We start from the raw sequence: 57,671 nt of genomic DNA on the forward strand, positions 1-57,671 counted from the left end.
ACCCCGACCAGCTTCGCGAACCTGCCAGCCAGCGTCGTCCGCGCCACCCCGGCCTCCTTGGCCAGCAGGGCGAGCGTCCAGGCCCGTTCAGGACTCGCGTGCATCGCCTCGAGAACGGGCCCGACCACCACGTCGGCCTGGGCCCCCAGCCACCCGTCGCCGTGCTCGCGGTCGAACCACTCCTTGAGCGCGCACACCATCAGCCAGTCCAGCAACCGATCCGCCACCACACTGGGCCCGTCCACCCCGATGGTGGCGTAGAACTCCGCGCACCCGTCCTGGCCCGGCGCCACCAGTGCGTCGGGCAACACCGCCGTGAGCCGGCGCGCCACGGCCCCCGTGACCTCGTACGTCCCGCTCACCACCGACGCACGCCCCTGCGCCGCAACGGACTCCTGCACCACCAGCACGTCCCCGGCCTTGGCGGTCTCCCCGCGCACGCTGATCTCACCCGACGCCACCGCGTACAACGTGAGCCCCGGCAACACCTGTGTTCCGTCGATCTCGGTCCGGCGCACCCCAGCGCCATCCGCGCGCACCCCGCGCAGCAGTTCGTCGAACGGCTTCATGCCCACCACGATACGGCCCGAACGATCGAACATCGTCGATGAACTCTCACCCATGTTTTCTCCCGGACCGCGCGGGTTGGCTGAGAACATGACTGAAGAGATCCTGGTCCTGGGCGCGACCGGCAAGACGGGCCGCCGCGTGGTCCGCACCCTCGAAGCCGCCGGCGCCACCCTCCGCAAGGCCTCCCGCGCGACCGGCTTCGACTGGAACGACCAGGCGACCTGGAAGCCGTTCCTGCACGGCGCCACCGCCGCCTACGTGATCGCCCCGGAAGACCCGGCCGCCGCGCACCAGTTCGTGGAACTGGCCGCAGCCGCAGGCCTCCGCCGCCTGGTCCTGCTCTCAGGCCGCGGCCTCGACAAGACCCCACCGGACGTCTTCAGGAGCATGCACGCCGCCGAGAAGGCGGTCCGCGCGAGCGACCTCGACTGGACCATCCTGCGTGCCAACAACTTCAACCAGAACTTCTCCGAGGAGATCTGGCAGCCGGAAATCGAGGCGGGCCGCCTCTCCCTGCCCGTCGACGACACCCCGGAACCGTTCGTGGACGTCCAGGACATCGCCGAGGTAGCCGCCCTGACCCTCACCACCGACGGCCACCAGGGCCAGACCTACGACCTCACCGGCCCGGAAGGAGTCACCTTCACCGAAGCCGTGTCCAAGATCGCGACAGCCACCGCCCGACCGATCGAACTGGTCAAGCTGACCCCGGCCGAGTACCGCGAAGCCCTGCTGGCCCAAGGAGCCCCGGAAGAGGTGGCCACCGAACTGAATGGCATGTTCGAGGCCATGCGCAAGGGCCACTTGGCCACCCCGACGGACGACATCGCCCGCCTCCTGAACCGCCCGGCCACCAGCTTCGACACCTACGTCGCGGAAACCTGGCGCTGACGAGGCAACAACAAGTGCACGGCAAACCCAGCCGCCGTGGCCATCACCGCCTGGTAGACGACCGAGCCCTGGTACTCGCCCCCGACGAGGAACGCGGCGTCCAGCCCGGTCGTCCACCAGCCGGCCAGCTCACCGAGCCCCACCACGTGCCACCCGAAGAACCCGGCACACCACCCGCCGACCACCCAGGCCGCCCGCCCGCCCCGCCGCACGAAGAGGAACGTCGACACCGCGGCCACGGCGTTGAAGGCGAGAGCGATGCCGGTAAGCGTCGCGTCGGGGTCCCACAGCAGGGTTGCCGCCGTTTGCACCACGAGCACGCCGATGACCAGCCCAATGCCCAACCGCGTCTTGTCCACGGCCCGGATTATTCCGGGTGGCCCGAAACCTTCGATCAGAGGTCGGGCATGCCGGGAAAGATACCGGGAATCGCTGTCGGCTGAGAAAACGTTACTCCTCGTGGCAGTGGCCCGTCGGCGCGATCATGCTGGACGTGTCGGCGTGGCCTGGAGATTCCCAAGTTGACCTTGTCTTCGTTCTCACACGTCGCACTTTGGGGGAACACCCGGATGCCTGCCTCTTGACCGATTTTGGCTACAGAAAGTGAGATCGTTGGTCGGCTCACGAGGGGCGGTTGTTGCCCGAGTGGGCAGTGATGTCGCGCTATAGGAGAATTTTGCTTGCAGTCTGTATGGAAGCTGTAACGTTCGACGTGTCCTTCTGCGACCTAGCAACTGCGATGTGGCAAGATGAACAAGCACATTGGGAGGACGCATGAGCCAGAGGGACACCCCGGTCGTCCATCAGAGGCGGCTCCGAGCGGAATTGCGCAGGCTGCGTGAGGACAAGTTGTTCACCCAGAAGTACGTCGCTGAGCAGCTCGAGTGGTCCGTCTCCAAGATAATCAGGGTCGAGAACGGGTCGTCGAATATCGGGAGCACCGATCTCAAAGCCCTGCTTGAGCTGTACGACGTCACTGATTCCGATCGGGTGAATGAATTGCTGGCCGAAGCACGTGCCAGTCGCCAGAGCGTGTGGTGGACGCGCCACCGGCCATACATCGATCCTCAGTTCTATTTCTTCATCGGAATAGAAGCCTCTGTGGAACGCATTCGGCAGTACCAGGCGCTGGCAATGCCCGGCCTGCTGCAGACGCGGAGCTACACGCAAGCGCTCGCCTTGGCCGTGGAAACGGACGAGACCGAAATTCAGCGCGGCGTGGACATCCGGATGAAGCGTCAGGGGATCGTGGTCGCGGATGGTCCTGAGCTGCACTTCATCATCGACGAGGCGGTGCTGCGGAGGTATGTCGACCAGGTCGATGTGATGATCGAGCAGTGGGAGGCGATCCTTGAGAAGGCGGAGCTCCCGAACGTCACGGTGCAGGTGCTGCGGCTCGGTCCGCACGTGAAGACGGCGCACCGGGGCTTGAGGGGGTCTTTCTCGCTCCTCAAGCTCCCTGATGATGACGCCGAGGTGCTCGTGCTTGAAGAGCCGTTGCGTGATGTCATGATCCGCGACGACCAGCAGGACATCGAGAAGTATGACGAGGCGTTCGACATTCTGCGTGGGCTGGCGCTCGACAAGAAGGAGTCGATCGCGTTCATAAGGAATCTGATCGTGCAGGCGCGAGATGCTGAATTAACCGCAGAGGCGGTGTAAATGAATTTGTGCTGATCCGGCGTGCGTGGACGCGGCCCGATCGGGGTAATCGGGTTGGTCTGAAAGGTTAGGGGCGCGAACGAGCTTCGTGTCCAGTTCTGGTGTTTCTGTCCATCGATCGGCGGTGCTGGCCGATGGGGTCGCCGGGCTACCTTCGGAAGGGACGCGATGCTGTTCGGCGTCCGTTGTGAGGGGGCTGGTATGAAGAGAGCAAGCCGAGCCTGCGTTGTTCAGGTGGACGGCGACGGTGGTACGTGGATCAAGAGTTCGGCGAGCGGACCCAAAACCAACAGCCAATCCTGCGTGGAATTCTCGACGAGGGCGAACGGTGTCGTACTGGTCAGAACGTCGCGTGATCGTGAGGGCGGGCGATTGCGCTTCGGAGGGCCTTCATGGGCGTTGTTCCTCGCCGACGTCAAGAGCCTCTGAGCGGGTGAGTGGCGGCTGATGCGGGTGCCAGAGCCGTCCGGCGAGGTCCACAACCAGGTGGACTCCTCGTCGGTGGGACCGGTCGTGCAAGTAGGTGCCGTCCACGGCTCGATCACGATGGTGTCGAGGGTGGAAGCGCTGCCGCGGCAAGTCCGGCAGTTGCCCGCGCCGCCGCGCGTTCTCGTGGGCCGCGACCGGGAGCTAAGCCTGCTCACCGAGTCGCTCGAGCGGATGTCGGCGCGCGGGGACGTGCCGGTGATCGTGATCGAGGGCGCCGCAGGCATGGGCAAGTCGTCACTCGCCCTGAGGTGGGCGCACGACCAGGCGCAGGACTTCGGCGACGGGCAGTTGTTCGCAGACCTGAACGGAAACAATGGCACGCACGCGTTGACCGCGTTGCACGGATTCCTCGGAGCGCTCGGTGTGGAGCCAGGCGCGTTGCCGCAGGACCTGGGGACCGCCGCCGCGATGTACCGCAGCGTCCTGGCGCAGCGCGCGGTGCTCGTCGTGCTCGACGACGTCGCGAGCATCGACCAGATCCTCCCGTTCGTGCCTGGCACGGCCACCAGTGCCGTGCTAGCCACCAGCCGCATCCGCCTGACCGGGCCGGACGCGCGCGACTTCGCGGCGATCCACCTCGGCGAGCTGGCCCGCGAGGAGGCCACGCGGCTCCTGCGGACGTATGTCGGGGAAGGCGCCGGCGACGAGGAGAGCATCAAGGCGCTGGCGGGCAGGTGCGCGGGTTTGCCGCTCGCGCTGGCGATCGTGGCCGCGCGCGTCGCGGAGGAACTCGACCTGCCGGGCCTGGTCGCCGAGTTCGACGACGCGGACGATGAGCTCGAGGTATTCGACTCCGCCGACGGTGCCAACAAGCTGCGCGCGGTGTTGACGTGGGCGTACGCCTCGCTGCCGGAGGAGGATGCGCGGGTGCTCCGGATGCTGGGGACGTCCGTCGCGGACGAGCTGACGGCGGCGTCGGTGGCGAGCCTGCTGGCGGTCCGCGGCACGGCGGCCGCCCGGTACCTGAGGCGGCTGACGTCGAGGAACCTCCTCGACCAGCGCGGCCGGTCGAGGTTCCACCTCCATCCGCTCGTCCGTGCGTACGCACGTCAGATGTGTGCCGACACCGACGAACCAGGAGACGTTGTGAACGCCGCACGCAGACTCGTCGACTTCTACACCCACAGCGCCTGCGCGGCCGACCGCCTGCTCTACCCGAACCGCGCGGTCGTCACGCTCGCCGCGCCGGTTGAGGGCAGCGAGCCCGTGGAGTTCGACGGCGAGGAGGAGGCGGTCCACTGGTTCGGCTCGGAGTACCGGGAGCTTCGCTCGGCGCTGGACGAGGCGGTGCGCAGGAAGTGGCACGAGCAGGCCTGGCACCTGGCCCGTGCGCTGGACACTTACCACTACCGCAGCGGCAGGCTCGCCGAGAACGTCGAGACGTCCCGCGTCGGCGTCATTGCGGCGAGCGAGCTCGGGGAGGACTCCCTGACCGCCATCGCCCTGCGGCAGTTAGGTCGCGCCTACACGAGAGCGGACGCGTTCGACGAGGCGTCCCAGTGCCTGCTGCGCGCGCTGGCGTTGATCGAGCAGGAGGGCGACGACACGGAACTTGGGCATGTGCACCACGACCTGGGCCGGTTGGCCGCCCGTTCCGGCGACCACGAGGGCGCGCTGCACCACTCGGCCACCGCTCTGACCCACTACCGCGCCGCGCGCAACGCGGTAGGGGAGTCGCACGCGTTGAACTCCCTCGGACGAGCCCAGAGCGAGCTGGGCGACCACGCCGCCGCGGTTCGTTCGTGCGCCGAAGCCCTTGCCCTGTCCGAAGAACTCGGCAACCGCAGCGGCCAGGTGGTCGCCACCGACAACCTCGGCGTCGTTCTCCAGCGCACCGGCGCGCTCGACGAGGCCATCACCCGCTTCACCACCGCACAGCGGCTGGCGGTGGAACAGGAAAACCACTTCTTCGCCGCGGACGTCACCGAACGCCTCGGCCTGGCTCTCGCCGCACGGGGCGACGTGGAGGCCGAGGAGGTTCTCCGGCAGGCCCGCGACCTGTTCACCGCCCAGTACCGCCAGACCGAGGCCCAGCGGTGCGAGGAGGCACTGGGCCGCTAACGCCGCCCCCGCGTCTCGGCGATCGCACTCTTCCAGTACCGGTCGCCGATCCGGCCCCACAGGTCGAGGAATGGGGGCCACGTGCGACCGCGTTCCGCGACCCGTGACCGCAGTTCCGGGTCGGGGCAGTGGCGTTCCATGGCCTCGATGTCGTAGGCGGACAACCGGCGCTGCTTGCGCTCGCTGACCACCGTAAGCCAGTCGCACTCGTCGACCATGAGCTGGAGGTTCACCTTGGCGAACAGCGCACGTGCCTTGGCGATCTCGTCCTGCGCGCTCGAGAGGCCCTTGCGCACGGCGAGCCGGGCGAGGAGCAGGTGTCCACGGCCGACGAGCGCGGTGAAGGCCTCCGCCTGCCGGACGCGGGACCTGAGGTTCCGCAGCATCTCGTGCAGCAGCGCCGAGGCGTCACCCCTGCCCGTGAAGATCGCGACCTCGGCCTGCAGGAGCATCGCCTCGTAGTATGGATGACGCCGGCCGTCCGGGAACCCCCTGGCCGCCTCGGCGCTGAGCTGCTCCGCCTCCTCGAGCGCCTGTTCGTCGTCCTGGAACCTGAACTGCGCCAGGCGGACCTCCGCCAGCGCGATCATGGCCAGGGACTTGCCGTCGCTCTTGGATTCCTGGAAGTCGGTCATCGACCGTTCGGCGTACGCGTTGGCGCGCTTGAGGTTGTCGAGCCGCTCGTCGTGCGACGCGCACTCGGCGTCCCGGCGGACGAGGATCCTGGCGAGACACCGCTTCGCGTGCGCGACCAGGTTGTTGTCCTCCGCGTCCAAGGCCAGCGTGAGCGCCAGCTCCACGGTGGACTGCGCTTTTTCCGGTTCGTGATCACAGCACAGCAGGAACGCCCGGCCGAAGATGAGGTAGGTGGCCTTCGCGACGTTGTCGAGGTCGTCCTGTTCCACTGTGGGCAGGCAGATCGCCGTGACCTGGCGGAGCAGCTCGAGATCGGCGGCCCACTGAGCGATCAGGGCGATCTTCTTGAACGTGTCCACGAGCTCGCCGGAATGGGTCACGCCCTCGGCGCGGGCATGTTTGACCCACGCCTTGGCGAGGTTGTGCGCGTGCGCTTTGGAAGGGTCGGCGTGCCGCAGCTCCTCGGCGAGGGTTTCCTTGGAGGACACGGAGTTCTCCGCCCGCTCCTCCGGCTCCTGCCGGTTCCGCGCCACTCGCTCGGAGTGGTCGTACACGTTGTTCACCCGCTCCTCGACGGTGGTGATGCCCACGCCGGTGACGTGGTCGAAGTGCGTGTTCTCGAGGATGCGCAGGATCGTCGGGCTGTCCTCGGCCGTGATGCCGGGAGGGAGCACGGGGATCACTGGGCATCCAGGAGCCAGGCCGTGGTCGTACAACCGCTGGACCAGCAGGCGGATCTCCCACTGCCCACCCAGGTGCGACGCCGACGGCTCCTCGGGGTCGAGCTCGAACAGTTCGATGAGGTCGGGCGTCACCACGCAGATGACGGCCTGCGCGTTCTCGATCTTCCTCGCCATCCACAGCGCCAGACTCGCCTGGTTGGACGTCTTGAGGACGCTGTCGAAGATGACTTTGAACCCTCGCCGCTTGAGCTCGAGGGCGAGCAGGGGCACGACCACGCGACTGAGGTCGTCCCGCACCCAGACGATGAAAACTTCGCGTTTGAGCTTGCGCCGCACCTGGGCCTCCGTGGTGCCAGCTATCAGACTGCAACATTGCAATCCGGAGCAGCTGGTTCTAGTGAGGCAACTCTAGCAAGTAGTTGATCGGCAGCTATTGGAGGTCAGCCACGGCGTGGGCGTGTCCCCAGTCGTTTCTGGGCAAAGAAAAACCACCCCTGACGGCCGCGTGACCGTCGGAGGTGGCTGTGAGGCGCCCCTGGCAGGATTCGAACCTGCGACCTCGGGATTAGAAGTCCCTCGCTCTCTCCACTGAGCTACAGAGGCTGGAGGGGTGCGAAAGTGGCCACGAAGCGTGGCCACCGGTGCCCCCACCGGACACATCGTCCGAAGTCGATCGACTGTTTCGCCCCTACGTCCAAACGGGTGACGAAAACTGTCTAAACGTGATAGGGATCACGTTCGAGGGGCCGTTGAGGCTCTCTCCACGAGGGAAACGTCGAGTCTCGTCGGCCGTGGCGGTCTTCCGCCGGCCAGTAATTTCAGCGCCAGTTCGCCGGCTCGGCGGCCCTTGTCGGCCAGGGGTTGACGCACGGTAGTCAGCGGTGGGTCGCTGTAGGCCGCTTCGGGGACGTCGTCGAAGCCGACGACCGAAATGTCTCCTGGGACGGTCAACGTCAGGTCGCGGGCCGCTTGGAGGGCGCCGAAGGCCAGTTGGTCCGACGCGCACAGCAGAGCGCTCGGGCGCGGCGTGCGGGTGAGTAGCCACCGCGCGCCGAGACGTCCGAGTTCGCGATCACTGCCGCGCGCCTCCCACACCGGAACATTGTCCGGTTCCACCCCGCCTTTTGCCAAAGTGTCGAGGTAGCCGCCCAGGCGGTCCCGGCTCACTCGGAACGGCACGTCCGAACGGCGCTCGTGTGAGACCGGGCCGGATGCTCCGTCCGGGTGCAGGGCGAACGTCAGGATGCCGAACCTGAGGTGTCCCAGTGCGAGGAGGTGCGCTGCGGCCGCGCACGTGCCGGTGTAGTCCTGCACCTCGACGCGTGCCGAGCCTGGCAGTGCCGGCTGGTCGATCACCACGAGCGGCAGGCCGCGGGCGGCGACGGCGTCGAAGGCCGGGGCGGAGTCGGGTAGTGAGTAGGCGACCATCACGTCTGCCTGTGCGCGCGACACGATCGATGGGCGTGGACCGCCCGTGGCGTCGCCTGGCATCAGCACGAGGCTGTGGTCGTGGCCGTCGACGGTGGAGGCCAGGCCGTCGAGCACGATCGACAGCGCCGGGTCCGAGAACGCGCCGGACAGGCCCTGCGGCAGCATGAAACCCACGGCGGCGGACGACCGGGTCGCCAGTGAGCGGGCCACCGGGTCGGGGCCCGCGTAGCCGAGGGAACGCGCTGTTTCGAGGATGCGTTCGCGCAGCGTCGACGACAGCTGATCAGGCCTGTTGTACGCGTTCGACACCGTTGCCCTGGAGACCCCGACGGCTGCGGCGACGGTGTCCAGCGTCGGCCTGCGTCGGCGGTCGGAGTCCACGGACGCATCGTATGCGAGAGATCGCACCCCCATCGCTGGCGCTGCTGAAGCGCTTCAGTCATGCTGGAACGCATGTCCCCACGCCTGGCCACGTTCGTCGTCTTCCTCTTGAACGGTGCTGTCTTCGGCACTTGGGCCTCCCGTGTGCCCGCGCTCGCCGAGCAGGTCGGCGCGGAGGTGGGCAGCCTCGGCCTGGCGTTGCTCGGGGCGAGCGCCGGGCTGGCGTTCACGGCGCCGTTGGCGGCACGGATCTGCGCGGTCTACGGGTCGCGTGGGGTTCTGATAGCAAGCAGCCTCCTCAGTCCGTTGCTTCTGCCCGTGCTCGCGCTATCGCAGTCACCGCTGCAGTTCGGACTGACGCTCGTCGCGCTCGGAGCGAGCGTCGCGGCGATGGACGTGTCGATGAACGTCGCTGCGGTCGTCGTCGTCCGCGCCTTGCAGCGGCCGCTGATGCCGCAGTTCCACGCGGGTTTCAGCGTGGGCGGGCTCATCGGGTCGTTGGGCAGCGCCGCCGCCGCTCAGGCGCACTGGACGCCCATGAAGCACTTCCTCCTCGCGGCGTTCGTCGGCGTGCTGGTGACTGCGCTCATCGCGAAGGACATCCCCGGAGGAGTAGGGGAGCGTCATAGGGAAGAAGTCACCGAACGCGCGAACGTGCTCAAGAGCCCGGTCCTCTGGCTGTTGGCGAGCGTCGCGCTGTGCAGCGCCATCGCGGAGGGGGCGGCGGCGGACTGGTCGGCGTTGTTCATGGTGCGTGAGCGCGGCATGGGTGACGCGGCAGGCGCATACGCCTATGCGGGCTTCTCGGTCACGATGGCGCTCTCACGGTGGTTCGGCGAACCGATCCAACGACGCCTGGGTCCGCACCGCCTGCTCGCCGCCGGTGGAGGTCTGGCGGCGACGGGGCTGGCGCTCGCGGTGGTCGTCCCGTTCCCGGCGGCCGGCTACGCCGGGTTCGGCCTGGCCGGACTGGGGCTCGCGTTCTCGTTCCCCGTCGTCATGGACCTCGCGAGCGATATCGGCAAACGTGCGGACGGCAGCGGTGGCGAGCGTGAGCTCGGGCTGGTGACGACGATCGCCTACACGGGGTTCCTCGCGGGGCCGCCGATCGTGGGTGGGCTCGCGCACGTCAGTTCTCTCGTGGTCTCACTCGGATTCGTGGCGCTCGTCACGGCGCTGATCATCCCGACGACCCTGCTGGCCCGGCGGGCGGCTAGGCAGGCGGCATCCGTTTGAGCGCTTCCACGCTGAGCGGCTCGAGCGCTTTGGTGGCCTTGTTCTCGGTCGCGTCGCCGCCCATGCCGACGGCGACCATCAACGACTCGGTGCGCGTCACGGCGATGGTGGCGCTGCAGACCATGTCCTTGTCCGCGGCCGGCTTGCTGCAGTTGAGCCAGGTGGCGTGCTTGGAGGTCTCCACCTCGCGGCCCTTCTCCTGCGACTTCTTCGACTCTTCGAACGACCGGTAGGGGACCGCCACCAGCACGTACGGGCCCTCGTTGAGCGTGTAGAGGCACGAGTTCTGCACCTCCGTGCGCGGCACGGGCTTGAACTTGAGCGTGCCGAGGGGCTTGAGGTCCTTCTCCGTCACCAGGGCGCACGGGTCGACGCCGGCGGTCTTGCGCGGCGTCGCGATGGAAAGCGGCGGAAGCGGTGCCGCGATGGGTTCTCCCTGGATGGAGTACGTGCAACCGGTCAATGGAAGCAGCACGAGCAGGAGAGGGAGAGAACGTCTCACACGGCGCAACACTAGAGGGTCGTAGGCTCCTGGGCGTGGCAATCGAACGCTCCACCAGAACGGGTTTGGTGCCCCTCGTCATCATCGGCTTCGCGGTGGCGGCCCTCGCGGCCGTCGCGCTGAGCTCGTTCGAGAGCAACCCTCCAGCCGGGGTGCAGATCGTGCGAGTGCTGACCGAGACGGGTGCGGTGGTGACCATCGGCTCGTTGTTGCTGGCGGCGTTCCTCGTGCCACCGCAGGAGTCCGGCACTCTCGCAGCGGACGGTTACGCCGCGATGCGCACCGCCGGGTGGTTCGCGCTCGTGTGGCTCGTGGGCGCACTGCTGTCGGTGCCGTTCACCACAGCGGCGGCGATCGACCGTCCGGTGAGCTCGTTCAGCTTCAGCCAGATGATCGCGACGGCGATGCTGCTGGAGCAGTCGAAGGCCTGGCTCCTGACGGCGATCATCGTGGCGTTGCTCGCACTGGGCTGCCGTCTGGTGCTGTCGTGGGGATGGACGACGGTCCTGCTGTTCGGTGCCATCTTCGCGTTGGTCCCGGTCGCGGTCACGGGACACTCGTCGTCCGGCGGCTCGCACGACATGGCGACCAACAGCCTGTTGTTCCACCTCGTCGCCGCGGTGCTGTGGGTGGGCGGCTTGATCGCGTTGCTCGCGCACGGCAGGCGTGGCGGCGCGCACCTCCCTCTCGCCGCGACGAGGTTCTCGAAGATCGCGCTGGTCTGCTGGATCGTGATGGCCGTCTCGGGCGTCGTGAACGCGCTGGTGCGCATCACGCCGGCCGACCTCGTCACGTCCACCTACGGCTGGCTGACGCTCGGCAAACTGGCGTGCCTGGTGCTGCTCGGCGTGTTCGGCTACTTCCAGCGCGAACGCGGTGTCAAGGGCGTGGTCGACGGCAAGCCGCACGCGTTGCTCAAGCTCGCGGGCCTCGAGGTCCTGCTGATGATGTTCACCATCGGCCTGGCCGTGGCGCTGGCCCGCACGCCTCCTCCCGGAGGCAGCACCGAACTGCCCAGCCGCACGGAGATCGCGATCGGCTACGACCTCGACGGCCCGCCGACGCTCGCGGCCATCCTGTTCGACTGGCGCTTCGACCTGGTCTTCGGCACCGCGGCGCTGGCTCTCGCGCTGCTCTACGTCCTGGGCGTGCGCAGGCTGACCAAGCGCGGCGACAAGTGGCCGGTGGGCCGCACCGTCGCGTGGCTGTGCGGGTGCTTCTCGCTGCTGTTCGCGACGTCCTCGGGCATGGGCCGGTACTCGCCGGCGATGTTCAGCGTGCACATGGAAGCGCACATGGTGCTGTCCATGCTGACGCCGATCCTGTTCGTCCTGGGTGGTCCGGTCACGCTGGCGTTGCGCGCGTTGCCGGTCAGCAAGGAGGTGCCGGGGCCGCGCGAATGGCTGCTGGCCTTCGTGCACTCACCGGTCGCACGGCTGCTGACGAACCCCTTCGTGGCGCTGGCCTTGTTCGTCGGCTCCTTCTACGCCCTGTACTTCTCGGGGCTCTTCGAGGCCGCGCTGCCGTTCCACTGGGCGCACCTCGCGATGAACGCGCACTTCATCCTCGCGGGCTACGTCTTCTACTGGCCGGTGATCGGCGTCGACCCGTCACCGAACAAGCTGCCGCCGCTCGGCCGGTTGGGGCTGCTGTTCGCGTCGATCCCGTTCCACGCGTTCTTCGGCGTCGTGCTGATGAGCTCCGCGAACGTCATCGGCGAGCAGTTCTACCGTGGCCTCGCGCTGCCGTGGGTGCAGAACCTGCTGGAGGACCAGCGGCTCGGCGGCGGCATCGCGTGGGCGGCGGGCGAGATCCCGTTGCTGGTGGTCATGGTCGCCCTGCTCACGCAGTGGGCGCGGCAGGACGGCCGTGACGCGAAGCGGTACGACCGCAAGGCCGACTCCGATGGAGACGCCGACCTCGAGGCCTACAACGCGATGCTGAAGAAGATGGCGGGCAAGGACTAGACCGACAGCGGGCGGCGGAATCCGCGGACCGCGAAGAACGCGCCGATCGCCGCGATCGCGCCGCTCGTGACCAGTGCGCCGAGCACGCCCGTGACGGGGTGGGCGAGCGCCAGGCTGCGGGCGGCGTCGACCGCGTAGGTCAGCGGGTTGACCTTCGCGATCGCCTGGAGCCAGCCCGGCAGGCCGCTGACCGGCACGAACGCGCTGGACGCGAACATCAGCGGGAACATCGCCAGGAAGCCGACGGTCTGCATGAGCTCTGCCTTGCGCACCCACGCGGCGATCGCGATGAACACCCAGCTCAGCGCCCATCCGACGACCAGCGCCAGGCCCAGCGCGGCGAGGGTGCCGAGCATGCCGCCGTCCGGCCGGAACCCGAACACCAGGATGCCGAACGCGATCATCAGCACCAGCTGGAACGCCGTGCGGACGGCGTCGGACAGGTTGCGCGCCAACAGAACCGTGCTCGGGCGGATGGGCAGCGAACGGAACCGTGCGAGCACACCGTTCGACATGTCCTGCACGAGCCCGATGCCGGATGCGAGAGAGGACTGCATCGCGGTGTTCACGAGGATCGCGGGCAGCAGGTAGTTGATGTAGCTCATGCCCGGCGGGAAGTTCGCCGTGGACGTGATGCTGCCGAAGATCTGGCTGAACAGCGTCAGCATGATCAACGGCTGCAGGATGCTGAAGAAGACGAGAGCGGGCGTGCGCAGCAGTGCGCGCAGAGAACGGCCAGTCAGTACGAGGACTTGTGTCGGGTAGCTGCTGCCGTGCCAGGTCAAGGTCGCCATGATTTCCCCCTAGTTCGCGGCGAGAGTGAGGTAGACGTCGTCCAGAGTTGGCTCCTTGAGGCCGATTTCGTGCGCCTCCAAGCCGTTGTCGTCCAACGCGCGCACGACTGTCGCAAGGTCGCGTGACGCGCTGACGGGGGTCGTGAGCGTGAGGCCTTCCGCGACGGGGTGGAGCCCGACGGAGTTGATGGCCTTCAGCGCGACGTCCACTTCGGACACCGAGTCGAGCGTGACGGTGACCGTGCGCTGGCCGACCTGGGCCTTCAGCTCGGCCGAGGTGCCGGACGCGACGACCTTCCCGTGCGACAGCACGGTGATCGAGTCGGCCAGGCGGTCGGCCTCGTCCAGGTACTGGGTCGTGAGCAGCACGGTCGTGCCGCCGGCGACGAGCTTCTCCACGATCTCCCACATCGCGAGGCGGCTGGCCGGGTCGAGGCCGGTGGTCGGCTCGTCCAGGAACAGCACGTCGGGGTTGCCGACCAGCGACGCGGCCAGGTCGAGACGGCGGCGCATGCCACCGGAGTAGGTCTTGGCGTTGCGCTTGGCGGCGTCGGTGAGGTCGAACTGCTCCAGCAGGTCGTCCGCGCGCGAATGGGCCTGCTTGCGGCCGGCGCCGAGCAGGCGGGCGATCAGGACGAGGTTGTCGTGGCCGCTGAGCTGCTCGTCGACGGCGGCGAACTGGCCGGTCAGGCCGATGCGGCTGCGGACCTCGTGACTCTGCTTCACGACGTCGAACCCCGCGACCCTCGCGGTGCCGCTGGACGGGGGCAGCATCGTGGTGAGGAGGTTGACCAGCGTGGTCTTGCCGGCGCCGTTGTGGCCGAGGAGGCCGAGGACGGAGCCCTTCTTCGCGGTGACGCTCACGCCGTCGAGCGCGTTCACGTCGCCGAACCTCTTGCTCACCTCATGGGCTTCGATCATGAGCTCAGACATCTGTTCCCCCTGATTTGAGTGCTCCGTGCAGGAACAGCTCCACGATGGCGGCGGGTTCGGCGGCGATCTGGCCGAAGCCCGAGCCCATGCGGTTCGTGAAGACGGCGCCGAGCAGCATCCGTCCGGCGAGGTCGGGGCTGACGCGCAGTTCCGCGTCGCCGAACAGGCCGGCGATGGCGTCGGACAGCTGCTGCATGCCGATCGGCGGTCCCTTGTGCTTCTTGTGGTCCTCGTCGCGCGGCTGGTAGCCGGACTCGCGCAGCGCGCCGATGACCCCCCACATGCGGTCGAGGTAGCCGCTGAACGCCGCTACTCCTGCGGTGAGCCGCTCTTCGAGTGGCACGTCCGCCGGGATCGCTTCGAGCCGTGCGACCTCTTCGTCGGAGTGCAACGCGCGTTGGATGCACGCGTCGAGCAGCTCCGCCTTGTCCTTGAAGACGCGGAACACCGTGCCTTCCGCGATTCCGGCCGCGGCGGCGATCTGGCTGGTGGTGACGTTCGCGCCGGTCTTCACGACGAGCGGCAGCGTGGCCTGGACGATCGCTTCGCGGCGATCTTCGGGGCTCATCGCGGGGGCGCGGCGGCGGCGTGGTTCCTCTGACACGTCCGCCACTGTATGAGTGAGTACTCACTCATGTCAATGAGTGGGCGCTCACTCACTCGTCTTGCTCCAGTGGCGCACTAGCACGTGGCCCCGACAATTCCGTGGTTCGAGGCCGTTCAAGATCTCGACCTGTCCACACCCCGCGAGTTGTCCACAGATCCGCCGCAGCCCCACCCCGGCCGCCCGCCTCCGGAGCAACCTGGACCAGAACCCCGCGACCTGGAGGCAAGCCCGATGTCCTGGAATTCCACCGTGATCACCGTTGTTGGCACCGTCGTCAGCGACATCACGTACAAGCACGGCGAGGACGGCAAGACGAACGCGTTCTTCCGCGTCAACTCGACCGAGCGCCGGTACAACACGGCGAACGGCGACTGGGAGGACGGCGAGTCGTTGTGGCTCGGCGTGTCGTGCTGGCGCAAGCTCGCCGATAGCGTGAAGACCACGCTGTCCAAGGGCGACCCCGTGATCGTCCAGGGCAAGCTGCGGATCCGTCATTACGAGAAGGACGACGTGAAGCGGCAGGCGTTCGGTCTCGACGCGTCGCACGTCGGGCTGGACTTGGGCCGGGTGCAGTCACTGGGCTCCGCCCCGCTCGTTGAACCGCGGGCCGCCGAAGATCTCACCGAGGAACCCGTTCCGTTCTGAGCCGTTCGGGGCAACCCGGTCCCGGACTTCGGGAACACGCCCGAACCGGCGGCATCACCGGAGAAGAATGCACGTACCGAGATCCACGAAGAAGGAGGGAAGCTCGTAGATCGGGGCTGCCGAGGACCGATCGCCGAGAGTCGTTCACGTTCGAACGGAACGGGCTGGTCACCGAGTCGCGTGACGCTCGATCCAGGCGTGAGCGCCTGCTTGTCGGCGACCGAGGTCAGGAGCCTCTGGGCACCGCTCTACGATCGCCGCCATGGCCGAGTTCATCTACACCATGAAAAAGGTGCGCAAGGCGCACGGTGACAAGGTCATCCTCGATGACGTCACGATCATGTTCTACCCCGGCGCGAAGATCGGTGTGGTCGGTCCCAACGGCGCCGGCAAGTCGAGCGTGCTCAAGATCATGGCGGGGCTGGACACACCTGGCAACGGTGAGGCCTACCTGGCCCCCGGCTACACGGTGGGCATCCTGCAGCAGGAGCCGCCGCTCAACGAGGAGAAGACCGTCCTCGGCAACGTCCAGGAGGGCCTGGGCGAGATCAAGGTGAAGCTGGACCGCTTCAACGAGATCGCCGAGCTGATGGCGACCGACTACTCCGACGAGCTGATGGAGGAGATGGGCAAGCTCCAGGAGGAGCTCGACCACGCCAACGCGTGGGACATCGACTCGCAGCTCGACCAGGCGATGGACGCCCTGCGCTGCCCGCCGCCCGACGCCGACGTCACCAAGCTCTCCGGTGGTGAGCGCCGCCGTGTCGCGCTGTGCAAGCTGCTGCTGAGCAAGCCCGACCTGCTGCTGCTCGACGAGCCCACCAACCACCTGGACGCGGAGAGCGTCCTGTGGCTGGAGCAGCACCTCGCGCAGTACACCGGCGCCGTGCTCGCCGTGACCCACGACAGGTACTTCCTGGACAACCTGGCCGAGTGGATCCTCGAGATCGACCGGGGCAAGACCCATCCCTACGAGGGCAACTACTCCACGTACCTGGAGAAGAAGGCCGAGCGTCTCGCGATCTCGGGCAAGAAGGACCAGAAGCTGCAGAAGCGCCTCAAGGACGAGCTGGAGTGGGTGCGCTCCGGCGCCAAGGCCCGCCAGGCCAAGTCAAAGGCGCGTCTGGACCGCTACGAGGAGATGGCGGCCGAGGCGGAGAAGACCCGCAAGCTCGACTTCGAGGAGATCCAGATCCCGCCGGGCCCGCGTCTGGGCAACGTCGTGGTCGAGGTCGACAAGCTCAAGAAGGGCTTCGGCGACAGGGTCCTGATCGACGGTCTGTCGTTCACCCTGCCGCGCAACGGCATCGTGGGCGTCATCGGTCCGAACGGCGTCGGCAAGACGACGCTGTTCAAGACGATCGTCGGTCTCGAGCAGCCGGACGCCGGCTCGGTCAAGGTCGGTGAGACGGTCCTGCTGTCCTACGTCGACCAGAACCGCGGCGGCATCGACCCGAAGAAGAACGTGTGGGAGGTCGTGTCCGGCGGACTCGACTACATCCACGTCGGCAACGTCGAGATGCCGTCTCGCGCGTACGTCAGCGCGTTCGGCTTCAAGGGCCCGGACCAGCAGAAGCCCGCGGGCGTGCTGTCCGGTGGTGAGCGCAACCGCCTCAACCTCGCGCTCACGCTCAAGCTTGGTGGCAACCTGATCCTGCTGGACGAGCCGACCAACGACCTGGACGTCGAGACCCTCGGCTCGCTGGAGAACGCTCTCGAGCAGTTCCCCGGCTGTGCCGTGGTCATCTCCCACGACCGGTGGTTCCTCGACCGCGTCGCCACGCACATCCTCGCGTGGGAGGGCACGGACGAGGACCCGTCGAAGTGGTACTGGTTCGAGGGCAACTTCGAGGGCTACGAGAAGAACAAGCTCGAGCGCCTGGGTGCGGACGCCGCCCGGCCGCACCGTGTCACGTACCGCAAGTTGACACGGGACTGAGAGGGCAACGGCGACGTCGTGGCGGCGAGGGGCGAGACGCAGGCGAACGTCGAGGTGAGCACGCTGGTCGTGCCCGCCTGGATGCTGCGTTGGCGCGCACCCGAGCTCGCTCTGGTGCTGGGCGAGCGCGCGGTAGCGCTCGCCTCCACCCGCCGCGACGAAGCCGACCGCCTGCGTGCGGAGTCGCTGGTGGTCTTCGCGGGCAACCGCATGGGCCGCGGCGTTCGCGTCGCCGACAGGGCGATCGACGCCCTGAAGGCGGCCGAGGCCGCCGGTGAGTACGAGACCGCGTGGCTGCTGAGGGTCGAACTCGCGGCGTGCGCGCGGTCCGTGGGAGCCCCGCTGACGGGGTTCGCCGCGATCACGCCGGTGCTCGAAGCGCCGGACGTGCCCGCGGAACTGCGGGCGTCCGCGCTGGTGCAGGCCAGCGAATGCCTCGTCACGGTCGGCCGCGGCGACGAGCCCACGCGGGCCCTCGCCGAGGCGGACCAGCTCTACGTCGCCGACACCACGCTCGACGACGACACACGTCTGCTGCTGCGCGGCCTGATCCGCGCGGTGCAGGCCGCACAGCACCGGCGGTGGGGCGATCTAGCCGCCGCCATCGGTGCCGCCCGGGAAGGCCTCGACCTGCTGAGCAGGTTCTCCGATCCGTGCGCGGACAGCGGCCAGGCCGCCGGCCGGCTCACGCTGGAGCTGGTGCTCTCGCTGATGGACGCGAACCGGCTGCTCGACGCGAGCGACGTCGGCGTGCCGATGCTCGACCGCCCGGTGCGGGCGCCGTCGGCGTCCGCGGTGGGGTGGTTGCGCCTGGCGCTGGCCACGCGCGTGCACCTGCCCGCCGGCAGGGTCGCGCTGGCCAGGGAGATGCTGCGCGAGGCCGCGGCGAGCGCCGAACGCCACCAGCTCGACACGTTGCTGGCTGAAAGCTTGCTCGCGCTGGCCCACGTGCACGAGGTGTCCGGTGACCTGGCCGACGCGCTGACCAACCTGCGTTCCGCCCACGCCGCCGAACGCCGCCGTGCGCGGGCGGTCTACGCGGTGCGTGCCCGGCTCGCCGCCGAGTTCTCCGGCGTCCACCGCCAGCCCGCCGACCTGCACCGGCAACTGGCGAGCGTGCTCCGTCCCGTCGAGGGCATGCAGGTGGTCACTGACGGCGTGCTGTCCGCCGCACTGAAGCAACAACTCCGGCAGTGGCGCCCGGTCCAGGTCCGCAAGGGCGACGGGCTGAAGGTCAAGCGCGTCCGGCGCGCTGCCGAAGACATGACCGTGGAAGGTTTGTCCGCGGCCAGACAACACGCCGCCGACCGGTGGCGCATGGTCCAGCCGTTCGGCGAGCCCGATGACAAGACTCCGGAAGCCGTGGAACCGCCACCCGCACCCCTGCCGTCATCCTCATCGTCTTCCTCCGACCGCACCGTCCCCGCCTCCGGCCTGATCGCGTCCGCGGGCGCGATGGTGAGCGGCCGCCGCCGCGCCGCCCGCGTGGCCGCCGGCGAGATCGACGACGACCGGCCGACCACCATCGCCGAAATTCCCATCACACCACCACTTCCGGACCCGGAGCCGCAGCAGGAGCAGCCCGCGCTCAGCGTCGAGCAGGAACGCAAGCGCAAGGTCGAGCAGCAGCTCATGGAGCTGCAGCGCGAGGCCCGCCGCCAGATCGAGGCGGAACGCCAGGCCCGCGCCGCACAACGCGCCCAGGCCGAACGCGAAGCCCGGGCAGCCGAGGAAGCCGCTCGCCAGGAAGCGGCCCGTGAAGAGGCCGCTCGCCAGGAGGCCGCCCGGCAGGAAGCGGCACGGCAGGAGGAGGCGCGCCAGGAGGCCGCCCGGCAGGAAGCGGCTCGCCAGGAAGAGGCTGCTCGGCTGGAAGCCGCCCGCCAGGAGGCCGCCCGCCAGGAACTGGCCAGGCAGGAAGCCGCGCGTCTGGAAGCCGTGCGCCAGGAGGAGGCCCGCCGCGAGGCAGCCCGCCAGGAAGCGGTCCGCCGCGACGTCGCCCGGCAGGAGGCGGCGCATCAGGAGGTCGCCCGCCAGGCCGTCGAACGCGAGGAGGCCGCCAAAGAGGCCGCCGCCCGCGAGGAAGCGGCTCGTGCGGAGGCCGCCGCGCGCGACGGGGCGTCCGGATCGCAGTCGGAGAGCGTGCTGGACATGCTCAAGGCCAAGGGCCTGCGGGCAGGCGGTCGTCGCCGCGCCCGTGACGCCGAGCCCGAGGCCAAGATCCCGTCCTGGCGCGTGGAACCCCCGTCGGGCCTGCGTCAGGACGCTTCCGCCGCGGAAGCGTCGCAGAACTACTTCGAGGACTCCGGCATCTCGGCCCGTCCCGGCTACTACGGCGATCCGGCCACCCCGGACAGCCCAGGCCGGTCGGGCCTCTCCGCGGCGTTCTCCCGTCCGCCCGCGGCCCCGGACTTCGGTCCTCACGTCGACGAACCGGCGTACCCGCTGAACACCCCGGCCGGTGGTGTTCCCGCCGTCGCGGACCCGGACGAGCGCAAGCTCCCCGACCTGGACTTCAGCGGTCTCGACTTCAGCACCTCGAAGCCGAGGCCCATGGCCTCCACCCCCGTCCCGCCCCCTCCGGCGGAAGCGCCGGACCAGGAGCCGGAACCCGAGCACGAACCGCTCCCGCCGCTGCCGGACCCGATCCCGTCCGTGCCGGTTCCGGCCGAGATCCCGCCGGCCCCGGAACGGGACCTGCTGTCGACGACGTTCCTGAGCTCGGCGGACGTGGACGACGACCCCTCGGACATCCCCACGACCCCAGTGCGCGTGCAGTCCCAGCCCCAGCCGACGTTCGGCTCCCAGACCGGCTTCGGCACGCAGACCACGTTCGGCAGCCAGTCCTTCGGCACCCAGCAGGGTTTCGGCTCCCAGCCGGAGCACAGCACCGAGCCGGGCCACGGCGCCGATCCCGCCGCGCTCGCCGAGCAGCCGGTCTCGCCCGACCCCGACGCGCCGACGGAGAAGCGTTTCCGCGCGGTCGGCGAGCCCGACCCGGCAGACGACGCCGCGCGCGGCACCTCGACGAGCGAGCCCGCCGACCGCACGGGCCGTCCCAGCAGCCGCCGCAGGCCGAGCGACCTGAGCCTCGCCGACCTGCTGGCTGAAGCACTGGTCGCCTACGAGACGGGCCGTCGCTCCGACGAGGAACTGCTCGAAGTCCCGGACCTGAGCGCCTCGGACTGGCCGGTCACGTCACCCGGACCGGACGCCACGACGGAGGGCCAGCCGGCCCGCCCCGCCGAGGCCGAGTCGCCCGCCAGCGCGGATGTGGCGTCGCGGCCCGGGGAGTCGGTCAGCGCGGCCACTGATCTCCAGACCGGGGCGGGTTTAGCGGAAGCCGCGGCCGGTCCGGGCGCCTTCTCACAGCCAGGTCAGCCTGGTGGCTCCCGGCAGGACTCGTCGGACGCGCTGTTCAGTTCGGGCCGATCGTTCGGCGCGCAGCAGGATTCGGCGGCGTCGGACGCGGTGTTCGGCTCAGGCCGGCCGTTCGCTGCTCAAGACTCGACCGCTGAGTCGTCGGATCCGGTGTTCGGTTCGGGTCAGCGTTTCGGAGCGCAGCAGGATTCGGCGGCGGACACTCCGTCGAGTTCGGAGGCGTTGTTTCGTTCGGCACTGTCCTTCGGTGCCCAGCGGGACTCGGGGGCAGCGGCTCCGCCGGATGCGGTGTTCGGTTCGGGCCAGCGCTTCGGGGTCCAGCAGCCGCCCGCGCAGCCGGTGAGCCAGGAGTCCTACTTCCCCGCGAAACCCGCACCGGAGTCCGCACAGGAGAAGACCGGGCCGATAGCTCCCGTGCCGTCGGACAACGAGACCACCGGTCCTATTCGTCCGTTCCGGGCGGACGGGCCTCCCGGCTGGACGCTGCCGGGGACGTGAGGGTGGTCAGCACCACACCTCAAGCCTTGCCCAACCCTTCCTGCCCGGCGCCGGCGAGGAGTCGCGGGAGCGGCTGCACGGAGACCAGTGGTGGGCGGGCTGGTGATGTCTTGCGGTTCGGCGGTGGTCACGATGCCGTTGGGCCCATGATCGGATGAAAGCTGTGGACCGACCGGGTGTCGGGGCCGGCGGAGTTCGCCGGTGCCCGATCGCGTCCGCGGTGCGGAAAGCCTTGTCGCCACTGATGATGTGACTCGATTCAGCCCTCGATTCAGTGGTCCGTCAGTGCACCTCCCGTTGCCGGTGACGGCCGCCACCCCATCTAGGGTGGGGTCGGACCCGGCACACAGAGGTGCCGGATAGCGTGGAGTCGCCTGAAGATGACCTCGACTGGAGCCCCGACCCGAACCGACGACGTCTCCGCGGCCACCGCCGCGGGTGATGGCAGTCCAACGGCCAGTCCTGAGCAGGTCCGTGACGAGCTGATCGAACGGGCCGCCGCCAATGCCCCCGAACTCGCTGATCTGATCCGCCTCTTCTACCGGCACGTGCCCGCCGAGGAAGTCAACGACGACGACCCGGTGGACCTGGTCGGAGCGGTGCGGTCGAACTACCAGCTCGCCGAGAGCCGTGTTCCCGGACGCGCCGCGGTGCGCATCCTGAACCCGACCCGCGCGAACGACGGGTGGCAGTGTCCCGTCACCGTGGTCCAGGTCGTCACCGACGACATGCCGTACCTCGTCGACTCGGTCGCGTCCGAGCTCACGCGGGGTGGCGTGCAGGTGCAGCGCGTCGTGCACCCGATCGTCGTCGTGCGGCGTGATCCGGTCACCGGCGAGCGCACCGAGGTGCTGCCGACCGCCGATCCGGCCGATCCGCCCGCCGACGCGCTGGCCGAGTCGTGGATGAACATCGAGGTCGACCTCATCACCGACCCCGATCGTGCCCGCGAGCTCGAGACGCGGCTGCTGTCTGTGCTGACCGACGTCCGCGAGGTCGTCGAGGACACCGACCGCATGGCCGCCACGGCGCTGCAGCTGGCCGAGCAGCTGGAGAAGGAATCGTCCGACGCGACCGAGGACGGCTCGAAGCTGCTCAGGTGGCTCGCGAACGGGCACTTCACGTTCATGGGCTACCGGCAGTACGAGCTGGTGCACGAGGACGGCGAGCCGGCGCTGCGGGCCGTGCTCGCGAGCGGTCTCGGCGTGCTGCGCCAGGACAGCCTCGCCGCGCGCAGCCTCACCGCCGGGCCGGACAACGGCGCGCAGGCGCTCAGCCCGGACCTGCTGGTGCTGACGCAGGCGAGTGCGCAGAGCAGCGTGCACCGCAGCGTCTACCCCTACTACGTCGGCGTGAAGACGTTCGACGCCGAGGGCAACGTCTCCGGGGAGCACCGCTTCCTGGGCATCTTCAGCACCACCGCGCTGCACGAGAACGTGCTCGACATCCCGGTGATCGAGCGGCGCGTGCGCGACGTGATCCACCGCGCGGGCTTCCCGCTGCAGTCGTACTCCGGCCAGCGGATGCTCGAGGTCATCCAGAACTACCCGCGCACCGAGCTGTTCTCGGTGGACGCCGAGACGCTCTACCAGGTGACGACGGGTGTCATCGCGCTCGCGGAACGCCGCCGGCTGCGGCTGTTCCTGCGCCGAGACCCGTTCGGCCGCTTCTTCTCGTGCCTGGTGTACCTGCCGCGCGACCGCTACACGACGACGAGCCGCCTCGCGATGCAGGAGGTGCTGCTCGCCGAGCTCGGCGGCCTGAACCTCGAGTACAGCGCGCGCATCGGCGAGTCCGCGCTCGCCCGCGTGCACTTCATGGTGCACACGGACCCGGCTCGCACGCTGGAGCCGGACGTCCACGCGATCCAGGCCAAGCTCGCCGAGGCCGTGCGCAGCTGGGACGACCGGATGGTCGAGGCCGTCGTGGGTGACAAGGGCGAGCTCGGCGCCGAGTCGGCCACGGAGCAGGGCCAGCGGTTCGCCACGGTCTTCCCCGAGGCCTACAAGGAGGACTTCTCCGCCGCCACGGGCCTCGAGGACTACCGACGCATCGAGGCGCTCGTCGAGGGCGATCTCGACATGGTCTTCTACGTGCCCGAGAACGCCGAGGCGGGGGAGCGGCGCTTCAAGCTCTTCGTGACCGGCGAGGGCATCACCCTGTCGGACGTGCTGCCGATGCTGCAGCGCATGGGCGTCATCGTGGTCGACGAGCGGCCGTACGAGATCGCCCGCGAGGACGGCGTGCAGTGCTGGATCTACGACTTCGGCCTGCGCATCGACAAGGCCGCGCTCGCGCAGCTGTCCGAGGCCGACCTCGACCACGTGCGCGTGCGGTTCCAGGACGCGTTCGCCGCCGTCTGGCGCGGTGAGGCCGAGGTCGACAGGTTCAACTCGCTGGTGCTGCAGGCCGGGCTCACCTGGCAGCAGGCCGCGATGCTGCGTGCGTACGCCAAGTACCTGCGGCAGGCGGGCACGCCGTACTCGCAGGACTACATCGAGGACGCCGTGCTCGGCCACACCAGCGTGGCCATCGCGCTGGTCGCGTTGTTCGAGGCCCGGTTCGACCCGCGGCTCGACGACGCCACGCGCGCCGACCGCACCGAGACGATGGTCGTCGAGACCGGCAAGCTGATCGACGACGTCACGAGCCTCGACGCGGACCGGATCCTGCGCAACCTGCTCACGCTGATCAACGCCACGCTGCGGACGAACTACTTCTTCCGCGACGCGGACGGCAACGCGCGGCCGTACCTGTCGGTCAAGCTCGACCCGCAGGCCATCCCGGAACTGCCGCAGCCGCGGCCGAAGTTCGAGATCTTCGTGTACTCGCCGCGGGTCGAGGGCGTGCACCTGCGCTTCGGCAGCGTCGCGCGCGGTGGTCTGCGCTGGTCCGACCGCCGCGAGGACTTCCGCACGGAGGTGCTCGGCCTGGTCAAGGCGCAGGCCGTGAAGAACGCCGTGATCGTGCCGGTCGGCGCGAAGGGCGGCTTCGTCGTCAAGAAGCCGATCGCCCCCACCGGCGACCCCGGCATCGACCGCGAGAACTTCATGGCCGAGGGCATCGCCTGCTACAAGATGTTCATCTCGGGCCTGCTCGACCTCACCGACAACCTGATCAACAACGAGGTCGTGCCCGCGCCGCAGGTCGTGCGCTACGACGCCGACGACACGTACCTGGTCGTGGCGGCGGACAAGGGCACGGCGACGTTCTCCGACATCGCGAACGGCGTGAGCCAGAGCTACGGCTTCTGGCTGGGCGACGCGTTCGCCTCCGGTGGCTCGATCGGCTACGACCACAAGGCCATGGGCATCACGGCCAAGGGCGCGTGGGAGAGCGTGAAGCGCTCGTTCCGCGAGCTCGGCGTGGACACGCAGACCGAGGAGTTCACCGTCGTCGGCATCGGCGACATGTCCGGTGACGTGTTCGGCAACGGCATGATGCTCTCGGAGCACATCCGGCTCGTGGCCGCGTTCGACCACCGGCACATCTTCATCGACCCGAACCCGGTCGCGGAGACGTCGTTCGCCGAGCGCGTGCGCCTGTTCAACGTGCCGCGTTCGTCGTGGGACGACTACGACCGCTCGCTGATCAGCGAGGGCGGCGGCATCTTCCCGCTCACCGCCAAGTCGATCCCGATCTCCGAGCAGGCCCGCGTCGCGCTCGGGCTCGACGAGGGCGTCGTGAAGCTGTCCCCGCCGGAGCTCAAGAAGGCGATCCTGCTCGCACCGGTCGACCTGCTGTGGAACGGCGGCATCGGCACGTACGTCAAGGCGTCGACCGAGTCGCACGGCGACGTCGGCGACAAGGCGAACGACTCGATCCGCGTCAACGGCGACGAGCTGCGCGTCAAGGTCATCGGTGAGGGCGGCAACCTGGGCCTGACCCAGCGCGGCCGCATCGAGTTCGCGCGGGCCGGCGGCAAGGTCAACACCGACGCGCTCGACAACTCCGCCGGCGTCGACTGCTCCGACCACGAGGTCAACATCAAGATCCTGCTGGACCAGCTGGTCCGGGAGGGGTCGCTGGAGCAGTTGCAGCGCAACGAGGTTCTCGCCGAGATGACCGACGAGGTCAGCGACCTCGTGCTGGCGGACAACTACTCGCAGAACAACGTCCTCGGCGTCAGCCGGGCGCACGCGGCCCCGATGTTGTCGGTGCACGCGCGCCTCACCGCAGACCTGGAAGCTCGCGGCGCGCTCAACCGCAAGCTGGAGGCGATGCCGAGCGCGGCGGAGTTCAAGGCGCTGGAGAAGAACGGCGCGGGTCTAACGTCGCCGGAGCTCGCCACGCTGCTCGCGTTCACGAAGCTCACGCTGAAGGAAGAGCTGCTGGCGAGCGACATCCCGACGATCGACACGTTCACCCGCAAGCTCCCGGACTACTTCCCGAGCCTGCTGCGTGAACGCTTCGGCGCCGCGATTCCGAACCACCCGCTGGCGCGGCAGATCATCACGACGGTCGTCGTGAACGAGGTCGTCGACGGCGGCGGCATCTCCTTCGCCTTCCGCCTGGCCGAGGAGATGAGCGCGTCGGTGACGGACGCGGTCCGCGCGTACGCCGTGGTCACCCAGGTCTTCGACCTGCCGTCGATCTGGCGCGAGATCGAGGCGCTGGACACCGTGGTGCCGACGGACGTCCAGGACAGCATGGTCCTGGAGACCCGCCGCCTGCTGGACCGGGCGTCCCGCTGGCTGCTGTCCAACCGCCCGCAGCCGCTCGCGGTGGGCTCGACGATCAACCGGTTCCGCGGCGTGGTCGAGGAGCTCAGCCCCTACGCCTTCGAACTGTTGCAGGGCAAGGAACTGGACGTCGTCGCGGGCAAGGCGGACCGGTACGTCGAACAGGGCGTCCCGGCCGAGCTGGCCCGCAAGGTGGCCGCACTGCTCTACATGTACGGCCTGCTCGACGTCACCGAGATCGCCGAACTGGCCGAACGCGAGTTCGGCCCGACCGGCGGCGCGGGCCCGGAGCGCACGCACCGGGAGACCGCCGAGCTGTACTTCGCGCTGTCCGACCACCTCGACATCGACCACATGCTGGATTCGGTGACGAGTCTGGAGCGCGGCAACCGCTGGCACGCCCTGGCGCGGCTGGCTCTCCGCGACGACTTCTACTCGTCGCTGCGGGCCATCTCCGTCGACGTGCTGAGGGCGAGCGACGAGGGCGACACGGCGACCGAGAAGATCTCCAAGTGGGAGCAGGCCAACGCTTCCCGCCTGGTCCGCGCACGTGGCGCGCTGGAGGAGATCAACCGGGTCCACCAGCTGGACCTCGCGACCCTGTCCGTCGCCGCCCGCCAGGTGCGGAGCATGGTCAGGTAGGAGCACGAACGAGAACCGGGGCGCCGCGGAATCCCCTCCGCGGCGCCCCGGCCGTTTCAGACGACCTGCTCGAGTTCCGCGCGCTGGGCGATCGCGCGACCGAGCCACTGCCGGCCGACCACGACCAGCAGCGCGACACCGATCGCCGCGATCGTGCCGACGGCGGATCCCGCCCACAGGCCCAGGACGTCCATGCCGTCCGCGGGCGAGGGGATCTCGGCGAACGTGACGTAGACGAACAACCAGGCGAGCACCACGGCTCCGGCGGCGATGGCGCCGATCGCGATGTTCGTCCACACGAGCGCACCGGACTCGAACACGGTGCCCTCGCCCGCCCTGTGCAGCATTCCTCCCAATGCCACCGCCAGCACTTGCAGACACGCCACGAAGACGATGGCGGACACCACGAACGGCACTCTCACCGACTCGTACGGCGGGAAGAGGCCGACCTCGTTCGCCGCGGTCGCCGGGATCACCGCGACCTGCGCGAACAGGCCGCCGAGAACCGCGAAGGCGAGCAGGGCCTGCAGGAAGAACACCACGGCACGAGACATGAATCGAGTATCGAGAGCTGCCTATCGATTTTCAATCGTCTGGTGTGGAGGTCCTGTGAAGGCCGGTCAACGGTAGGGTCCCTGCATGGGTGTCTTCGTCACGGGTGTGCGGCCTCGATGGTCGGACATGGATGCGTTCGGCCACGTCAACCACGCGAACACGGTGACGTTGCTGGAAGAAGCCCGCATCGAACTGCTGTTCACCGAGGCCGCCCGCCACGGGGTCAAGGAACTGGCCGAGGGCATGGTCGTGGCGAAGCTCGTGGTCGAGTACCTCGCGCCGATCGTGTTCACCGGCGAAAGCGTCGTGGTGGAGATGTCGGTGCGGGAGCTGAAGTCCGCTTCGCTGACGCTTGACTACGTGGTGCGCGGCAGCCGTGACGAGAACAGCCCGGTGGTGGTCAGGGCGGAGACGCTCATGGCGCCCTACAACGTGACGACAGCGCGACCGCGCAGGCTCACCGAAGCCGAGCGCGACTTTCTCGCCGGGTGGCGGGCAGGGGGAAATGGTGCCTGAGCTGGTGTTGGCCGATGCGGCCGAGAGAGACGACCTCGGGGCGTTCGCCGCGCGGGCCGTGCGGCTCGACGCGCAGTCCGTCGTGAGGCTGCGCAACCGCGACGAGGAGCTGCTCGACGCGTGGGTGGCCACGCCGTTCGACACGCTCGCGACGCGAACCGTTGCGGGACAGGCGACTCCGGCGGACGTCACGGTGTCCGGATCGGAGCTGCTGACGGGTCTCGCGGTGATGCGCGACGAGCGCATCGATCCGGGCCCCGCCAAGGACCTGATGTGGCGCTCGGCCCTGCCGCCCGCCGAGGGCTGGCTGATGGTCGACCGGCTGCCGGTCGAGGTCGTCGCCGAACTGGCCGACGAAGGTGTCGAGGTGGCGCGGGAGAACACCGGGCCGCAGGGCACGCCGCCGGCCTCGTTGCTGGACCAGACGGTGATCACCGTCAGCGGGTCCGGACTGGACGTCAAGATCCCGCTGCGGGTCCTGTTCGCGTTGTCGGGCATGGGTTTCCTCGGCGAGGACGGCGACGTGCGGGTGACCGCGACCGACTCGTGGGTGCGGATCGACGCCCGGTACGGCGCGGTCGTCCGGCGCCGTCACTCCATGCTGCCGCTGCTCGTCTGACTCTCCAGAACGCGAAACAGCGCCCCGGGCCACGGCCTGGGGCGCTGTTTCGTGCGAGAACTCAGACGAGCCAGACCGCGGTGTCCGGCGGCAGCTGGTCGCCGTCCATCGGACCGGACGACAGCAGCACCTGGCCGGGAGGCAGCGGCACGGACGCGCCCGAGGTGTTGAGGGCGCAGATCAGCCCGCCACCCTTGCGCCGGAACGCGAAGCAGCCGGCCGGGGCGCCGTACCACTCGAGCTCCTCGCCGGCGAAGCCCGCGTTGGACTTCCGGTGCTCCAGCGCCTCGCGGTAGAGCGAGAGCATCGAGCCCGGGTCCTCCAGCTGCGCCTCGGCCGTGAGGTGGTCCCACTCGTTCGGCTGCGGCAGCCAGGTGTTCACGGCCGTGGAGAACCCGAACGGCGGGCTGGTGCCCTCCCACGGGATCGGCACGCGGCAGCCGTCGCGGCCGCGCTCGGTGTGGCCGGAACGCTCCCAGGTCGGGTCCTGCAGGGCCCAGTCCGGCAATTCCACGTTGGGCAGGCCGAGCTCTTCACCGTTGTAGAGGTAGATCACGCCCGGCAGCGCCAGTTCGACCAGCGTCATCGCGCGGGCCCGCTGTTCGCCCAGCGCGCCGCCGCCGTAGCGGGTCACGTGGCGCACGACGTCGTGGTTCGACAACGTCCACGTCGCGGGCGTGCCGGTCAGGGCGACCGCCGCCAGCGAGTGCTCGATCGCCGAACGGACGGCATCGGCGTCGAAGCCGGCCTCGACCAGCCGGAAGTTGAAGCCCAGGTGCAGCTCGTCGGGACGGACGTAGGCGGCGAACCGCTCGTCGTCCTTCACCCAGATCTCGCCGACGGCCATGGTGCCGGGGTAGCCGTCCATGACCTTGCGGATCATGCGGTGGATCTCGTGCACGCCGTCGTTGTCGAAGCGCGGGTCGTGCACGTCGTCGGACAGCACACCCGGCACCTGGGGGCGGATCTCCATGTCCGGCAGGCCTTCGGGCTTGGCCATGCCGTGCGCCACGTCGATGCGGAAGCCGTCGACCCCGCGATCCAGCCAGAACCGCAGCGTGCGCTCCAGGTCGGCGCGGACCTCCGGGTGCTCCCAGTTGAGGTCGGGCTGCTCCGGCGCGAACAGGTGCAGGTACCACTGGCCGTCCGGCACTCGGGTCCACGCGGGGCCGCCGAAGACGGACGTCCAGTTGTTCGGCGGCTGCGAGCCGTCGAAGCCGCGGCCCTCGCGGAAGATGTAGCGGGCGCGCTCCATGCTGCCCGGACCGGCCTGCAGGGCCTCCTGGAACCACTCGTGCAGGTCGCTCGAGTGGTTCGGGACCAGGTCGACCGTCACGCGGATGTTGTGCTCGTGCGCGTCCGCCACCAGCCGGTCGAACGCGGCCAGGTCGCCGAACATCGGGTCGACGTCACGCGGGTCGGCCACGTCGTAGCCGTGGTCGGCCATCGGCGAGCGGTAGAACGGGGTGAGCCACAGGGCGTCGACGCCGAGCAGTTCCAGGTAGCCGAGTCGGGAACGGATGCCGTCGAGGTCGCCGACGCCGTCGCCGTTGGAGTCGGCGAACGAACGCACGTAGACCTGGTAGAAGACGGCGTCACGCCACCAGGCGGACTCTTCGGCGATCTCGGGGGTGAGGTCGGAGGATCGGCGCACGGGGGGTCATCCTGCCATTCGTCTCGCTGCTAAAGGACCCGAACGGGTGATGGCGGTCAGGAGAAGCTGTTCATCAAGCTGTTCGCCGCCATCTCCATGTAGTCCCAGAGCTGCTTGCGGTGAGCCTCGTCCAAGCCGGCCTCGTCGACGGCGATCCTCATGCAGCGCAGCCACGCGTCCCGCTCGATCGGTCCGATCTTGAACGGGACGTGACGCATCCGCAGCCTCGGGTGGCCCCGGTTGTCCGAGTAGGTGTGGGGTCCGCCCCAGTACTGCATCAGGAACAGCCTCAGCCGCTCCTCCGCAGGTCCGAGGTCCTCTTCCGGGTAGAGGGGGAGGAGGACGTCGTCGGCCTTCACCTCTTGGTAGAAGCGGGCGACGATGCGGTGGAACGTCTCCTCGCCACCGACCTGTTCGAAGAAGCTCACGGGGTTTCCCACGTACCCATCCTGACTCACGAGTGCCACCACGTGCAGGCCGCCCCGGCTGTTGGCTCCGCCATAGGGTTGTGAACTGGCAGGACGCCGGATGATCATCGTCTCGAATGGGTGTTCTAACTCACTTGGCGGTGAAGCCCGCTTCCTCGAGTGCGGGCATCAGTTGCGCGCGCAGGTTGCGCTGAACCGCCCACTGACGGCCGGGGCGCGTCTTCGCGGTGACCCGCAGGGTGATGCCCTCCGGCGTGAACTTCTCGACGCCGAGCACCTCGGGCTTGGCCGTGATGTCCGCCTTCAGCGGGTCCTTGTCGGCCACCTCGGCGACCTTGCGCTCCAGCACCCCGGTGGCCTCGGCGAGGTTCGCGCCGTAGCTCAGCGGCAGGTCGACGACGGCGACCGCGAAGCCCTGCGACGAGTTGCCGACGCGCAGGATCTCGCCGTTGCGGACGTACCAGACCGTGCCGCCGGTGTCCCGGATCGTGGTGGTGCGCAGCGCGACGGCCTCGACGGTGCCGGTCGCGGGGCCGAGGTCGACGACGTCACCGACGCCGTACTGGTCCTCCAGCAGCATGAACATGCCGGCCAGGAAGTCCTTCACCAGGTTCTGGGCGCCGAAACCGATGGCGACGCCCAGGATGCCGGCCGAGGTCAGGATCGGCGTGATGTTGATGCCCACCACGATCAGGATCTCGAGGAACGCGATACCGAAGATCAGGATCGTGACGATCGACTTCAGCACCGAGCCGATCGTCCTGGCGCGTTGCTCCCGGCGCTCGGAGATCAGGTTTCCGAGCGCCTGGGGCGCCCGCTCGCGCAACGGCTTGAGCAGCCCCGGCTTCCTGCCTTCCTTGCCGGGCGTGGTGATCCGGTCGATGACCTTGCGCAGCAGAGCCCTGATCACGAAGGCGGCGATCAGGATCACAACGATCTTGATCGCGCCGGTGATGATCACCGCGCCGTACTTGTCGACGAAGGTGACCGCCTCGGCGGCCTTGTTCGTGACGTCATCCACGGGACTGGTCACCTGGTCGTGCCCTCCTACAACTCCATGCCGGTGGCATTCGCGAGAAACGTCAGCTGGTCCACGGCGAGAGCCACCGTCCGGCTGACTGACCGGCCCGCGTGACCGACCTCGGTCTCGCGGCGGATCAGCACGGGGTGCTTGGTCGGATCACTCGACGAAGCGTGCTGCAGTGCCGCGCACATCTTCCTGGCGTGGTTGGGGTCCACACGAGAATCCGACTCGAACACCGTGAACAACACGGAAGGGTACTCAACGTCCGTTACCACTCGGTGATAAGGCGAGTAGGAGAGCAGCCAGTCCAGCTCCTCGGAAACGCTTGCGCTGCCGTACTCGTCGGCCCACAACCGTCCGAGCAGGAACTTCTCGTAGCGCACCATGTCGAGCAGTGGCGCTGAGCACACCACCGCCGCGTAGAGCTCGGGGCGCTGGGTCAGCGCTGCACCCACGAGCAGGCCACCGTTGGAACCTCCCATGATCGCCAGCTGCTGCGGCGTGGTCCACCCGTCGCGGATCAGGCGCTCCGCCGCGGAGTGGAAGTCGTCGAACACGTTCTGCTTGTTGGCGCGCATGCCGGCGACGTGCCAGTCCTCGCCTTCCTCGTCGCCGCCGCGCAACGACACGTGCACCCACACACCGCCCGCCTCGACCCAGGCCAGCGTGGTCGCGCTGTAGCCGGGACCGCGGCCGATCGCGAAGCCGCCGTAGCCGGTGAGCAGCGCGGGACGGGGCAGGTCGGGCTTCTGCTCGCCGCTGACGACGAACATCCGGACCGTCGTGCCGTCCTTGGACGTGTACGCGATCTGCTGGGTCGTCACGGCCGGCAGCTCGACGCGGCCGGGCGCGGCCTCGTGCAGCACCGTTTCACCGGTGGCCTTCGAGAACCGGAACACCGACTGCGGCGTCACGAAGTCCGTCCACCCGAACCAGAGCGTGTCCTGGTCGTGGGTCGTGTGGACGTCCACGACGGACATGCCGTGCAGGGAACCCGTGCCGGGCAGCGGGATCTCCTGCTTGTGCGCACCGGTCGCGGCGTCGTGCAGGTGCAGTTCGGAGACCGCGTGCCTGGTGCGCAGGACGACCAGGTCGCCGTTCAGCCAGCGCACCCCGTCGAGGACCGAGTCCTGCTCCTCGGCGATGAGCTCGGTCCACTCGGTGGGCTTGGCCGGGTCGGCCACGCACAGCCGCTGCCGGGGCGCGCCGTGGTTCGTGTGCAGGTAGAGCCTGCCGTCGCGGGCCACGGACGCCGAGCACTGCACGCCTGCCTCGGACAGGATCACGGGCACGAGCGCGCCGTCGCCGTGCAGGTCCGCGATCCACACGGAGTCGTGCTTCAGCGTGCTGGGGGCACCGCTCACGACCAGCCAGCGGCCGTCGTGCGAGAGGTTCAGCGAGTAGTAGAAGGTGTGCGCCTGGTCGTCGCCGTGCACGTTGAGGTCCGTGTCCGGGTCCGTGCCGACGCGGTGACGCCACACGCGGCGGTGGAACAGCTTCTCGTCCTCGGGCAGCAGGGCCGGGTCGAGCTGGCGCACGTAGTAGAACTCCTCGCCGCCCGGCAGCCAGCCGATGGAGGAGTAGCGGCACCGGTCGATCGGGCCCTCGACGTGCTCGCCCGTCGCCACGTCCATGACGTGCAGCAGCGAGTGCTCGTTGCCGCCGACGGACACCTGGTACGCGAGGCGCTCGCCTTCGAGGCTGGGGGACCAGCCGTCCAGGGTGGTCCGGCCGGACGGGTCGAGCGCGCTCACGTCGAGGAGCACGCGCTCGGTGCCGTCGCTCTCGCGCACCATGACCACGGGGTGGTCCTGGTCGGGACCGCGGCGGGTGAAGAACGCCCTGCCCGCGCGCCAGGTCGGCGTGGACACCGAACCGGTGCGCATCAGCTCCTTGAGGCGCTCGCCCAGGCGTGCGCGGCCGGGCATCGCGTCCAGCCAGGAGCGCGCGAGCACGTCCTGCGCCTGCGACCACTCCGCGGTGCGGGGGTCTGCCGTGTCCTCGAGCCAGCGGTACGGATCGGCGACTTCGCGCCCGTGGAGCTGCTCTACGAGGTTTAGCCGCTCGGCGATCGGGTAGGCGATCGTCGCAGGCAGTGGAGTAGAAGGTGCCTCAGTCACCTTGTCAAGAGTAGCGGGCTCTTGAAAACCATCTCCGATAGGGAGCTGGTTCACCCTGGGTTCGATCACACATCCATGACGCGTCACTTATCACACGTGATTTTTTCCTGGTAAGTGTGGTCTCCTATGGCTGAACCGGTGGAGGTGGTCGCGTGCCAGACCGACAACCGACCCCTATCGGCGGCTCGTCACCAGGCGAGACGGCGCCGACGGTCCTCCCATGCCGAAATCAGCCCGACCTGCGGGCGGTACCGGATGTGGATCGAGACGGGGGAGGTTCCGGTTCGATGCCGGCGATCTTCCCCTGGGGAAGACGCAAGGTCCTGCTGCTGAACGCCACGTTCGAGCCGCTCACGGCGTTGTCGCTGCGCCGCGCGGTCGTCCTCGTGGTGTGCGGGAAAGCCGAAGTCGTGCACGGAGACGCCTCCGGGCTGGTGCTGCACTCGTCGAAGTCCGAGGTGCTCGTGCCGTCCGTGATCCGGCTGAGCTCCTACGTGCGCGTGCCCTATCGCGGTCGCGTGCCGATGACCCGTGCCGGGCTCATGCACCGCGACCGTTATCGCTGCGCCTACTGCGGCGGGCGGGCCGAGACGATCGACCACGTCGTGCCGCGCTCGCGTGGCGGACCTCACACCTGGACCAACTGCGTCGCCTGCTGTGCGAAGTGCAACCACCGCAAGGCGGACAAACTGCTGTCCGAGCTGGGCTGGCGGCTGCGCGTCGTTCCCGCGGCGCCGCGTGGCCCGCACTGGCGGCTGCTCGCCGGGGTGGCCGAGGCTGATCCGCAGTGGTTGCCGTACCTGGGTGAACCGGCGGCCTGATCCGCCGTTCGAACTGGGTCAGGCCGCGAGGGAGAAGTCGTCCTGACGTGCGGTGATGCGCACGGAGTCCTGCTGTGCCGTGATGCGGACCGAATCGTCCATGGTGATGCGGACGCTGTCCTGCTGGGCGGTGATGCGGACCGAGTCGTCGTGCGCCGTGATCCGGACGCTGTCGTCCATCGTGATGCGGACGGAGTCCTGCGCGGTGATGCGGACGCTGTCGTCGTGGGCCGTGATGCGGACGGAGTCGTCCATGGTGATCCGGACCGAGTCATCGTGAGCGGTGATGCGGACGCTGTCGTCGTGAGCGGTGATGCGGACGGAGTCGTCCATGGTGATCCGGACCGAGTCCTCACGCGCAGTGATCCTGACGGAATCCTGCTGAGCGGTGATCCGAACGGAGTCTTCACGCGCGGTGATCCGCACGGAATCGGCACACGTGATCCTGACCGAATCGCTCGCGGTGATGCGCACCGAGTCTGCCATGGTGATGCGGACGGAGTCGCGGGCCGTGATGCGCACCGAATCGGCGACGGTGATCCGTTCGGAGTCGTCCATCGTGATCCGGACGGAGTCACTGGCGGTGATACGCACTGAATCGTCCTTGTAGCTCGGAAGAGTGAAGGTCACGGCCTGGGGGCGGGTCATCGTGAACATTTTGTGTCCTCCAGCTCGTTCGGGGCGGGTGCGCAAGACCCGTATAGGTGAAAAGCTAAGAGCTGAGTGATCCGGGAACAAGACCCCAAACCGGCACCCGTTCGCCGCCGACCGGGTGAGGCCTGACCGGGTGTAACCGCTGCGCCGCACGAGAGCACACGTTGGCCCTACTGGCCGGTATGGACACGCTCTGTAGCGTTCAGTCTGATGGAACGTGACGTGCGTCATACGGCAAAAGGCGTGCATGGACGGGGTTTTCGAGCGCTCACCGGGGCTTGGGCGGTGTCGCTCGTGGGCGACGGCGTGCGCGTCGTCGCGCTGCCCTTGTTCACCGCCGCCAGCACCCGCAGCCCGCTCGCGGTGTCCGCCGTGGCTGTCGCGCTCACCCTGCCCTGGTTGCTGGTCGCGCTGCCCGCGGGCGCCCTTGTGGACCGTTGGAGACCGAGAACCGTTGTCGTCGTGGCACATTGGCTGCGCGCCGGGGTGACCGGACTGCTCGCGCTGGCGGTCCACACCGGACACGCGACGGTCGTCGTCTTGTGCGCCACGGCTTTCGTGCTGACCTCCGCGGAGACGTTCGCTGACTCGGCCTCCCAGGTGTTGCTGGTCGAGCTCGCGGGGCCGGACGAGCTGGAGGCGGCCAACGGCCGGTTCGTGACGGTCGAGACGATCGGCATGGACCTGGCCGGCCCGCTGGCCGCCGCGGTGCTCTTCTGGTGGGCCCCGGCGGCCTGTTTCGCCCTCGACGCGCTGTCGTTCGTCGTCGCCGCGGTGCTCGTGTCCCGCGTGCCGGATGTTGCTCCTGAACGCTCTGGGAGCGATCTTCGTGGACAACTGGCCGAGGGCGCGCGGTCCCTCCTGCGCACTCCCGGCCTGCGGTCACTGGTAGTTGCCGTTGCAATCACAGCTGTCTGCGCGGCCGCGATCAACGCCATGCTGGCGCTCTACTCCATCCAGGTACTCGGCCTCGCCGAACCGGTGGTTCCGCTTCTGGTCGTGTGCATGGCGGCCGGTGCTCTGCTAGGCGCCCGGCTGTCTCCCGCGCTCGCGACGCGGTGGGGTGCCGGACGGGTCATGGTCGGGTTCCTGGCGTTGCTCGGCGCCGCGTTCGCGTTGTTCGGCCTGACGCCGTGGCTGGTGTCGGCGGTGCTCGCGTGCGTGCTGTTCGGGGTGGCGTCCGCCGGCTGGAACGTGCTGTCCGCGACCCGGCGGCAACGGCTCACGCCCGGACCGATGATGGGCCGCGTGACCAGCGCTTATCGGGTGCTCGCCTGGGGGCTCTCACCGCTGGGCGCGGGCCTCGCCGGCCCGCTCGCGGACGCGACGTCGCTGGGCACCGTCTACGTCGTGGCGGGCTCGGTGGTGGCATTGACCGCGATCTTGCTGGCCCGGCCGCTCGCGCGCGGCTGAGTTCGGCTACCGTACCCGCCGTGACCATCGTGGAGACCGTTCTCGTCTTCGCGCTGATCCCGCTGGCGATCTACGGCGTGATCACGCTGCTGACGGTGAGGCCAAAGGCCACCCGGATTCCCCGGTACAGGCCCGGCCAGGAGTGGGGCTACGCCCCGGTGTGGTGGAGCGCGAACCCGGCAGGGTTGAGCGCCGAGCACCACAGCGCCGCCGAGTCCGGTACCTCGGGCTCGACCGCCAAGGGAGGCGCACGTGGCAACTGGTAGGGCGATCGAGCCCGTCGACCCGTCGACGCTGCCTCTCGGCACCGTCGTGACGAACAGCGGCCGGGTGTCCGCGGCGAAGATGTACGAGCCGCACGCGCCGGAGCTGCCGTTCACGCCCGCCCAGCTCGCGCAGCTGGACGAGGCGCTGACGCTCTCCAGCCGCACCACGGGCCTCGACTTCAGCGTGTACCTGGGCGAGCTCGGCGCGAATGCCCACGAGCGCGCGCAGGAGCTGCACGGCTCCACCGAGCGTCCGTCGCACCACGTCCTCGTGGCCGTGTCGCCGGGTGAGCGCGTCGTCGAGATCGTCACGGGCGAGGAGTCCCACCGCCGTCTCGCCGACCGCGGTGCCAAGCTCGCGGTGATGAGCATGGTGGCGTCCTTCAAGGAGGGCGACCTCGCGGGCGGCCTCGTGTCGGGCCTGCGCATGCTGACCGACCAGGCGGGCAACGCGCCCCGTTCCTGATCTGGCTTCAAAACGCCCCCGGCACGCCGCCGGGGGCGTTTTCACGCGCTGACCTCGTTGCGCGCCACCACCAAGTCGGAGATCTTCTCCCAGCCGAGGCTGCGGTAGAGGTGCACGCCGTCGGTCGACGAGAACAGCAACCCCGTCGTCGCCCCGTCCCGCAGCGCCTCCCGCACCAGGGTGCCCATCACGACGCTGCCGAGCCCGCGCCGCCGATGCGCCTCCGCGGTCTCGATGCGGTGCGCGACAGCGTCCTGGCCGACGACCGCCATCAGACCGCTGGCCGCCACCTCGCCGTCCGCGAGCACCTGAACCCTGATCACCGGGTCCCTGGTCACCTCCAGCGAGTAGCCCTCGGGCGGGCCGGCGAACGGGTGGTCCGCGAGGGGGCGCCGCATGAACGTCTCGTCCGGCCGGGCGACGACCAGCCCGGCCGCCTCGACCTCGGCGATCACCTTCGCCGGCGAGTGCGTGAGAACGCTCAGCCAGCTCGGTTCCGCGGTGGCGGCGACGATCGAGGCCACCGCGCCGGCTTCCGCGTCGTCGGTGGCGATCCACTCGAACACCCGGTGCGGCCGGTTCACGTGGACGACCAGGTGGCCGTCGCGGTACTCGGAGGTCAGCCCGTCAGCGGCGATCCAGCCGCGGTGCCAGCGCTCCACCAGTTCGCCGATCATGTCTTCTCCTCGCCGTTCGCCGCGATCACTACGTCGGAGATCGTGTCCCAGCCCAGTTCCCGGTACAGCTGCAGGCCGTCCGCCGTCGCGAACAGCAGCCCGTCGGTCGCGCCTGCCTTGACCGCTTCTCTCACCAGCACACCCATCACGACGCTGCCGAGGCCGAGTCGCCGATGCTCCGGTTTCGTCGCGATTCGGTGCGGCACGGCGTCTTCACCCACGACGGCGATCAGGCCGCTCGCGGCCTCCTCACCCTCGAAGGTCACCACGACCTCGATCACGTCTCCGCGCACCACGCGCACCGAGTAGCCCGCGGGAGGTTTCGGCGCGGGGTGGTCGAACAGGCCGCGCCGCATGAACGTCTCCGGCTCCCGCAGGACCAGCCCGGCTTCCTGGACCACCAGGGCGACCTCCTCGGGGGAGTGCGTCGGCACCGTCAGCCAGGTCGGCACGGGCTGGAGCTCCACGTCTTCGGCGTGCTGCAGCACGTTCGCGTCACCCGCGAGGATCCGCTCCTCCTGCCGGCCGGGCAGATCCGCCCAGACGTGCCAGTTGTCCAGCAGGTCCTGCGGCTCCACCTCCTGCGCCCTGGCCCAGCCGGCGAGCCAGCGGTCGACGAACGAGCCGAGCTCCACGCACTCCTCGAGCCGGTCGGCCAGGTCCGGTGTGGACGATTCCAGCACCACGTCGACCCCGTTGCGCCGCAGGTTCTTCAGCAGCCCGAGGAAGTAGCCGGGCATCGCCTCGAACGCGACGCCCGGTTCGTGCCACACGAGCGTGATGCCCGGCACGAACCACCACTCCTCGTACATCCCCGTGATGGCGTAGACGCTGCCCAGGAACCGGCCCGGTCCCACCAGCGCCTCGCTCAGCGCGAGGTGCAGGCCGAACTCGTCCGTGGCGTGCCTGCCGTCGACGTGGTGCACCCCGGCCGTGGGGCGCGTGCGAGGTGCCTTGGCGGCGATCTCGTTCCACCACATCCGACCCTCGGGGCCCAGCGGCGCCCACAGGTTCCGTTCCGCGGGAACGCCGTCCATCCAGACGCGCCACGCCCCGCGCGCGCCGGGCGCGGGGCGCAGGCCCACCACCCACTCGTCGTTGTAGCGGGACTGGTCGAGCACGACGTCGAACAGTCCTTCGCCGGCGGCGGACGGGCTCACCGACGCGACGTCCAGCGCCACCCCGGCGTGCGCCACGATCCGGCCGCCGATGTCCAGCGCGCGCAACCCCGCGTAGGGCCCTCGTTCGGCATCGGGCTCGGTGGGCCGGATGCGGCCGGGGTTGTCGCAGCCGATGAGCGTCACCGGTGGCCAGACGTTCTCGAACGAGCGCGGAAACCCTTCCACGGCACGACATGTGCCGGTTTCCCTCAGGTCCTTGTACAGCGTGTACGACGGCGCTGTGCCGAAGTCGCCGCCGTCGATCAGCTGGGTCACGCAGGCGCTGGCGACGAGATCACCGCCGGGCAGTTCGGCGTGGACGACCAGATCGGCCAGGTGCCACCACTGCGAGCCCGAGATGCCGAGGTGGAAGTCGCCGGTGAGCTCGTCCGGCGTGGCCGTGCACCCGCGCAGCACCAGCCGTTCGCGCTCGGGCGACACCGGATCGGCGAACAGGCCGTCGACGTCCACGACCCGTGCCAGGACCTCGTCGACGAACTCGCCGTCTTCGAGCCACCAGCGCACGACCTCGTAGCGAACCCTCACCGGACCTCCCCGCAAGACGCTAACGCGAAAGCCCCGCAACGCGCGAACACATTGCGGGGCTTCACGAGTGCTACGTCAGGAGCGGTCGAACTCCTGCGCGGCGAGTGCCCGCACGATGCCCGCGCGGCCCTCGGACACCAGGCGGCGCAGTGCCGGCGGGTGCTCGTCGGCCAGCCACGCGTCGGCGGCCTCCACAGTGGACCTCGCGATCGACCACGCCGGGAACATGCCCACGACCATCGACTGCGCGCGCTCGGAGGTGCGGCGGTCCCACACGCCCTTCACGTCGCGGAAGTAGCGCTCGACGTACGGCGCGAGCAGTTCCTTCTGGCCGGGGTGCGAAATGCCCGCGATGATCGCCTCGCTGACCGCGTTGGGCAGGTCGTCGTCGTTGACCGCCCGGTCCCAGGCCTCGTCCTTGGCCTCGATCGTCGGGCGCAGCGCACGGGCGGACTGGGCGCGACGGTGACCGGTGGCGGTCGGGTCGCGCTCCTCCTCGGCGTTGATCTCCGCCAGGTCAGCCTTGCCGTGCGCGACGAGCGCCTGCAGCAGCCGCCAGCGCAGGTCCGTGTCGACGTCCAGGCCTTCCAGCACCGCCGTTCCGTCGTACCAGCCGCGCAGGACGTCCACGGTGGAGTCGTCGAGCACCGACGAGGTCAGCGCGTTCACGAACGCCAGCTGGTGGTCGGAGCCCGGCTCGGCCGCCCGCGCCAGTTCCAGCGCCTTCGTCACGAACCGGCGCCAGCCCTCGGCACGCCACGAGGCGTCCGCGTAGGACGACAGCGAGGTCTGCGCCTGCAGCAGAAGCCGTTGCACCACACCGACCTCGGACTCGGAGCCCAGACCGCCGAGCACCAGGTTCACGAAGTCGCGGGCCTTCAGCTCCGCCTCGCGCGTCATCTCCCAGGCGGCCGACCAGCACAGCGTGCGCGGCAGCGGCTCGGCGATGTCGGAGATGTGGTCGATCAGCCCGGCCAGCGAGTCCGGGTCGAGGCGCATCGTGCAGTACGTGAGGTCGTCGTCGTTGACCAGCACGATCTTGCCGCGGTGCACGCCGACGAGCTCGGGGACCTCGGTGCGGTCGCCCGTCACGTCCAGCTCGTGGCGGTGCGTGCGGACGAGCTTGCCCGTGCCGTCGTCGTCGTAGACGCCGATCGCGATGCGGTGCGTGCGCAGTTCGCCGGCACCCGGACGCGCGCCGCCCTGCAGCACGGCGAACTCGGTGAACTTGCCGGAGGCGTCGACGGTGAACTTGGGGCGCAACAGGTTCAGGCCCGTCGTCTCCAGCCACTGCGCGCTCCACCACGACAGGTCGCGGCCCGACGCCTCCTCCAGCGCGCCCAGCAGGTCGGCCAGCGTGGCGTTGCCCCAGGCGTGCTTGCCGAAGTAGACCCGCAGGCCCGCCAGGAAGTTCTCCAGCCCGACGTACGCGACGAGCTGCTTGAGCACCGAGGCGCCCTTGGCGTAGGTGATGCCGTCGAAGTTGACCTCGACCGCCTGCACGTCGGAGATGTCGGCGGCGACCGGGTGCGTCGAGGGCAGCTGGTCTTGCCGGTACGCCCACGACTTCTCGATCTTCGCGAACGTCGTCCAGGCCTGGCGGTACTCGGTGGCCTCGGCCTGCGCGAGCACGGACGCCCAGGTGGCGAACGACTCGTTCAGCCACAGGTCGTCCCACCAGCGCATGGTCACCAGGTCGCCGAACCACATGTGCGCCATCTCGTGCAGCACGGTCTCGGCGCGGCGCTCGTAGAGGTAGCGGGTGACGCGGCTGCGGAAGACGTAGTCCTCGAGGAACGTGACGCAGCCGGCGTTCTCCATCGCACCGGCGTTGAACTCCGGCACGAAGCACTGGTCGTACTTGCCGAACGGGTACTGCACCCCGAAGGCCTTGTGGAAGAACCCGAAGCCCTGCTTGGTCTCGGTGAACAGCCGCTCGTGGTCCATGTGGGGAGCGAGCGAGGCGCGGCAGTAGATGCCCAGCGGGATCGTGAAGTCGCCCTCGACGAACTCGTCACGCCACTCCGCGTAGGGACCGGCGACCAGGGCCACGATGTAGGTCGACATCGGCTTGGTGGTGGCGAACGTGTGCACGTCCGCGCCACCCTCGCCGGCCTCGGTGGCGATGATCTCGCCGTTCGAGATGACCTTCCAGTCCTGCGGCGCCGTCACCTTCATGGAGTAGACGGCCTTGAGGTCGGGCTGGTCGAAGCACGCGAACATGCGCTTGGCGTCCGCGGTCTCGAACTGCGAGTACAGGTACACGCCACCGTCGACCGGGTCGACGAACCGGTGCAGGCCCTCGCCGGTGTTCATGTACCGGCAGTCGGCCTCGATCGTGAGCTCGTTGGACTCCGCGAGGTCCGGCAGCTTGATGCCGTCCTCCTCGCGGTAGTCGGAGACGTCGAGCTCGCTGCCGTTGAGCACAGCGCGGTGCACGGTCGCCGCCACGATGTCGATCCACGAGGAAGCACCCGGAGTCCGGCTGCGGAACACCACGGTGGTGGTGGAGCGGAACGTGTCCGAACCGGGCTTTCCGCCGCCGTCGGTCAGGTCCAGCTCGATCCGGTAGGACTCCACTTCCAGCAGCTCAGCACGGTCCTGAGCCTGGTCGCGGGTGAGGTTGGGCGCGGCCACTGGTCACCTCGTCTGCCGCGCGTGTGGTTACGCGCTGACGTCGTCGGGAATGGTTATGACTCCCGCATCCAATCACGGAACCGGCGCTCGGGAAGAGATGACAGGGTGATCTGGTTGGGCTGATGGGGCGATAACGCCACCGACCGTCACTAAAGGGGCACGCATGACCGACAAGGCGAAGGTCGACTTCTACTTCGACCCTCTTTGCCCGTTCGCCTGGATCTCCTCCCGGTGGATCCTCGAGGTGGAGAAGGTCCGCGACATCGACCTGAGCTTCCACGTGATGAGCCTCGCCGTGCTGAACGAGGGCCGCGACCTGCCCGAGCAGTACCGCGAGCTCATGACCAAGGGCTGGGGCCCGGTCCGCGTGGCCATCGCCGCGGAGCAGAAGTTCGGCAACGAGGTGCTGCCGAAGCTGTACACCGCGATGGGCACGCGCATCCACAACGAGGGCAACCAGGACTTCGACGAGGTCGTCAAGCTCGCGCTGGCCGACGCCGAACTGCCGGCCGAGCTCGCCGAGGCCGCGCACTCGACCGAGTACGACGAGGCGCTGCGGGCTTCGCACCACCGCGGCATGGACCCGGTCGGCATGGACGTCGGCACGCCGACCATCCACATCGACGGTGTCGCGTTCTTCGGCCCGGTGCTGACGAAGATCCCGCGGGGCGAGGAGGCGGGCACGATCTTCGACGGTGCCCGGATGCTCGCCGGCTTCCCGTACTTCTTCGAGCTCAAGCGAACCCGTTCGGGTGACCTCGACTTCAGCTGAGGCCGACCGGCCTGCTCGGCCGGATCTTCTGTCAGTGGCCTGAGCGCGAGGGTGAGGCGCTGCGGGCGACGTTCCTGGTCGAAGGCGAGTGGCGCCGTGCTGAGGTCTTCGTGACCCAGCGCGGCGCCACTGCCGTTCTGGGGTGCCTTCCGCCGCTCCCCACGTGACCCCCGCCGCCAAGATGTGACAGGCTGAGGCGTTGTCAGCGCAGTGGTGTCACATCCGTCTGGAGGGCTCCGTGATCGAGGTCGTCAACCCCGCCACCGAGGAAGTCATCGGCACGCTCGCCGAGGGCACGCCGGCCGACGTCGACGCGGCCGTGGCCGCGGCGGTCAGGGCCTTCCCGGCCTGGGCGGAGACCTCGGTGGACGAACGGGCGAAGGCGGTCCGGGCGATCATCGACGGGCTGAAGGAGCGGGCCGGTGAGTTCGCGGCGGCCATGACCCGGGAGATGGGCACGCCGCTCACCTTCAGCCAGAAGGTGCAGGTCGCGAACCCCGTCGCCATCGCCGAGGGGGTCGCGGACGTGCTGGAGGGCGGGTACTTCGAGCCCGAGGAGATCGGCAACTCGCTGGTCTTCCGCGAGCCGGTCGGGGTGGTCGCGGCCATCACGCCGTGGAACTTCCCGTTGCAGCAGATGGTCGCGAAGGTCGTGCCGGCGCTCGCGGCGGGCAACACCGTGGTGCTCAAGCCGAGTGAGCTCGCGCCGCACACCGCCGACCTGCTCGCCGAGATCGTCACGGCGGCCACTCCGGCCGGGGTGTTCCAGCTCGTGCACGGGACTGGCGCGGTGGTCGGTGAGGCGCTGGCCGCGCATCCGGACGTGGACATGGTGTCGTTCACCGGTTCCACGAAGGCCGGGCGGCGGGTGTCCGCCGTGGCCGCGGAGACGGTGAAGCGGGTCGCGCTCGAACTGGGCGGCAAGTCCGCGTGCGTCGTGCTCGACGACGCCGACTTCGGGCGGGCGGTGAAGATCGCGGTCGCGAACTCCTTCATGAACAACGGTCAGGCCTGCAGCGCGTGGACCCGGTTGCTGGTGCCCGCCGAGCGTCACGACGAGGCCGTCGAACTGGCCGCGCAGGCCGCGAAGAAGTACACGCCCGCGGATCCGGCCGAGCCGTCCACGCGGATCGGGCCGGCGGTGTCGAAGGCGCAGCGCGACCGGGTCGTCGGGTACATCCGCAAGGGTGTCGAGGAAGGTGCGACGCTGGCCGCCGGTGGACCTGAAGCGCCGCTGCCGCAGGGGTTCTACGTCGCGCCGACGGTGTTCGGCGGTGTGACGCCGGAGATGACGATCGCCCAGGAGGAGATCTTCGGGCCGGTGCTGTCGGTCATGCCGTACGCCGACGAGGACGACGCGGTGCGGATCGCGAACTCCACCATCTACGGGCTGGCGGGTGCCGTGTTCTCCGCGGACACCGAGCGCGCCCTCAGGGTCGCCAGGCGGCTGCGCACCGGGCAGGTCGACATCAACGCCGCCGCGTTCAACACGAGCGCGCCGTTCGGTGGCTACCGGCAGTCGGGCAACGGGCGCGAGTTCGGCAGGTTCGGGCTGGACGAGTTCTGCGAGGTCAAGTCGGTCCAGCGGTAATTGAGCTGCGAGTCGGGCCGCACGCGCGTATCACTGCGGGCATGGCTGACTCGGCGCTGAGCATCCGGACCATCGACGAATCCGACCTGCCCGACTTCCAGCGGGTGATGGCCTGGGCGTTCCTCGGCGATCACCTGGGGGAGGACAGCAAGTGGCTCAAGGTCCTCGAACGGGACCGGGCGCACGCGGTGTTCGACGGTGACGAGCTGATCGGCACCAGCGGGATCCTGACCCGCGAGATCACCGTTCCGGGTGGTCGTCAGGCGCAGGCGGGCGCGGTGACGGTGGTGTCGGTGAAACCGGGCCATCGACGGCGGGGCGTTGCGTCGATGCTGATGAAGGCCCAGCTGCACGGCATGCACGAGAGTGGTGAGGCGCTCGCGATGCTGTGGGCGTCGGAAGGCTCCATCTACCGCAGGTACGGCTACGGCGAGTACGCGACGAGCATCGCCATGCTCAGGATGCCCACGCGTATGGCGTTCCACCCTGGTGTGCACGTCAGCGACGCACGGATCCGTCAGGTGTCGCGAGAAGAAGCGCTGCCCGTCATGCGCGAGTTCTACGAGCAGGTGCGGACCACACGGGTCGGCTGGCTGAGCCGCGTCGAACACACCTGGGACGTGCAGCTCGCGGACCGCGAGGTCGACCGCGACGGGCTCACCTCGTACCGCTACTGCCTGCATCCCGAGGGCTATGTGGTGTTCCGGGTCAAGGGCGGCGGCGATGCGGGCGGACCGGCCAGCGAACTGCACGTGCGCGAGCTGGTCTGCACGACCGAACAGGCCTACGCCGACCTCTACCGGTTCCTGCTGGACATGGACCTCGCCGGGGAGATCTCCTTCTACACCGCCTGGGACGACCCGATCACGCACATGGTCGACAACCCGCGGAAGGTGCGGCGCGAGTCCTCGGACGCGTTGTGGGTTCGCCTCGTCGACGTCGACCGGGCACTGCCGCTGCGCGCCTATTCGTCCGATGTGGACAGTGTGCTGGAGGTCGAGGACTCGTTCTGCCCGTGGAACTCCGGCCGCTGGCGCTTCACGGTCAAGGACGGCGAGGCGACGGTGACGCGCACCGAGGACCCGGCCGACGTGTCGCTGGACGTCGCCGCACTCGGCAGCGCTTACCTCGGCGGCGTGCGGCTTTCCGTGCTCAGGCGGGCACACCGCGTGGTCGAGCACACGCCCGGACACGTGGACGCGCTGACGATGGCGTTCCTCGGCGTGACGGAACCGCACTGCCCCGAGGTGTTCTGACGGAACTCACGGCGGTGGTTGCTCGTTGACGGTTCACCTGGTGTGGGAGGTAGAGCCGTGGGCACCATCGTGTGGGTCGTAGTGCTGGTACTGCTGGTCGCAGGCGTGTTCTACCTGGTCAGCCAGAGCAACGCGCGCAAGGCGCGGGAGCTCGACGACGCCAAGGCGGAAGCCCGCCGCTGGGTCGAGCGGCTGGGCGGGCAGGTGATGAGCCTCACCGGCAGCAACGCCGCCTCGACGCAGGCGATGGCGGACGCCTCCGAGCGCTTCACGGCCGCCGGTTCCCAGATGGAGCAGGCCCGCACGATTCCGCAGGCCAGGCTGGTCACCGAGACCGCGATGGAGGGCCTGCACTACGTGCGCGCGGCGCGGGAGGCCATGGGCATGGACCCCGGCCCCGCACTGCCCGAGAGCGCGGCCCAGAAGCAGGCGGGTGCCGTCAGCGAGGACCGTCAGGTCGCCGTCGAGGGCCACCAGTACGCCGCGTCGCCGCACTCCGGTTCGGGCACGCCCTACTACTACCCCGGTGGCGTGGTCGCCGGACGCCCGGTGCCGCGTGGCTGGTACTCCGAGCCGTGGTGGAAGCCCGCGCTCGTGGCCGGTGCGTGGGGCGTCGGCACGTTCCTGCTGATGGACGCCATGTTCTCCGGCATGCACGGTGTCGGCGACTACGGCATGGGCGACGCGGGCATGGGTGACGTCGGAATGGGAGACGCGGGCGGTGCCGCCGACGCGGGCGACACCGGCGGCTTCGACTTCGGCGACATGGGCGGCGGGTTCGACTTCTAGGGCTGGCAGGCAGGGCACCAGAAGAGGTTGCGGGCCGCCAGTTCGGTGGTCAGGACCTCGGTGCCGCAGACCAGGCACGGCTCCCCGGCACGGCGGTAGACGTACACCTCACCGCCGTGCCGATCCACGCGTGGCGCGCGGCCCATGGCACGGGGCATGTGCTCGGCGCGGACGGTGTTGATCTGGCCGACCTTCACGCCGTCCTTCATCAGCACGACGAGGTCCGCCCAGATGGCGTCCCACAGCTCGCGGCTGACCTTGTTGCCGACCAGCAACGGGTTCACGTTGTGCCGGAACAGCACCTCGGCGCGGTAGACGTTGCCGACCCCCGCGAGGACGCTCTGGTCCATCAGCAGCACGGCCAGCGACTGCTTCGACCGGACGATCCGCTCGTAGGCGCGGTCCGGGTCGGCGTCGCGGCGCAACGGGTCGGGCCCGAGCCGGTCCCGGATCGCCTTGACCTCGGCCTTGTTCAGCACCTCGCACGCGGTCGGGCCGCGCAGGTCCGTCCAGTGGGTCTCGCCGGCCATCCGCATGCGGACCTGGCCGACGGGCAGCAGGACCGGCAGCGGCGACTCGGTGAACGTCCCGTAGAGGCCGAGGTGGACGTGCACGATCGCGTCCGGGCCGTAGACGTGGAACAGGTGCTTTCCGTGCGCCTCGGCGCGAACGAGCGTGCGTCCGTCCACAAGGGACGCCGAGAAGCGCCCTTGCGGACTGGTGACGGACACGGGCCTGCCCGCGTACCGGCGCTGGTGCAGCCGCGCGAGGCGGTGCAGCGTGTGGCCCTCAGGCACGGTCTTCGTAGGCGCTGACCTGGTCGATCCGGCGCTGGTGGCGCGGCTCGCCCGAGAACGGCGTCTTGAGGAACGCCGACACGATCTCGGTCGCCTCCTCGGCGGTGTGCTGGCGGGCACCGATGCCGACCAGCAGGGCGTCGTTGTGCTGGCGGGCGAGCTGCGCGGTGTCGACATTCCACGCCAGCGCGGCGCGGGCGCCCTTCACCTTGTTCGCGGCGATCTGCTCGCCGTTGCCCGAGCCACCGATCACGACGCCGAGGCTGCCGGGGTCGGCGACGACCTTCTCGGCCGCGTCGACGCAGAACGACACGTAGTCGTCCAGGGCGTCGTACTCGTGGGCGCCGACGTCGACGACCTCGTAGCCCTGCTCGGTGAGAGCCTGGGACAGGTGGGACTTCAGCTCGAAGCCAGCGTGGTCTGCTGCCAGATAAACGCGCACGTCAAGGAGTCTGACACGCTGGTGGGTGTGTTCAGCCAGGAGGGGTACCAGCTGAGGCTGGAGTGGGGGCCCGAGGGTGTCGGGGCCCTGCGGGACTGTGACGTGCTGGTCATCGTCGACGTGCTGTCGTTCACGACGTCCGTCGACCTGGTGGTGGGCAACGGCGGCCAGGTGCGCCCGTCGCGGTGGAGGCCCGAGTCGGGGAGGACGCTGCGACCAGCGTCACTCGTCGAGGAGATCGGACTGGTCGAGCTGCCGTCGCCGAACGGCTCGAACCTGTGCTTCCTCGCCGCCGAGACCGGCGCCCACGTGCTCGCGGCGTGTCTGCGCAACGCCACGGCGGTGGCCAGGCGGGCACAGGAGCTGGGGAAGACCATCGGGGTGATCCCCGGCGGCGAACGGTGGGGGCTCGACATCCTCAACGAGGGGCCGCGCGAGTTCGGGCCGTTGCGGCCGTGCGTCGAGGACTACCTGGGTGCCGGGGCGGTGCTGGCCGCGCTGGCGGGGAAGGCCTCGCCGGAGGCCAGGCTCGCGGCGACCGCGTTCCGGACCACCGACGTCCCGGCCGCGGTGAGGGGCTGCGGGTCGGGACGGGAACTGATCGAGAACGGCCACTCCGCCGACGTCGATCTGGCGGTGCGGATCAACGTCAGCACCGCGGCTCCCGTGCTGGTCGACGGGGTGCTGCGGTGATCGAGATCGCGGACGGGATCTTCGTCCGCAGGCACACCGAACTCGACCTCACGCTCGGTCTCGTCACCGGGTCGGGCGACTGTCTGCTCGTCGACTCCGGCATGGACTTCGCCCTGGCGCGCGAGATCAGTCCGTCGCGGATCGTGTTGACGCACAACCACTTCGACCACGTGCTGGCCACCGAGGCGTTCCTGCCGTGCGAGGTGTGGGCGCACGAGGGCTGCGTGGTGGACGAGTCGCTGCTCGAAGACCGCGCCAAGCACTACGACGAACCGTTCGAGGGCACGCTCGTCGCGCCCACGCACACGTTCCGCGACACCGTCACGCTGGACGTCGGCGGCCGCCGCGTCGACCTGCACCACTTCGGCCCCGCGCACACCTCGCACGACGTGGTCGTGCACGTGCCGGACGCCGGCGTCGTGTTCGCGGGCGACCTGGTGGAACAGGGCGCTCCCGCTCAGGCGGGCCCGGACGCGACGCCGTCGAACTGGCGCCACGTCCTCGACCTGGTGCTGGAACTCGAACCGCGGATCGTCGTGCCGGGCCACGGTGACCCGGTCGACGCGAGGTTCGTGCGCGAGATGGCTATCCCGGAGGCCACGTGAGGCCGCGTCCACCGAGGACGTGGCAGTGCACGTGGAAGACGGTCTGGCCGCCGTCCCGGCCGGTGTTGAAGACGAGGCGGTAGCCGGACTCGTCGACCCCCTCGGCCTTCGCGACCTGGTGCGCGGTGGCGAGGATCTGCCCCGCGAGCACCGGGTCGACGTCGCCGATCGCCGCGTGGTGTTCCTTGGGGATCACCAGGACGTGCGTGGGCGCCTTGGGGTCGATGTCGCGGAAGGCGAGCGTCGTGTCGGTCTCCGTCACGACGGTCGCCGGGATCTCGCCCGCGACGATGCGGCAGAACAGGCAGTCGGTCACGACGGCATCGTATTGGTCCCGGCGGGTTCAGCGGACGAAGCAGAACTCGTTGCCCTCAGGGTCGCGCATGACCTGGAAGCTGCCCTTCTCGTCGGTGTGCACGACACCTTCGCGGGTGGCCCCGAGGCTCACCGCCTTCACGACCGCCGCCTCGATGTCCTCGACCTCGAAGTCGAGGTGGAACCGGTTCTTCACGTCCTTGCGCTCGGGCACCGGCTGGAACGACATCCGCACGCCACCGGGCGGCTCGACGTGCGCCCACCCGTGCTCGCGCTCCACCGGCTCACCGCCGAGCAGTTCCGCCCAGAACCGCACGAGCCGGCTCGGGTCGTTGCTGTCGAGCACGATCTGTTCGAGCCTCACGTCTCCACCAGGTTCTCTCGGGCCCAGTCACAACACAGGTCGAGCAGTCCGAGCACCTTGCGGCCCTGCGCCGTCAACTCGTACTCGACCCGCGGCGGGTTTTCCGCGAACGCCTCACGCGAAACCGTGCCTTCGCGCTCCATCGCCCGCAACGTCTCGGCGAGCACCTTGGGCGTCACCCGGGGCATCCCGGCCCGCAACTCACCGAACCGCCGGCGCCCGCCCTGCAACCCGCGCAACACGTGCGCGGTCCACTTGTCACCGATCTGGTACGGCAGGTCGTGCGTGCATTCCACCTGCTCACCCCCGATATCGTTGCGGAAACCGGCTGTCCGCACCCTACCTTCGCGCTCATGGCGAAGATCGTTGTTTTCGGGGCGTCCGGCAAGGCAGGACGCGAGATCGCGGACGTCGCGCAGGCCCGCGGCCACGAGGTGACCAGGATCGGGCGCGACCCCGGCGTGCAGGCCGCGGCGGAGGTGGCGGCGGGCCACGACGTGGCGGTGAGCACGGTGGCGGACCTGTCCCGCGACCCGGCGGAGTTCTACACCGAGGCAGCCCGTGCGCTCGTGGCGTCCGGTGCCGGGCGGATCGTCGTGGTCGGCATCTACACGTTGCTGGAGACCGCACCCGGCGTGCGCGTCGTCGACAGCCCGGACTTCCCCGCCGAGCACAAGCCGTTCTGCCTGGGACACGCGGCGGGCGTCGAGGTGCTGGCCGCCTCCGGCGCCGACTGGCTGGTGATGAGCCCGGCGGGCAACTTCGGCGGCACGTCCACGGGCCGGTACCGGGTGAGCGGCGTCGATCCGGCCGACGAACTGACCTACGAGGACTTCGCGCTGGCCGTGGTGGACGAGATCGACCACCCAACCCACCGCCGCACGCAGATCGGTGTGGCATCAGCGTGACCTAGCTCACGAGAAAGGCCCGAGTGCATGAGCACTCGGGCCTTCGTCAGAGCGGGCGACGGGAATCGAACCCGCGTAGCTAGTTTGGAAGACTAGGGCTCTACCATTGAGCTACGCCCGCATTGCCGCCCCCGTTAGGGGCTGCGATTAATAGCTTAGCGGGTGGCGGTAAGCTGGATGCAACCGGGGCGTGGCGCAGTTTGGTAGCGCACCCGCTTTGGGAGCGGGGGGTCGCAGGTTCAAATCCTGTCGCCCCGACGGTTGACGAAAACCCGCAGCGACTCGCTCGCTGCGGGTTTTCGCGTTCAGGCCAGGTAGCGGCCGGCCCAGGCGGTGAGCACCTCCGCCACGTACGCGGCGTCCGCGCGGTCGGTCAGCAGGTGGTCGGCGCCGTCGAGCGAGACGAACGACTTGGGGTGGCGCGCCGAGTCGAACACGAGCCGGGCGTTGTCGATGCCGACCGTGTCGTCCTGCGGGGAGTGCATGACGAGCAGTGCCCGGTCGAGGCCGGAGATGCACGCGGTCTGGTTCTGCTGGTTGATGTCGAGCAGGAAGCCGTTGCTGATCCGGAACGGGCGACCGGCCAGTTGCACCTCGGCCACGCCGTGGGTCTCGATCTCGTCCTTGGACGAGCCGAGCAGGTGCTCGACGTGCGAGGTGTCGAAGGGTGCGCCGATCGTCACGACGGCCTTCACCTCCGGGATCTGATGTGCGGCGGCCAGCACGGCGGCGCCGCCCAGCGAGTGTCCGATGAGGACGCTCGGGGCTCCGATGGTGTCGCGCAGGTGGCCCGCGGCGCAGACGAGGTCGTCGACGTTGGACGTGAACGTGGTGTTGGCGAAGTCGCCGTCGGACTGGCCCAGGCCGGTGAAGTCGAACCGCAGCACCGCCACGCCCCGCTCGGCCAGGCGGCGGGAGATCCGGCTGGCCGCCACCGAGTCCTTGCCGCAGGTGAAGCAGTGCGCGAACACGGCGGTGGCGACGACGTCCCCTTCGGGCAGTTCGAGGCGGCCCGCCAGTGCCTGGCCGTCGTTGCCCGCGAAGACCGCTTTCCGGTTGTCCATGACCTCTATGGTGCGTCACGTGCGCTACCAGTACCTCGACGCCCGGCTGCGGCAGGCTTTCGACGACGCCGGGCTCGATCGCGGGCAGCGGGCGTTGCTGCAGGGTGTGCTGCGTGCACTCGACCCGGACGCGCACCTCGGTGAGCACGTGGCGGGGCTCAACAGCGCGTACCTCGCCGTCACCCGCGCTCAGGCCGCGTTGGAGAGTCACGCGACCGAGGACCAACCGCGGTGGAACCTGTTGCGGCGCATCATCGCCACCTCGCTCGCGTGCATGGACGCCGCCAAGCCCGCCTACGCCCACGGCGGTGGACTGGAGCTCGCGAAGGCCCGCAGGGTGCTGGTGAAGGTCGACGCGGCCATCGCCGCCGACGGCCAGAGGTTCGATCCCCAGGTGGCGGCCGACGCCGCGGCGAAGCTCGATCCGAAGAAGCTGCGCGACGCGGTGCGGAAGTGGATCGATCCACTGTGGAACGGAATCGAGCTCCCGTTGCGCGCCAGGATGATCGCCGAGGTCGCGGTGGTCGTCGCGGTGCACGGCAGGGATGGCAGGCAGCTCAGGACGGACCTGCTGCGGTGGCTCAAGAAGCGGGGTGATCTCGCCGACGTGCTGTGGCCCCGCAAGCAGAAGCACGTCGTCGCGTTCGTGGTGCGGGGCGCGCGAGTGCTGCGGCACCTGGACGAGCTGTTGCCCCAGGCGCGGCAGGAGCCGCTGCACCGCAACAGGTTGCCGAAGGACGACTTCCTGAAGGAAGCCGTCACCGGGTCGTCGGTGCTGGTGCGCGTGCCGGTTGAAGCGGCGGACGTGCACACGGCCGCGCTGAAGGGGCGCCGGGTCCTCAGCGAGGTGCTCGACCAGTACGCGGCGGGGGAGCGGCTCACCGAACTGCACATCGCGCCGGTCTGGCAGGTCAGCGAGCCGGGCGGACGGGTCACCCGCGGCACCGAGCACCAGCGCACGGTCGGCAACGCCTACCCGCTCACCGCCTACTGGCCGGCTGAGCTGCGTAGCGCGATGCGCGTGGCGAACCTGGCGCGGCAGGTCGACGCGCCGATGGCGAGCGCTGGGCTCGCGTGGAGTGCGCTGGAGGCGACCGGGCTCGATCCGGGCAAGATCGCGTGGCTGGCCAAGGCCTGTGCGCTGCAGATGCTGCGGCAGCACCTCGTCAGCCTGCACGTGATCGTCACCAACCACGACACGGACCTGCGCGGACCTCTCGACGCGCAGGTGCCGACCACCGGCGTGAAGCACCACCTGAAGTCGGTGGACGCCTGGCTGGAGGTGCTCATCGGCCACAACCGCCCGGACGCGCGGCTCGACGCCGCCCAGAAGGCCCTCACGGCGCTCGCCGAGAGCGAGGGCGGTCTCGTGCAGGACCTCACGGAACTCTGGCGCGCCAGGCTCGCCGACTCGAAGGTCCTCGCGGGCTGGCTGCGCGAACAGGAGGACACCGCCGCCGCGCTGCTGGAGTGGCTCTACGTCACCAGGAACCTGGCGTTCCACGCGGGACGGTTCGCCTCGCCCGCCGACACGCTGACCGCGCACGCAGGGCAGGCCGTCGCCGACCTCACGCTCGAGTTCCTCGGGAACTGGCGGACCGTCGAAAGGCGCGCCCAGAAGGAAGGAGGGAGCCGGCAGGAGACCTCCGCGGTGGAGATCTACCGCCGGCTCGCGCAACGGGAGGACCAGCTGGTGGCCCGGCTCAAGCGCGCCGGATCCGTCCGCAGGCTCAGCGTCGAGGACATCTCCGGACCCGACGAGAAGTGGTGGTCCCGCGGCCGGAAGTGAGGCCGTTGGTTACGGCTTGGCCTTCGTCAGCCAGTCCTCGACCCGGTCCGGGTTGGCCTCGACCCACCGCTTGGCCGCCTCGTCGGGCGACATCTTGTACTTCGCGATGAACGACGCGACCGTGTCCTGCTCGTCGTTGCTCCACTGGAAGTTCTGCACGAGCCTGGCCGCGGGGCCGCCCTTGTCCATGAACTTCTTGGAGGCGATCTTGTCGAGCTCGTAGCGCGGGTAGTCGCACGCGACCTTGGCCGGGTCGGCGTCACAGCCCGCCGTGTACGGGGGCAACTCGACCTTGACCAGTTCGATGTCGAGGTGCAGCCACTGCGGCTCGAAGAAGTACCCGATGAGCGGCGTCTTCTTCTCCTGGGCCTGGCGGAACGCCTTGATCAGCGTTTCCTCGCTGCCCGCGTAGACGACCTTGTAGTTGAGGTTCAGGTTCTTGACCAGGGCCTCGTCGTTGGTCACGAACGACGGGTCGCCGTCGAGCACCTGACCCTTGCCGTCGGACTGCACGGTCTTGAACTTCTCGGCGTACTTGTTGAGGTTCTGCCAGTTCGTGATGTCCGGGAACTCCTTCTTCATCCACGGTGGCACGTACCAGCCGATCACGCCCTTGTTGCCGGACGGGCCCACCCGCACGGCGGAGCGCTTCTCCTCGATGTACTTCTGCTTCAGGTCCTCATGACCCCAGTTCTCCAGGATCACGTCGATCTCGCCTGAGTCGAGGCCCTGCCAGGCGGTCTGCTCGTCGACCTCCTTCTTCGTCACCTTGCAGCCGAGCCGCTTCTCGGCGAGGTACGCGACCACGGCCGCGTTCGCCTCGTAGCCGACCCACGGGTTGACCGCGATGGTGATGGAGTCGCAGGGTTCGGTGGGTGCTGCCGAACTGGAGCGCGGTGACGCCGTCGATCCACTGCCACAACCGGCAATTGTCAACACGAACGTCATTGCCAGAGCGATTCTGGGGGCTTGCACGAACAGCTCCTCGTCGGGGGGAAGAGCGATGCAGAAGACCGCTCAGTTCAGCTTTTCCCCATCTTTCTGACCGAGTCAAGTCATGGGATGATTGGTTGTCCACAAAGGATCTGATTTGTATCAGCCCTTGACCGTATCCGTGCGAAGGTCAATGCTGTCGCGCATCGAGAAACGGTGTGCGCAGTCCGCAACAGGTCGGAGTGGTTTGGCGTGGATCCCGTGATTTCGGTCAGGGACCTGTGGAAGGTGTTTGGCCCCAACGCATCTCAGCTGGTGGCCTCGGACGAGCTCAAAGCGTTGTCGCGGCACGAGTTGATGGAGCGCACAGGTTCCGTCGCGGCCGTGCGGGGAGTGGACTTCGACGTCGCTCCCGGCGAGATGTTCGTGGTGATGGGACTGTCCGGTTCGGGTAAGTCCACACTGGTCCGTTGTCTCACGCGGCTGGTGGAACCGACCGCGGGCACGATCATGTTCGAAGGCGAGAACATTCTCGAAGCGGACGCCAAGCGCCTGCGCGACCTGCGCAGGAACAAGTTCTCCATGGTGTTCCAGCACTTCGGTCTGCTTCCGCACCGGACCGTCGCCGACAACGTCGGTTACGGCCTGGAAATCCGCGGGGTACCGCGTGCGAAACGTGGGGAACGGACACAAGAGGTGATCGACCTCGTCGGATTGTCCGGTTACGAGAAGTCCTATCCGGATCAGCTCTCCGGCGGCATGCAACAACGCGTCGGTCTCGCACGCGCGCTCGCCGGCGACCCCGACGTCCTGTTCTTCGACGAGCCCTTCTCCGCGCTCGACCCGCTGATCCGGCGCGACATGCAGTCCGAGGTCATCAGGCTGCACCGCGAGGTCGGCAAGACGATGGTCTTCATCACCCACGACCTGAGCGAGGCGCTCAAGCTGGGCGACCGCATCCTGATCATGCGCGACGGCCAGGTGGTGCAGGTCGGCACCGGTGACGAGCTGGTCGGCGCGCCCGCGGACGACTACGTGCGCGACTTCGTGAAGGACGTGCCGAAGTCGCACGTGCTGACGTTGAAGTGGATCATGCGCCCGCCGCGCCCCGACGACGAGCTCGACGGTCCCGAGCTGTCGCCGGAGACCGTGGTGCGGGAGGCCGTCCGCAGCGTGCTGAGCGCGGACAAGCCGGTGAAGGTCGTGCGGAACGGCGAGTTGCTCGGTGTGGTCGCGGACGAGGAGATCCTCGGGGTCGTGGCCGGGGAGGCGTGACATGGTCGCCGTCGCCGCCCCTCGGCAGCTACCCCGGGTGTTCCAGCACAAGAAGTCGCTGATCTTCGCCGGCATCGTGCTGGCCTGGCTGGTGCTGTGGCTGGTGTTCCGCAACGTCGGGACGCTCGCGCTCGGTGCCGCCGACCTCACCCCGTTGCACCGGTGGATCAACGACGTCAACGACGCCGTGGGCGCGTCCAGGAACTCCAACCCGCTGTTCCTGTACTTCTTCAACGAGATCCGGCTCGTCATCGACGAGTTCGTGACCTTCATCCAGGCCCTGATCGCGCAGCCGTCGTTCGGCCGGCCCGTGCCGGTGATCGGCTGGCTCGGCGTGGTCGCGATCGCCGGCTTCGTCAGCCTCGCGGTGGCCGGCTGGCGGATCGCGCTGCTCGCCGTCGCGGGTTTCGTGTTCCTCGGCCTGCAGGGGTTGTGGCAGGAGAGCATGGACACGCTTTCGCTGACGCTCGCCGCGGTCGTGATCTCGTTGCTCGTCGGCATCCCGCTGGGAATCTGGGCGGGACTGTCCGATCGGGCCAACCGCGTCCTGACGCCGGTGCTCGACTTCATGCAGACGATGCCGACGTTCGTCTACCTGGCGCCGTTGACGTTGTTCTTCCTGATCGGCCCGGCCTCGGCCACGATCGCGACGCTGATCTACGCGGCACCGCCCGCGATCCGGATCACCACGCACGCCATCCGCTCCGTACCGCGCAACACCGTCGAGGCGAGCGAGTCGCTCGGTGCCACGTGGCAGCAGACGCTGGTGAAGGTGCTGCTCCCGTCCGCCCGCAAGACCATCGTGCTCGGCGTCAACCAGACGATCATGGCCGCGCTGGCCATGGTCACGATCGCCGCGCTGATCGACGCGCCGGGCCTCGGCAAGACCGTCGTGAAGGCGTTGCAGACCCTCGACGTCGGCACGGCGTTCAACGCGGGCCTCGCGATCGTCGTGCTGGCGATCGTGCTGGACCGCGTGACAACCGCCGCCGCGAGCGAGCGCCGCAGGCTTCCGCGCTGGGCGCTGTTCGGAGGCCTCGGCATCACCGGCGTCTGCGTCTACCTCTCCTACACCTACCTGTGGGCCGCCGAGTTCCAGACGGACGTGGAGATCGGCAGTTCGATCCGCAAGGGCACGACCGCCGTGACGGAGTGGGCGCAGGACTCGCTGCCGGTGATCACGGACGGCTTCAAGGACTTCGTCACGTTCGCCTTGATCAACCCGCTGCAGGCGTTGCTGGCCGAGTCGCCGTGGTTCCTGGTGGCACTGGTGATCGTCGCGCTGTCGTTCATGATCGGCGGCGTGCGGCCCGCGATCGTCTCCGCCGTCTGCATCGGCCTGCTGATCGCGACCGGCCTCTGGCAGGACTCGATGATCACGCTGGCGTCCACGCTGGTCGCCACGATCATGGTGATGATCTTGGGCGTCGTCGTGGGTGTCTGGATGGGACGGAGCAGGCGAGCCGACCGGTTCATCCGGCCGGTCCTCGACGCCGCGCAGGTCATGCCCGCCTTCGTCTACCTGGTGCCCTTCCTGGCGTTGTTCTCCGCGTCGCGCTTCACCGCGATCATCGCGGCCGTGGTGTTCGCGGCACCGGTGGCCATCAAGATCATCGCGGACGGCATCCGCGCGGTGTCGCCCGCGACCGTCGAGGCGTCCACGGCGCTGGGGTCGAGTTCGTGGCAGACGATCGTGAAGGTGCAACTGCCCATGGCGCGCGGCGCGCTGACCCTCGCCGCCAACCAGGGCCTGATCTACGTGCTCTCGATGGTCGTCGTCGGCGGTCTCGTCGGCGCCGGCGCGCTCGGTTACGACGTGGTGGCCGGGTTCTCCCAGGGCCAGTTGTACGGCAAGGGGCTCGCGGCCGGTGTCGCGATCGTCGTGCTGGGCGTGA

The 57,671-nt window shown here is 69.0% G+C and carries 50 protein-coding genes and 3 tRNA genes (2 of these 53 only partly in view); 27 read left to right on the top strand and 26 right to left on the bottom strand.

The features are described from left to right. On the bottom strand, positions 1-569 hold the 5' portion of the coding sequence (locus AB0M48_RS17140; RefSeq protein WP_363842315.1) for an AraC family transcriptional regulator. 193 nt of this gene lie to the left of the window's left edge; 569 of the gene's 762 nt are visible here — the first part of the coding sequence; the start codon lies at positions 567-569; its stop codon lies beyond the left edge, outside the window. Between the two features lie 88 nt (positions 570-657). Here AB0M48_RS17140 and AB0M48_RS17145 point away from each other — a divergent pair, with 88 nt between their 5' ends. After that, entirely contained in the window at positions 658-1,461 is an 804-nt protein-coding gene (locus AB0M48_RS17145) for an NAD(P)H-binding protein (RefSeq protein ID WP_363842318.1), read from the top strand. Here AB0M48_RS17145 and AB0M48_RS17150 read toward each other — a convergent pair. Continuing rightward, positions 1,437-1,820 (bottom strand): hypothetical protein, encoded by a 384-nt coding sequence (locus AB0M48_RS17150; RefSeq protein ID WP_363842321.1) that lies wholly within the window; start codon positions 1,818-1,820, stop codon positions 1,437-1,439. The genes AB0M48_RS17145 and AB0M48_RS17150 overlap by 25 nt on opposite strands. Before the next feature lie 415 nt (positions 1,821-2,235). Here AB0M48_RS17150 and AB0M48_RS17155 point away from each other — a divergent pair, with 415 nt between their 5' ends. From AB0M48_RS17155 to AB0M48_RS17165, 3 genes are all read left to right on the top strand, one after another. Then, positions 2,236-3,123: a helix-turn-helix transcriptional regulator gene (locus tag AB0M48_RS17155; protein WP_363842324.1), complete on the top strand. Its 888-nt coding sequence runs from the start codon at positions 2,236-2,238 to the stop codon at positions 3,121-3,123. A 201-nt stretch (positions 3,124-3,324) separates the two neighbouring features. Beyond that, positions 3,325-3,552, top strand: coding sequence for a DUF397 domain-containing protein (locus tag AB0M48_RS17160; RefSeq protein ID WP_363842327.1), 228 nt, complete (start codon positions 3,325-3,327; stop codon positions 3,550-3,552). Between the two features lie 18 nt (positions 3,553-3,570). Further along, positions 3,571-5,673, top strand: a complete 2,103-nt coding sequence (locus AB0M48_RS17165) for an NB-ARC domain-containing protein (RefSeq protein WP_363842330.1) — start codon at positions 3,571-3,573, stop codon at positions 5,671-5,673. Here AB0M48_RS17165 and AB0M48_RS17170 read toward each other — a convergent pair. From AB0M48_RS17170 to AB0M48_RS17180, 3 genes are all read right to left on the bottom strand, one after another. After that, positions 5,670-7,328: a hypothetical protein gene (locus AB0M48_RS17170; RefSeq protein WP_363842333.1), complete on the bottom strand. Its 1,659-nt coding sequence runs from the start codon at positions 7,326-7,328 to the stop codon at positions 5,670-5,672. The genes AB0M48_RS17165 and AB0M48_RS17170 overlap by 4 nt on opposite strands. A 194-nt stretch (positions 7,329-7,522) precedes the next feature. Further along, positions 7,523-7,595: transfer RNA gene (locus AB0M48_RS17175), tRNA-Arg, on the bottom strand. Positions 7,596-7,724: 129 nt separating this feature from the next. Continuing rightward, positions 7,725-8,804, bottom strand: coding sequence for a LacI family DNA-binding transcriptional regulator (locus AB0M48_RS17180; RefSeq protein WP_363842336.1), 1,080 nt, complete (start codon positions 8,802-8,804; stop codon positions 7,725-7,727). A gap of 72 nt (positions 8,805-8,876) precedes the next feature. On the opposite strand from AB0M48_RS17180, the gene AB0M48_RS17185 reads away from it, so the two are divergent. Beyond that, positions 8,877-10,040 (top strand): MFS transporter, encoded by a 1,164-nt coding sequence (locus AB0M48_RS17185; protein WP_363842339.1) that lies wholly within the window; start codon positions 8,877-8,879, stop codon positions 10,038-10,040. Here the strand turns inward: AB0M48_RS17185 and AB0M48_RS17190 are convergent. Continuing rightward, on the bottom strand, positions 10,018-10,515 hold the full coding sequence (locus tag AB0M48_RS17190; protein WP_363842342.1) for a hypothetical protein: 498 nt from the start codon (positions 10,513-10,515) through the stop codon (positions 10,018-10,020). The two genes, AB0M48_RS17185 and AB0M48_RS17190, sit on opposite strands and share 23 nt — an antisense overlap. A 62-nt stretch (positions 10,516-10,577) precedes the next feature. Here AB0M48_RS17190 and AB0M48_RS17195 point away from each other — a divergent pair, with 62 nt between their 5' ends. Continuing rightward, complete coding sequence (locus AB0M48_RS17195) at positions 10,578-12,509, top strand: cytochrome c oxidase assembly protein (protein WP_363842345.1); 1,932 nt, start codon at positions 10,578-10,580, stop codon at positions 12,507-12,509. Here AB0M48_RS17195 and AB0M48_RS17200 read toward each other — a convergent pair. The 3 genes from AB0M48_RS17200 to AB0M48_RS17210 are packed head-to-tail and all read right to left on the bottom strand — an operon-like array spanning position 12,506 to position 14,840. Then, complete coding sequence (locus tag AB0M48_RS17200) at positions 12,506-13,303, bottom strand: ABC transporter permease (protein ID WP_363842348.1); 798 nt, start codon at positions 13,301-13,303, stop codon at positions 12,506-12,508. The two genes, AB0M48_RS17195 and AB0M48_RS17200, sit on opposite strands and share 4 nt — an antisense overlap. A 9-nt stretch (positions 13,304-13,312) precedes the next feature. Then, positions 13,313-14,236: an ATP-binding cassette domain-containing protein gene (locus tag AB0M48_RS17205; RefSeq protein ID WP_363842351.1), complete on the bottom strand. Its 924-nt coding sequence runs from the start codon at positions 14,234-14,236 to the stop codon at positions 13,313-13,315. Then, complete coding sequence (locus tag AB0M48_RS17210) at positions 14,229-14,840, bottom strand: TetR/AcrR family transcriptional regulator (protein ID WP_363842354.1); 612 nt, start codon at positions 14,838-14,840, stop codon at positions 14,229-14,231. The genes AB0M48_RS17205 and AB0M48_RS17210 overlap by 8 nt, the downstream gene beginning before the upstream one ends. Positions 14,841-15,092: 252 nt before the next feature. On the opposite strand from AB0M48_RS17210, the gene AB0M48_RS17215 reads away from it, so the two are divergent. The 4 genes from AB0M48_RS17215 to AB0M48_RS17230 all read left to right on the top strand — a co-directional run bounded on the left by AB0M48_RS17215 (position 15,093) and on the right by AB0M48_RS17230 (position 26,627). Further along, entirely contained in the window at positions 15,093-15,488 is a 396-nt protein-coding gene (locus AB0M48_RS17215) for a single-stranded DNA-binding protein (protein WP_363842357.1), read from the top strand. A gap of 262 nt (positions 15,489-15,750) precedes the next feature. Then, the gene (ettA, locus tag AB0M48_RS17220; protein ID WP_363842360.1) at positions 15,751-17,427 is read left to right on the top strand and encodes an energy-dependent translational throttle protein EttA; all 1,677 of its coding nucleotides are present in this window, start codon (positions 15,751-15,753) and stop codon (positions 17,425-17,427) included. Positions 17,428-17,445: 18 nt separating this feature from the next. Continuing rightward, positions 17,446-21,303, top strand: a complete 3,858-nt coding sequence (locus tag AB0M48_RS17225; protein ID WP_363842363.1) for a hypothetical protein — start codon at positions 17,446-17,448, stop codon at positions 21,301-21,303. 380 nt (positions 21,304-21,683) lie between these two features. After that, entirely contained in the window at positions 21,684-26,627 is a 4,944-nt protein-coding gene (locus AB0M48_RS17230) for an NAD-glutamate dehydrogenase (protein WP_363842366.1), read from the top strand. Between the two features lie 56 nt (positions 26,628-26,683). On the opposite strand, the gene AB0M48_RS17235 is transcribed toward AB0M48_RS17230, so the two are convergent. After that, on the bottom strand, positions 26,684-27,181 hold the full coding sequence (locus tag AB0M48_RS17235) for a DUF2975 domain-containing protein (RefSeq protein WP_363842369.1): 498 nt from the start codon (positions 27,179-27,181) through the stop codon (positions 26,684-26,686). Between the two features lie 85 nt (positions 27,182-27,266). Between AB0M48_RS17235 and AB0M48_RS17240 the strand changes: the two genes are divergently transcribed. Together AB0M48_RS17240 and AB0M48_RS17245 are read left to right on the top strand one after the other, a co-directional pair. Next, positions 27,267-27,698, top strand: a complete 432-nt coding sequence (locus AB0M48_RS17240) for a thioesterase family protein (RefSeq protein WP_363842372.1) — start codon at positions 27,267-27,269, stop codon at positions 27,696-27,698. Further along, the gene (locus tag AB0M48_RS17245; RefSeq protein WP_363842375.1) at positions 27,691-28,317 is read left to right on the top strand and encodes a hypothetical protein; all 627 of its coding nucleotides are present in this window, start codon (positions 27,691-27,693) and stop codon (positions 28,315-28,317) included. Before AB0M48_RS17240 ends, AB0M48_RS17245 begins: the two co-directional genes overlap by 8 nt. A gap of 61 nt (positions 28,318-28,378) precedes the next feature. Here the strand turns inward: AB0M48_RS17245 and AB0M48_RS17250 are convergent, their stop codons facing one another. The 4 genes from AB0M48_RS17250 to AB0M48_RS17265 all read right to left on the bottom strand — a co-directional run bounded on the left by AB0M48_RS17250 (position 28,379) and on the right by AB0M48_RS17265 (position 33,543). Beyond that, positions 28,379-29,971: a glycoside hydrolase family 13 protein gene (locus AB0M48_RS17250; protein WP_363842378.1), complete on the bottom strand. Its 1,593-nt coding sequence runs from the start codon at positions 29,969-29,971 to the stop codon at positions 28,379-28,381. A gap of 56 nt (positions 29,972-30,027) precedes the next feature. Further along, positions 30,028-30,411, bottom strand: coding sequence for a globin (locus AB0M48_RS17255; RefSeq protein WP_363842381.1), 384 nt, complete (start codon positions 30,409-30,411; stop codon positions 30,028-30,030). Between the two features lie 118 nt (positions 30,412-30,529). Next, positions 30,530-31,360, bottom strand: a complete 831-nt coding sequence (locus AB0M48_RS17260) for a mechanosensitive ion channel family protein (protein ID WP_319986843.1) — start codon at positions 31,358-31,360, stop codon at positions 30,530-30,532. Positions 31,361-31,446: 86 nt separating this feature from the next. After that, the gene (locus tag AB0M48_RS17265; RefSeq protein ID WP_363842384.1) at positions 31,447-33,543 is read right to left on the bottom strand and encodes a prolyl oligopeptidase family serine peptidase; all 2,097 of its coding nucleotides are present in this window, start codon (positions 33,541-33,543) and stop codon (positions 31,447-31,449) included. A 257-nt stretch (positions 33,544-33,800) separates the two neighbouring features. On the opposite strand from AB0M48_RS17265, the gene AB0M48_RS17270 reads away from it, so the two are divergent. After that, a complete protein-coding gene (locus AB0M48_RS17270) occupies positions 33,801-34,364 on the top strand; it encodes an HNH endonuclease (RefSeq protein WP_363842387.1) in 564 nt (187 codons plus the stop codon). 18 nt (positions 34,365-34,382) lie between these two features. On the opposite strand, the gene AB0M48_RS17275 is transcribed toward AB0M48_RS17270, so the two are convergent. Further along, a complete protein-coding gene (locus AB0M48_RS17275; RefSeq protein WP_363842390.1) occupies positions 34,383-34,958 on the bottom strand; it encodes a DUF2345 domain-containing protein in 576 nt (191 codons plus the stop codon). Between the two features lie 270 nt (positions 34,959-35,228). Between AB0M48_RS17275 and AB0M48_RS17280 the strand changes: the two genes are divergently transcribed. From AB0M48_RS17280 to AB0M48_RS17290, 3 genes are read left to right on the top strand one after another with little or no spacing between them, the layout of a single operon-like run. Further along, positions 35,229-36,431, top strand: coding sequence for an MFS transporter (locus AB0M48_RS17280; protein ID WP_363842393.1), 1,203 nt, complete (start codon positions 35,229-35,231; stop codon positions 36,429-36,431). A gap of 20 nt (positions 36,432-36,451) precedes the next feature. After that, a complete protein-coding gene (locus tag AB0M48_RS17285; protein WP_319986738.1) occupies positions 36,452-36,697 on the top strand; it encodes a hypothetical protein in 246 nt (81 codons plus the stop codon). Further along, on the top strand, positions 36,684-37,163 hold the full coding sequence (locus AB0M48_RS17290; protein WP_363842398.1) for a DUF5130 family protein: 480 nt from the start codon (positions 36,684-36,686) through the stop codon (positions 37,161-37,163). The genes AB0M48_RS17285 and AB0M48_RS17290 overlap by 14 nt, the downstream gene beginning before the upstream one ends. A 41-nt stretch (positions 37,164-37,204) precedes the next feature. Here AB0M48_RS17290 and AB0M48_RS17295 read toward each other — a convergent pair whose 3' ends face one another. The 3 genes from AB0M48_RS17295 to pepN form a co-directional block, all read right to left on the bottom strand. Further along, a complete protein-coding gene (locus AB0M48_RS17295) occupies positions 37,205-37,840 on the bottom strand; it encodes a GNAT family N-acetyltransferase (RefSeq protein WP_363842401.1) in 636 nt (211 codons plus the stop codon). Next, positions 37,837-39,546 carry a hypothetical protein gene (locus AB0M48_RS17300; protein ID WP_363842404.1) on the bottom strand — a complete coding sequence of 570 codons (1,710 nt, stop codon included), beginning with the start codon at positions 39,544-39,546 and terminating at the stop codon, positions 37,837-37,839. Before AB0M48_RS17300 ends, AB0M48_RS17295 begins: the two co-directional genes overlap by 4 nt. 75 nt (positions 39,547-39,621) lie before the next feature. Then, the gene (pepN, locus tag AB0M48_RS17305) at positions 39,622-42,183 is read right to left on the bottom strand and encodes an aminopeptidase N (protein ID WP_363842407.1); all 2,562 of its coding nucleotides are present in this window, start codon (positions 42,181-42,183) and stop codon (positions 39,622-39,624) included. Positions 42,184-42,346: 163 nt separating this feature from the next. Between pepN and AB0M48_RS17310 the strand changes: the two genes are divergently transcribed. The 4 genes from AB0M48_RS17310 (at position 42,347) to AB0M48_RS17325 (ending at position 46,591) form a co-directional block, all read left to right on the top strand. Further along, entirely contained in the window at positions 42,347-42,955 is a 609-nt protein-coding gene (locus tag AB0M48_RS17310; protein ID WP_363842410.1) for a DsbA family protein, read from the top strand. 238 nt (positions 42,956-43,193) lie between these two features. Beyond that, positions 43,194-44,546, top strand: coding sequence for an aldehyde dehydrogenase family protein (locus AB0M48_RS17315; RefSeq protein WP_363842413.1), 1,353 nt, complete (start codon positions 43,194-43,196; stop codon positions 44,544-44,546). A gap of 41 nt (positions 44,547-44,587) precedes the next feature. Further along, positions 44,588-45,802, top strand: coding sequence for a GNAT family N-acetyltransferase (locus tag AB0M48_RS17320; protein ID WP_363842416.1), 1,215 nt, complete (start codon positions 44,588-44,590; stop codon positions 45,800-45,802). 57 nt (positions 45,803-45,859) lie between these two features. Further along, positions 45,860-46,591 carry a hypothetical protein gene (locus AB0M48_RS17325; RefSeq protein ID WP_363842419.1) on the top strand — a complete coding sequence of 244 codons (732 nt, stop codon included), beginning with the start codon at positions 45,860-45,862 and terminating at the stop codon, positions 46,589-46,591. Here the strand turns inward: AB0M48_RS17325 and AB0M48_RS17330 are convergent. Next, positions 46,588-47,388 (bottom strand): zinc finger domain-containing protein, encoded by an 801-nt coding sequence (locus AB0M48_RS17330; RefSeq protein ID WP_363842422.1) that lies wholly within the window; start codon positions 47,386-47,388, stop codon positions 46,588-46,590. The genes AB0M48_RS17325 and AB0M48_RS17330 overlap by 4 nt on opposite strands. Beyond that, entirely contained in the window at positions 47,381-47,830 is a 450-nt protein-coding gene (locus AB0M48_RS17335; RefSeq protein ID WP_363842425.1) for a ribose-5-phosphate isomerase, read from the bottom strand. The genes AB0M48_RS17330 and AB0M48_RS17335 overlap by 8 nt, the downstream gene beginning before the upstream one ends. 21 nt (positions 47,831-47,851) lie before the next feature. Here AB0M48_RS17335 and AB0M48_RS17340 point away from each other — a divergent pair, with 21 nt between their 5' ends. Together AB0M48_RS17340 and AB0M48_RS17345 are read left to right on the top strand one after the other, a co-directional pair. Further along, a complete protein-coding gene (locus AB0M48_RS17340; protein ID WP_363842428.1) occupies positions 47,852-48,523 on the top strand; it encodes a 2-phosphosulfolactate phosphatase in 672 nt (223 codons plus the stop codon). Beyond that, the gene (locus AB0M48_RS17345; protein WP_363842431.1) at positions 48,520-49,128 is read left to right on the top strand and encodes an MBL fold metallo-hydrolase; all 609 of its coding nucleotides are present in this window, start codon (positions 48,520-48,522) and stop codon (positions 49,126-49,128) included. The genes AB0M48_RS17340 and AB0M48_RS17345 overlap by 4 nt, the downstream gene beginning before the upstream one ends. On the opposite strand, the gene AB0M48_RS17350 is transcribed toward AB0M48_RS17345, so the two are convergent. From AB0M48_RS17350 to AB0M48_RS17360, 3 genes are read right to left on the bottom strand one after another with little or no spacing between them, the layout of a single operon-like run. Next, positions 49,109-49,444 carry a histidine triad nucleotide-binding protein gene (locus AB0M48_RS17350; protein ID WP_363842434.1) on the bottom strand — a complete coding sequence of 112 codons (336 nt, stop codon included), beginning with the start codon at positions 49,442-49,444 and terminating at the stop codon, positions 49,109-49,111. The two genes, AB0M48_RS17345 and AB0M48_RS17350, sit on opposite strands and share 20 nt — an antisense overlap. 27 nt (positions 49,445-49,471) lie before the next feature. Next, positions 49,472-49,807: a VOC family protein gene (locus AB0M48_RS17355; protein WP_363842437.1), complete on the bottom strand. Its 336-nt coding sequence runs from the start codon at positions 49,805-49,807 to the stop codon at positions 49,472-49,474. Then, the gene (locus tag AB0M48_RS17360) at positions 49,804-50,103 is read right to left on the bottom strand and encodes a helix-turn-helix domain-containing protein (protein WP_363842440.1); all 300 of its coding nucleotides are present in this window, start codon (positions 50,101-50,103) and stop codon (positions 49,804-49,806) included. The genes AB0M48_RS17355 and AB0M48_RS17360 overlap by 4 nt, the downstream gene beginning before the upstream one ends. Before the next feature lie 57 nt (positions 50,104-50,160). Between AB0M48_RS17360 and AB0M48_RS17365 the strand changes: the two genes are divergently transcribed. Next, positions 50,161-50,715, top strand: a complete 555-nt coding sequence (locus AB0M48_RS17365; RefSeq protein WP_363842443.1) for an NAD(P)H-binding protein — start codon at positions 50,161-50,163, stop codon at positions 50,713-50,715. Between the two features lie 50 nt (positions 50,716-50,765). On the opposite strand, the gene AB0M48_RS17370 is transcribed toward AB0M48_RS17365, so the two are convergent. Then, a tRNA-Gly gene (locus AB0M48_RS17370) sits at positions 50,766-50,836 on the bottom strand. 63 nt (positions 50,837-50,899) lie between these two features. Between AB0M48_RS17370 and AB0M48_RS17375 the strand changes: the two genes are divergently transcribed. Next, positions 50,900-50,973: transfer RNA gene (locus tag AB0M48_RS17375), tRNA-Pro, on the top strand. A gap of 47 nt (positions 50,974-51,020) precedes the next feature. On the opposite strand, the gene AB0M48_RS17380 is transcribed toward AB0M48_RS17375, so the two are convergent. Continuing rightward, positions 51,021-51,779 carry an alpha/beta hydrolase gene (locus AB0M48_RS17380; RefSeq protein ID WP_363842446.1) on the bottom strand — a complete coding sequence of 253 codons (759 nt, stop codon included), beginning with the start codon at positions 51,777-51,779 and terminating at the stop codon, positions 51,021-51,023. A gap of 19 nt (positions 51,780-51,798) precedes the next feature. Between AB0M48_RS17380 and AB0M48_RS17385 the strand changes: the two genes are divergently transcribed. Then, positions 51,799-53,568: a hypothetical protein gene (locus tag AB0M48_RS17385; RefSeq protein ID WP_363842449.1), complete on the top strand. Its 1,770-nt coding sequence runs from the start codon at positions 51,799-51,801 to the stop codon at positions 53,566-53,568. A gap of 9 nt (positions 53,569-53,577) precedes the next feature. Here the strand turns inward: AB0M48_RS17385 and AB0M48_RS17390 are convergent, their stop codons facing one another. Then, the gene (locus tag AB0M48_RS17390; protein ID WP_363842452.1) at positions 53,578-54,516 is read right to left on the bottom strand and encodes an ABC transporter substrate-binding protein; all 939 of its coding nucleotides are present in this window, start codon (positions 54,514-54,516) and stop codon (positions 53,578-53,580) included. Positions 54,517-54,762: 246 nt separating this feature from the next. Between AB0M48_RS17390 and AB0M48_RS17395 the strand changes: the two genes are divergently transcribed. Both AB0M48_RS17395 and AB0M48_RS17400 read left to right on the top strand, forming a co-directional pair. Then, entirely contained in the window at positions 54,763-55,776 is a 1,014-nt protein-coding gene (locus tag AB0M48_RS17395; protein ID WP_363842455.1) for a glycine betaine/L-proline ABC transporter ATP-binding protein, read from the top strand. Between the two features lies 1 nt (position 55,777). Beyond that, positions 55,778-57,671 carry the 5' portion of an ABC transporter permease subunit gene (locus AB0M48_RS17400; RefSeq protein ID WP_363842458.1) on the top strand. It continues 47 nt past the right edge of the window, so the window shows 1,894 of its 1,941 coding nt (coding positions 1-1,894); its start codon is at positions 55,778-55,780; its stop codon lies beyond the right edge, outside the window.

Origin of the sequence: Lentzea sp. NPDC051208, from assembly GCF_040682435.1 — a bacterium.
Classification (GTDB): domain Bacteria; phylum Actinomycetota; class Actinomycetes; order Mycobacteriales; family Pseudonocardiaceae; genus Lentzea; species Lentzea kristufekii.

Bases quoted from the DNA above. Each gene is read 5' to 3' on its own strand.
- AB0M48_RS17145 (WP_363842318.1), top strand. From the start codon at position 658: ATGACTGAAGAGATCCTGGTCCTGGGCGCGACCGGCAAGACGGGCCGC.
- AB0M48_RS17155 (WP_363842324.1), top strand. From the start codon at position 2,236: ATGAGCCAGAGGGACACCCCGGTCGTCCATCAGAGGCGGCTCCGAGCG.
- AB0M48_RS17160 (WP_363842327.1), top strand. From the start codon at position 3,325: ATGAAGAGAGCAAGCCGAGCCTGCGTTGTTCAGGTGGACGGCGACGGT.
- AB0M48_RS17165 (WP_363842330.1), top strand. From the start codon at position 3,571: ATGCGGGTGCCAGAGCCGTCCGGCGAGGTCCACAACCAGGTGGACTCC.
- AB0M48_RS17185 (WP_363842339.1), top strand. From the start codon at position 8,877: ATGTCCCCACGCCTGGCCACGTTCGTCGTCTTCCTCTTGAACGGTGCT.
- AB0M48_RS17200 (WP_363842348.1), bottom strand. From the start codon at position 13,303: ATGGCGACCTTGACCTGGCACGGCAGCAGCTACCCGACACAAGTCCTC.
- AB0M48_RS17205 (WP_363842351.1), bottom strand. From the start codon at position 14,236: ATGTCTGAGCTCATGATCGAAGCCCATGAGGTGAGCAAGAGGTTCGGC.
- ettA (WP_363842360.1), top strand. From the start codon at position 15,751: ATGGCCGAGTTCATCTACACCATGAAAAAGGTGCGCAAGGCGCACGGT.
- AB0M48_RS17230 (WP_363842366.1), top strand. From the start codon at position 21,684: ATGACCTCGACTGGAGCCCCGACCCGAACCGACGACGTCTCCGCGGCC.
- AB0M48_RS17235 (WP_363842369.1), bottom strand. From the start codon at position 27,181: ATGTCTCGTGCCGTGGTGTTCTTCCTGCAGGCCCTGCTCGCCTTCGCG.
- AB0M48_RS17240 (WP_363842372.1), top strand. From the start codon at position 27,267: ATGGGTGTCTTCGTCACGGGTGTGCGGCCTCGATGGTCGGACATGGAT.
- AB0M48_RS17280 (WP_363842393.1), top strand. From the start codon at position 35,229: ATGGAACGTGACGTGCGTCATACGGCAAAAGGCGTGCATGGACGGGGT.
- AB0M48_RS17295 (WP_363842401.1), bottom strand. From the start codon at position 37,840: ATGATCGGCGAACTGGTGGAGCGCTGGCACCGCGGCTGGATCGCCGCT.
- AB0M48_RS17310 (WP_363842410.1), top strand. From the start codon at position 42,347: ATGACCGACAAGGCGAAGGTCGACTTCTACTTCGACCCTCTTTGCCCG.
- AB0M48_RS17320 (WP_363842416.1), top strand. From the start codon at position 44,588: ATGGCTGACTCGGCGCTGAGCATCCGGACCATCGACGAATCCGACCTG.
- AB0M48_RS17365 (WP_363842443.1), top strand. From the start codon at position 50,161: ATGGCGAAGATCGTTGTTTTCGGGGCGTCCGGCAAGGCAGGACGCGAG.
- AB0M48_RS17380 (WP_363842446.1), bottom strand. From the start codon at position 51,779: ATGGACAACCGGAAAGCGGTCTTCGCGGGCAACGACGGCCAGGCACTG.
- AB0M48_RS17390 (WP_363842452.1), bottom strand. From the start codon at position 54,516: ATGACGTTCGTGTTGACAATTGCCGGTTGTGGCAGTGGATCGACGGCG.